This is a genomic window from Thermobifida fusca NBRC 14071 = JCM 3263, from assembly GCF_001592045.1.
GTDB lineage: Bacteria > Actinomycetota > Actinomycetes > Streptosporangiales > Streptosporangiaceae > Thermobifida > Thermobifida fusca.
Map to the genome: position 1 here is coordinate 1 of NZ_BCWB01000024.1, position 57,061 is coordinate 57,061.

The window sequence follows — 57,061 nt, forward strand, 5'->3', positions numbered from 1 at the left end:
CCTCGCCGAGGACAGCGTGCCGCCAGGCGCGGGCGGCCAGGCCGAGTACTGCGGCCTCGTCGGGGCGCAGGTCGATTGGGGGGAGTTCGTAGTCGTCGCGGGCGATGCGGTAGCCGTCTTCGTCGCTGAGCGGATCGTGGCGGCCGGTGATGATCGGAATCCCTGCGTCGCGCAATTCTTTTTTGTCGCGCTCAAACATGCGTTTAAAGGCCGTGTCGCTTTCGACGTCCCCGTAGCCGTGGACGGTCGCCCGAATCTCTTGGGCACTGAGGAAACGCCTGGTGGCCAGCAGGCAGATCACCAGATTGAGCTGCCGTTCGGTCTTGCTCTGCGACATTTCCCGCCTTTCTGGACGCTGCCCGCGTACACGTGCGCCGGTTTCCCGGAATCGCGCCACCATGAACGGTACCGTGGCGCGCGTGATCAGATGGCGTGATGGACGGGTCCGTGACCTTGGCCGCTCGTGGCCTGGTGCAGTGGAGCTTGTCGTGGAGCTGGCCAGCGGGGAAGGCGAATGCCGGGCACTGGCCTATCCGGCACTGGTCGGCGACCCGCAACCGGGTGACCGGGTGCTGCTCAACACTACGGCGTTGGCGCTCGGGCTGGGAACCGGCGGTTATGCGTTCGTGATCGCCTTGCCCGACCGTCTGCCGCCCGACCCGAAAGGCCCCGGCCACTTGGTGAAGGCCCGCTACACCCCGATGCAGGCCACCGTGCTGGGCGCGGACGAGCAAGGCTCCGAGCACCATGCGCTGCTGCGGGACGCGGACGGGATCGCGGGGATGCCGGTGGTGACCGCGGACCTGCACTCAGCACTTCCCGCCGTGGTGGCGGGGGCGCTGGCGGAGCGTCCCACCGCCCGGGTGGTCTACGTGATGCTGGACGGCGGGGCGCTGCCGCTGTGGTTCTCCCGCACCGTGGCGCAGTTGCGCGCGGCCGGGCTGCTGGCGGGGTCGGTCACCGTGGGGCAGGCGTTCGGCGGGGATGTGGAAGCGGTGACCGTGCACACCGGGCTGCTTGCAGCCCGGCACGTGCTTGCCGCTGATATTGCGGTGGTGGCGCAAGGGCCGGGCAACCTGGGAACGGGCACGCCGTGGGGGTTTTCGGGGGTGGCCGTGGGTGAGGCGGTCAACGCCGCGGCAGTGCTCCAGGGCCGTCCCGTGGGGGCGTTGCGGGTGAGCCAGGCCGACCCGCGCCCGCGGCACCGCGGGGTGTCCCACCACAGTGTGACCGCCTACGGGCGGGTGGCGTTGGCCCGCGCCGACGTGGTCGTGCCGCTGCTTGACGGGGAGTTCGGCGCGCGGGTGCGTGCCGAGGCTGCCGTGCTGGGCGAGCGGCACACTCTCGTCGAGGTGGAGGTCGACGGCCTGTTCGCGGCGTTGGAGGCCGTCCCGGTGCGGTTGTCCACGATGGGGCGCGGGCTCGCTGAGGATCCGGCGGCGTTCCTGGCAGCGGCGGCTGCAGGCCGGTACGCGGCCCGGATGCTGGGTTGAGGGACCCGCTGCCCGGGTAGTGCGGCCGGACCACGACGCGGGGCGGGGATCGATCCCCGCCCCGTCTCCGGCTCCGGGAAGCCGCTACTCTTCGGAGTTCTCCTTGTCGTCCGTGGACTCGTCGTCCTTGGCCTCCTCGGGAGCGGCTTCGCTTTCTTCCACGACCTCCGGCTCCTCTTCCTCTTCAGGCTTGGAGTTGTAGGCGCCGAGCAGGTCGACGACAAAGACGAGGGTGCCTTCCGGCTGGCCGCGCTCCGCAGCCTTGTCGCCGTACGCCTTGTCCTTGGGGATGACGAGCAGGACACGGCTGCCGACCCGCTGGCCGACCAGGCCTTCGTCCCAGCCTTCGATGACCCCGCCGACCCCGATCTGGAAGTGGAGCGGGTCGCCGTCGGTGTCTTCGTTCTCCGCGGCGGCGCGGTCCTCCAGCCCGGTGTTCCAGGTGGAGTCGAAGACCTCCCCGTCGTCCCAGCGCACGCCGGTGTACTGGACGACGATGTTCTGCCCCTTGGTGATCTCGGGCCCGTCGCCTTCGATGAGGGGGATGGCCTTCACGTCCTTGGGCGGGTCGGTGTCCTCCGGGATCGTGATCTCGGGCATGGTGCGCCCCTTGTCGACGACGGTGGGCATGTCCTCGCCGACGTCGGTGATCTGCTCACCGGGGACCACGTCGCCCTTGCCGTGGCGCGCGACGATGTCGACCACGGACACGGACGCTCCCTCGGGGGGCTCCTGCCCCATCATCTCGTACTGGCTGCGCTCCTCTTCAGTCGGCGGCGGGAAGAGGAACACGATCCGGGAGCCAACCGACTGGTTGACGATGGATCCCGCGAGGTCGTCGGGCATCCGCGTCAACGACAGCAGCTCGGGGGCGTCGTGCTCATAGGTGGAGCTGACCTGCTCCCCCTTGCCCTTGTCGGTCCACTGGTACTCCACGATGTGGGCGACCACGAGGTCGGTGTCGCGGATGAGGGCGCTGTCGTCTGTCCCGTGGTGGGCGACACCCGCGATCCGCTCTGTGGGCGGCTCGATGTCAGGGAAGGAGATTTCGGGCTCTTCGCCGACGGCACCGCTGACGACCGGGAGGCGGCTGTCGTACTCCTGCTCCGTCCGCATCAGCGCGGGGGTCTGCCACTCTTCGGGGATGACCCCGCATCCGGACGCCCCCAGCATCAGGGCGCTCACCGGCACCGCAAGGGCCACAGCCGCACGTCGACGCATGTTGTCACTACCTCAAGAGTCTGGCCACGGTCTCCGACACACTATCGGAGAGGGAAGGATGCCGTATCCGAGTAAGAGGTCGTTAAGAACTTGGGGGCACGTAACGGAATCGCGGTAGTTCTGCGACGATTCCGTGCCGTGCCCCGCTCTGTCATGCGTCGCCGGTCCGCTTCTGGTAGGCGTCCAGGATGTGCTGGGGGATCCGGCCGCGCTCACTGACCTCGTACCCTTGGGCCTGCGCCCACTTGCGGACCGCTCTCGTGTCGACCTTTGGAGTGCGGCTCTTGCGCCGGGGCCGGTTGGCGACCTTGCGTCCGGCTTTCACGTACGCCTCGAAGATGGAGCGGAGATCCTCGGCGTGGTCGGCGGACAAGTCGATCTCGTAGGTGACCCCGTCGATGCCAAAGGTGACGGTTTCATCGGCTTTGGAGCCGTCGAGATCATCGATGAGTTCGATAACCGTCTTCCGTGCCACAGTCTCTCCCCCTTTATTCTCGCTTTGCCGGCGTAAACACTATCGAATTACTGGGAAATTCCCGCGCTGCTTCCGCCTTCCCTTCGAGTCTTTCCCTGATATTGCCCGAATGCGACTCTCCTCACACCGGGACTTTCCTTCACCGGCCTCTCTAAGGTCTATACCTCTGCGGACCGTTCTCCTACCTTGATTGAACACTATGGGGGATGCGTCCGCCAAAGTATAAAGAAGACCCCGCATTTCTGCGGGGTCTTCCGATAGGCTCCCGGCCCGGTTGGCCCGGTTTCCGCAAACCGGTCTCCGCGGGGTTTTCAGGAAATCTTTCCGATGCAATCCTTCAAAACGCGACCGTGTTTCGGAAACTCCTTTCCCAGGGTAGGGGTCAGAACTCGACGAGGCTGCGGGCACCGCGTCCGGCGTGCAGCTCGGCGAGGGCGTCCGGCACGTCGTCCAAACCGATGGTCCTGCTGACCAGGGAGGAGAGGTCCAGCTCCCCGTCGCGGTAGAGCTTCAGCAGTTCCGGGACGTCCGTAGCAGGGTCGCTGCTGCCGTACAAGCAGCCCTGCAGGGTGCGGGCGAAATGGGGGATCTCCAGGGCATTGAGGGTCAGCGTGTCCGTGGCCGCGCCGAAGCCCACCACGGTGGCGGTGCCGCCGCGGCGGGTGCAGGACCAGGCGGCTCGGATGGTAGCGGCCCGGCCCACGCATTCGATGGCGTGGTCGACTCCCCGCCCGTCCGCGAGGGCGCGGATGCGCCGGGACAGGTCATCGCTGGGGGTGAGGAAGTGCGTGGCCCCCAGGGAACGGGCCAGCTCCTCTTTTTCTTCGACCGGGTCGACCGCGATCACCATGGCGGCGCCTGCGAGACGCGCCCCCTGGACGGCTGCCAGGCCGACCCCGCCCAGGCCGATCACGGCCACGGACTGTCCGGGACGCACCTGGGCGGCGTTGCGCACCGCTCCGACCCCGGTGAGCACCGCGCAGCCGAGGAGCGCGGCCTCGGTCGGGGGGATGTCTGCGGGGATCGCCACGCACGCGCTTGCGGGGACCACGGTCTCCTGGGCGAATGCGGCCACCCCCAGGCACGGGTGGACGTCGGTGCCGTCGGCGAGGGTCCCCCACACGCGGCGGGAGGCGTCGGCGGCGTTGGCGCACAGGTAGGGCTCGCCGTGGGTGCAGTGCCAGCAGGAGCGGCACGGCGGATTCCAGTTGAGCAGCACCGTGTCTCCGACGGACAGGTCGGACACTCCTGCGCCGACGTCGACGACGTGTCCGACTCCCTCGTGGCCCAGCACGGCGGGCATGGGGTGGGCGAGCTTGCCGGAGGCCAGGGACAGGTCGGAGTGGCACACCCCGGCGGCGGCCATGCGGACCCGGACCAGTCCGGGGCCGAGCTCGGGCAGGGCGACCTCTTCGATGCGCACGGGTTCGCCGGGGGCGCGGACCACAGCTGCGAGTGTGGTGGGCATGGTTCTCCTCGGGGTGGGATTGGTCGTGGGTGAGGTCACGGGAGCTGGACTGCCTTGACTTCGCAGAACTCCTCCAAGCCGAAGCGGCCCAGTTCACGTCCGTTGCCGGACTTGCGGTAGCCGCCGAAGGGCGCGGAGGGGTTGAACCGGCCGCCGTTGATGGCGACTTGACCGGTCCGCATCCGGCGGGCCACGGCGAGGGCCCGGTCGGTGTCGGCCGACCAGACCGCGCCGGAGAGGCCGTAGTCGGTGGCGTTGGCCAGTTCCACTGCGTCGTCGACGTCGCGGTAGCCGAGCACGGTGAGCACGGGTCCGAAGATTTCTTCGCGCGCGGCTGCGGCGTCGCGGTCCAGTCCCGCCAGTACGGTGGGGGCCACGAAGTATCCCTGTTCGGGCACGTCGGCGTCGGGTCCACCGGTGGCGAAGACCGCGCCGTCCTTGCGGGCCTGCTCCAGGTGCCCCAGGACGCGGCGGTGGGCGTCGGCCGAGGCCAGCGGCCCGATACGGGTGGCAGGGTCAGCGGGGTCGCCCATGGGTTTGCTGCGGGCCGCGTCCACGGCGAGGGCGACCGCTTCCTCGTAGCGGTCGTGCGGCACGAGCAGGCGGGTCAGGGCGGTGCAGGTCTGGCCGGAGTTGAGCAGGCAGTCGGAGACGACGGCTTTCACCGCGGTAGGCAGGTCGGCGTCGTCGAGGACAACTCCGGCGGATTTGCCGCCGAGCTCCAGGGCGACCTTCTTGACGGTGGCGGAGGCCACTTCGGAGACGCGGCTTCCGGCACGGGTGGAGCCGGTGAAGGAGATCATGTCCACGTCCGGGTGGGCCGCCAGTGCTTCGCCGACTACGGGGCCGGTGCCGGTGACGAGGTTGAACACGCCGGGTGGGAAGCCGACGGAGTCGATGATCTCGGCGAGGAGGAGCGCCGAGAGCGGGGCGATCTCGCTGGGTTTGAGGACGACGGTGCAGCCCGCGGCGAGGGCGGGGGCGATCTTCGCGACGATCTGGTGCAGCGGATAGTTCCACGGGGTGATGGCGCCGACGACGCCGATGGGTTCGCGGAGGATGAGGGAGTTGCCGATCTTCTCGGTCCAGGCGAAGTCCCGGGCGGTGGCGACGGTGTCCCCGAGAACAGTGAGGGGGAGTCCTACCTGGATGCGGTCGGCGATCACCTTGGGCGCGCCCATCTCCGAGGTGATGAGGGCGGACATCTCGGTGGCGCGCACGGCGAGTTCGCGGCGCAGGGCGTCCAGGTGGGCGAGGCGCTCTTCCAGGTCGGTGGTGGACCAGGCGGGGAAGGCGCGGCGGGCAGCGTGGACGGCGTGGTCGACCTCCTCGGTCCCGCACAGCGGGATGGTGGCGATGTCCTGGCAGGTGTAGGGGTTTTCCACCGCCATGCGGTCGCTGGTCTGGGGGGCGATCCACTGGCCGTCGATGTAGATTCGGTCGGTGGTGATCACGGTGCCTCCAGGCGTGGTCGGTCAGGCGAAGGCGCTGATGCCGGTGAGGGCGCGGCCGATGATGAGTTTCTGGATCTGGCTGGTGCCCTCGTACAGGGTGGTGACGCGGGCGTCGCGGAGGTACTTGCCGGGCGGGTATTCGTCGATGTAGCCGTAGCCGCCGAAGACCTGCATGGCGTTGTTGGCGGCACGCACCGCGGTTTCGGTGGCGTACAGCTTGGCCATGGATGCGGCCGTGGAGAAGGGTTCTCCCCGGTCGATGAGGTCGGCGGCCCGCCACACGAGGAGGCGGGCGGCGTCGGTTTCCACCGCCATGTCGGCGAGCATTTCTTGGACGAGCTGGAATCCGGCGATGGGACGGCCGAATTGGACGCGTTCCTTGGCGTGGGCGAGGGCGCTTTCCAGGGCGCCGCGGGCGGCGCCTACGGCTCCGGCCGCCACGGAGACGCGTCCCTTGTCCAGGGCTGCCATGGCGATGCGGAAGCCTTGGTTCTCCTCACCGAGGATGGCGTCGGGGCCGACCCGCACCTCGTCGAGGAAGAGCTGGGCGGTGGGCTGCCCCCGCAGGCCGAGTTTGCCGTGGATGGTGGTGCGGGTCAGTCCCGGGGTGTCGGTGGGCACCAGGAAGGCGGTGATGCCTTTGGGGCCGGGTCCGCCGGTGCGGGCGAAGATGATGGCGACGTCGGCCCAGGTGCCGTTGGTGATGAACATTTTGGAGCCGGTGAGCACGTAGTCGTCCCCGTCGCGGACGGCCTTCAGGGACAGGGAGGCGGCGTCGGACCCGGTGTCGGGTTCGGTGAGGCCGAAGCAGCCGAGGAGCTCCCCGGAGCACAGGCCGGGCAGCCAGCGTTGCCGCTGCTCTTCGGTGCCGTAGGTGGCGATGGACTTGGCGACGAGGCCCAGGGAGACCGAGACCAGGCCGCGGACGGAGGAGTCGCCGCGGCCGAGTTCTTCCATGACCAGGGCATAGGAGACGTGGTCGCCGCCCACGCCGCCGTACTCTTCGGGGATGGTCATGCCGAGGAAGCCGAGTTCACCGAGGCGCGGTACCAGGTCCCGGGGGACGCTCTCGGCGCGGTCCCACTCTACGACGTGGGGGGTGATCTCGCGGTCGACGAATTCCGCTGCCATGGCGCGCAGCGCGGTCTGTTCCTCGGTGAGGGTGAAATCCATTCCGCACCCCAAAACCTATCGCTGTTAGTTTTCTTGCGTGCAGACTAGGACATCCGGCTCCGCTACAGAACCCCGGGGGTTTCCTTGACCGCGCGCTCTCTTGCTGCACTGAAGACGTCTGACATCTGATCCGTATCCAGGGTGCGGGACGGGCCCGTGGTGTCCCTCCGCTGCTGGACGGGACACCACGCCCTTGTCGCCCCTCTGTACGTCACTGTCCGCTGATCAGTCGGGCAAGCTCCACGCGAGAGCGGATCTGCAACTGGCGGAAGATGTTGCGCAGATGGTGCTCCACAGTGCGCGGACTGATGTAGAGGCGCTGCGCGATCTCCCGGTTGGTGGCGCCCTCCGCCACCAACCGTGCGATCTGCTCCTGCTGGGGGGTCAGCCCCGCGGTGGGTGCGGGAGTGTCGTCGAGCGCCTCCCCGGTGGCACGCAACTGCTCCTTGGCCTGCTGCAGCAGCAGCGGCGTCTCCAACCGGGTGAACGCCTCCACCGCGGCCCGCAGGTGGGGGCGGGCCGCGGACGGCAGCCGCGAGCGGCGCAGCAGCGTGCCGTACGCCATCCGGGTCCGCGCCTCCTCGATACCGCCGCCCCCGCCCCGGCGGTGCAGGTTGAGCGCCTCCTCGAAGTATTCGCGGGCGGTCTCGCCGTCGCTCAGCAAGGCCCGGCAGCGGGCGACGAGCGCCAAGTCGTTGGGGCTCTGCGTGGCGTTGGCCCACTGCTCGAAGCTGGCTAGCGCGGCCTCAGCCCGCTGGGTCTCCCCTATGTGCACGGCTGCCTCCACGTAGTGGGGCACGCTCAGCAGGCGGATCGTGGGGTGGCCCTGGCAGGGTTCGCTGCGCGCCAGCTCTTCGAGGCGGGTCGCGGCCTCGTGCATCCGGCCCCGGGTCAGGTCGAGGTAGGCCAGGGCCCACTCGGTGAGCGCCCGCGCCAAGCCCAACGGCCGGCTGTCGGTGTGCTCGGTGACGGCCGCCACCCGGGTGGCGCATTCTTCCGCGTCCCCGCGCAGTGCCGCCAGCATGGCCAGGACAGCCAGGTGGTGGGCGGCGCAGTTGCGCTGCCCCGTCTCCGTGGACAACCGCAGCCCCAGGGAAGCGTGTTCGGTCGCGGTGGCCAGCGAGCCGTGGAGGAACTCGCCGTAGACGGCGTAGGACAGTGCTTTGGGCACCATCGACACGGTGCCGCGTACCCCGGCGCGGGCGATCGCCCGGGCGGTCTGGCGGCGCGCCCCGATCGCGTCACCCAGGCGCAGGGACGCCACGATCGACCGGATCAAACCGAGCGGCTCATCGTCGTCCTCCACGAGCTCCACCGACCGGCGGAGCGGTTCCAGCGCCGCCGCATAGTTCCCCTGGAACGCCAGCATCGAGCCTTCCAGGTAGGCCAGCCCGGAGTCGCGCTGCGGGTCGGACACGTCGAGGGTGAGCGCCTGGCGTGCCGCGGCGATGAAACGGCTGATGTCCCCGGCGAGGGAAGCGGCGTCAGCGGCGCGCAGCAGCAGGGCCCGGGCCTGCTGGGGGTTGTGGTCGGCGAGCTCGCGGGCCGCCGACATCAACTGGTCGCAGCCTTGGACCGAGTCTTCTTCTCCGACCGCCCGGTAGCCGTTGACCATGTCCGGCAGTCCGCGGATGCGGGCGATCGGCACATAGGGAGCGGCCTGTTTGATGAGGATGGTGCTGCGGCTGTACTGGCCTGCCGCCCACGCCTGGTAGGAGGCTTCCGCGAGGCGGTTGGCCCGCCGGCTGGGTTTCGTGGTCAGCTCAGCGGCCCGCTCCAGCAGGATCGACGCCTCCTGGGCGGTCAGGCCGGGCTCGCCCGCCGAGACCGCCGAGGTGATCTCGTATCCCAGTTCCTCGTCGGGGCCCCGGGTGGCTGCGGCGCGATGCCACAGCACCCGGTAGCGGGGGCCGCGGCCGTCCAGCAGCCGCGCCATCTCCAAGTGCGCCCGGGTCAGCTCGGCGCTGGTCGCGCGGCGGCACACCACTTCGCCCATCATCGGGTCGGTGAACTCCACCCGGTCGGCTTCCACGTAGAGCAGCCCGGCCCGCTCTGCCCGGTCAAGTGCCGCCACCGGGTCGTAGTCGCCGTCGCCCTCCGCGGTCAGGACCGGGACCGCCACCCCGGGTTCCACGGCGGCCAACAGCAGCAGCCGGGACACGTCCGCGGGCAGGAAGTCCAGTGTCTCGGCGTAGGCGTCCATGATCTCCGCGGGCAGCGGCAGCATGACCGACAGCGGTTCGGTGCCGGCACGCTGGGCGGGGGACAGCGATGCGGCGTAGTGGCGCGCGACCATAGGGTTGCCGTGGGCGCGGCGTACGAGTTCGCTGCGCACCGCCGGGTCCAGGTCGGGCGCGGTCTCCTCCAACACCTGGTGGAGGGTCTCCTCCGTCAAGGGGGCCAAGCGCATCCGGGGCAGCCCGGACAGTTCCCGGGGCGCGGTGTCCCGGGTGGCGAACAGAATCGCCGCCCGGATCCGGTTGAGACGGTGGGCGGCAAAAGAGAGCAGGGACAGCGAATCGGGGTCGACCCATTGGGCGTCGTCGACCACGCACACGAGAGGGCGTTCGTGGGACAGGGCGGTGACGAACGCTAAGACTGCGACCGATAGCGCCAACCGGTCGTCCTCGGCGTAGCGGCCGCGGCGCAGGGCGTCGTCCAGCAGCCGCTCGTGCTCCGGGCTGAGCGTTCCCCGGAGGTGCAGTACCGGCAGCAGCAATCCGTGCAATCCGGCCAGGGGGAGTCCGGATTCTGGGCGGCGGCCGTTGACCCGGAGCACCCGGTGACTGTCAAGCCGGTCCAGGACGGCGTCCAGCAGCGCGCTCTTGCCGATCCCCGGACTGCCTTCGACAACCAGTGCCCCACCGCGCCCCTCACGCCCGCGGGAGGCCAGGGTGACCAGGTGTTCGACCTCCGCACCCCGGCCGTATGTGCGGGAGGCCGGGGCCATCAGTACGTCTGCCATGTGACCCACGTTACCGAGACGTAGGTCACAGTCAACGGTGGGGTTGCTCTCCCTGCCCCCGGCGAAACTCCGCCTGGTCCCACCATTCGGGCCCTGAGCTGCGGAAGAGGGATGCCGCGAGGCCCGGAGCTGGGCCGGGCCTCGCGAGAGGACGTGAAGGCTTTTCCGCCGCTGCGGCAGAAGGGCTCGGTCAGTCGTGGAAGTCGTACTCGTCGGGGCCGACCCGCTCGTAGTCGACGGGGGAGATCTCGCCGCCTTCCCGGTCGGTCACCATGGGCTCCTGGAGGCGCTTCATGGTGCCGCCGTCCTCACCGGCCTGGTACTGCTGCACGAGCACACCGGCGTGTCCGCCGTGGTCGTCCGCGGACGAGGCGAAGGGGACCAGCCCGGGGCCCTGCCACTCCATGTTCTCCACCGCTTCGATGAGGCTCTTGCGCGTCGGGTTCTCGCCCGCGGCTTTGAGCGCCTTGGCGAACATCACGGCCTGCACCATGCCGTAGATGCGGGTGTTGGTGAGCTCACCCTCGCCGTACTCCTCGTGGATCTTGGTGAAGAACTGCGTCCACGGGTCGTCGGTCATGTTCACCTGGGGCAGGTAGCCGCTGGTGATGATGCCGTCGAGGATCTGGTCGACCGGCAGCTCGTCGTCGTCGGCGTACTCCTTGAGCAGGCCGCGCAGGGTGGGGATGTCAGAGCCGATGCTGCTGATCACCCACTGCGGGTGGTAGCCCTGGCCGACCGCGTTGAGGATGCCCAGCGCAGCGAAGGCCGGGATGCAGGCGCAGACCACGATGTCCGCCTTGGCCTCCTTGAACGAGGCGATCTGCCCGCCGACCGCGTCGGGTGCGGTGGACTCGTATCCTTCGTCGGCCACGACCTTGTCGGCCAGGTACTGGTCGAGCCCGGCGATCGAGTCGCTTCCCACGTCGTCGTTCTGGTAGTAGTAGGCGACCTTGGCGTCAGGGAAGTTCTCTTCGATGTACTTGGCGAGGACCTTGGCTTCCTTGGTGTAGTCGACCTGGTAGCCGTAGGTCAGCGGGTACTGCTCGGGGTCGTTCCACATCAACGCGCCCGAGGAGGGGAACAGGTCCGGGACGCCCTTGTCGTTGAGGTACTGGATGACCTTGGAGTGGGTGGGGGTGCCCAGACCGCCGAGCATGGCGAAGATCTGCTCGCCTTCCACGAGCTCCTGGGTCACCTCCACGGTCTTGGTCGGGTCGTAGACGTCGTCCTTGACCAGGTATTCGATCTTTCGGCCGTGGATGCCGCCCTGGTCGTTGATGTAGTCGAACATCGCCGAGGCGCCCTGGGAGATCGCCAGGTACCCGGCGGAGGCGGGGCCGGTGAGCGGCTGGTGGGTGCCGATGGTGACCGTGTCGTCGGTGACTCCGACAGACACGTCCAGGTCGACCCCTTCAGAGTCCGCGACCTCGCCAGCGCCGCCGCAGGAGGTGGCCAGCAGCGACAGGGCCAGCATTCCCGCCGCCCACGTAATCGGTTTCCTCATCTCACGCTCCCACGTGTGGTGATGTAGGGGAATAGGGGGATATGCAGGGGAATCAGGTGATGGTTGTGGGAAGAACCGGTGGGCTCACCGTCGGCGCACCACGCCGCTGAGGCGGCTGAGCGCGCCGTGGATGCCCATCGGCCAGGCCATAACGATGACGATGAGCAGCGTTCCGAAGAACACCAGCGGCACGTTGTCGGCCACGCTGCTGCTCAACCCGAGCAGGTCTGCCAGCTCCTTTCCTGCCAGTTCCAGGTAGACCAGGGCCAGCGCACCCCAGAACGCGCCCCACAGGCTGCCCAGCCCGCCCAGGACGAGCGCGGCAAGCAGGCTCAGCGACAGTGCGAGCGAGAACGAGCTGGGGGTGGCGGTGCCCAGCAGATAGGCTTCGCAGGCTCCCGCCAGCGACCCGCATCCGGCGCTGATGACGAACGCGGTCACTTTGGTGCGTCCCACGGGGATGCCCGCCATGGCGGCGGCCGCCTCGTCGTCGCGGATAGCGCGTAGCCGCCGGCCCAGCCGTCCCCGGCTCAGCGTCGCCAGCACGACGAGGGCCACCAGCACGGTGAACCAGATGACCCAGGCCTTCCACTGGTTGTCGGTGACCAGCCCGGCGAGCTCGGGCGGGGCGCCGCGCATCTTGAACAGCAGGCCGTTGGACCCGCCGAGAATGTCGGAGAAGTACAGGGCCAGGGCAGGCAAACCCACCGCCAGGGCGAGGGTGGCCCCGGCCAGGTAGGGGCCGTGCAGCCGCGCTGTGGCCGCGCCGACCACGATCCCGGCGAGGCAGCCCACGACTACGGTGAGCACCATGATCGCTGCCAGCGGCACCATCGGCGCGTGCAGCACGGTCAGAGCCGTGGCGTAGGCGCCGATGAACATGAAAGCGCCGTGCCCCAGGGAGATCTGCCCGCTGGCGCCGACCAGCAGTTGCAGCCCGGCGATCGCGAGCATCAGGTAGCCCACTTTGGCGATGCGCAACTGCTCGATCGGGCCGACCAGGAAGGTCAGTGCGACGACCCCGAGGAGGGCGAGCAGGGCCGCAGCCAGGTGGGTGAGCAGCACGGGCCGGATCCGGGGCCGGGGGCGCGTGGACGGCGCGGCCTTGGGGGCGACCACGTCCGTCGGCGGGTCGTCTCGTCGCAGGGAGGAGGTCATCGGCTACACCTTTCGCACGGTCGCCCGGGAGAAGAGTCCGGCGGGGCGCAGGCTGAGCACGGCAATGAGGATCGCCAGGGCGGCGAGGGTGGTGAGTTCGGAGCCCACGTAGCCGGAGACATAGGACAGGCCCACGCCCAGCACCAGGCCGCCGGCCAGCGCGCCGAACGGGTTGTCCAAGCCGCCGAGTACGGCGGCCGCGATGCCGTAGACGAACACGGCGTCGAGCACGGTCGGGGACAGCAGCGGGGGCACCGCGAGCATTCCGGCAAGAGCGCCGATCGCCGAGGCGATGCCCCAGCCGAGGGTGAGCATCAGCCCGACCCGGACGCCGCTGAGCCGCGCGGACTCTGCGTGGAAGGCGGCGGCCCGCATCCGCAGCCCTAGCGGGGTAAAGCGGTAGAGGAGGAAGAGCACTGTGGCGACTACCCCGACCGCGGCGAGCGCGAAGATCTCCTCTGGGGAGATCGGGACTGCGGCCAAGTCGCGGAAGCTCATCGGCGGCGGGAAGGAGTGCTGCAGGTTGCCCCAGATCATGCCGGCCAGCCCTTGCAGCACCATCAGCAGGCCGAGCGTGAGGATGATGGCGTTGAGCGGGGACTTGTCCTGCACGGGGCGGACCAGCAGCCGTTCGGTGACCACACCGAGCAGGGTTCCGCTGGCCATGGCGGTGGCGAAACCGAGCCAGTAGCTGCCCGTCGCCTGGGTGACGGTGTAGGCGAGGTAGACCGCCATGAGCGCGAGGGCAGGCTGAGCGAAGTTCACTACCCGGGTCGCCTGGTAGATGATGACGAGGGACAGCCCCAAGGCCGCATAGATCGCGCCGTTGGCGATGCCCTCGAAGGTCAGACTGATGAACTGGTTCACGGGATCACCTCAAAAACCCAGGTAGGCGTGGCGCATCCGGTCGTCCGCGAGCAGTTCGGCGGAGCTGCCCCGCGCAACAACTGCTCCCTGGGAGAGCACGAAACCGTGGTCGGTGATGGACAGGGCGCTTGCGGCGTTCTGTTCCACCAGCACCACGGTCAGCCCAGTGCGGTCGCGCAGGTCGTGCAGCAGCCGCATGATCTGCTGGGTGATGAGCGGGGCGAGCCCGAGGGAGGGCTCGTCCAGCAGCAGCACGGCAGGTCGGGCCATCAGGGCCCGGCCGATGGCGACCATTTGGCGTTCCCCGCCGGAAAGGGAGGCTGCGGGCTGGTTGCGCCGCTCCACCAGGGGCGGGAACAGTTCGTAGACCTCGTCGAGGGCTTGGGCCCGGTCGCGCCGGTCGGCGCGCCACAGCCCGCCCAGCCGCAGGTTCTCCTCCACGGTCAAGTCGACGATGACCCCGCCGCCTTCCGGGACGTGGGCGAGACCGCGGCGGACCATGCTCTCGGCGGGGGCGCCGGTGATGTCTTCGCCGTTGACGAGGATCCGGCTGCCGGGGGCGGCGGGCTGGAGCCCGGAGATGGTGCGCAGCAGGGTGGTCTTCCCGGATCCGTTGGCGCCCAGGACCGCGCAGATCTCTCCCGGCTGGACGGTCAGGGACACCGAGCGTAGGGCTTGGACCGCCCCGTAGTAGGTGGAGAGGTTCTCGATCTGCAGAATCGGGGTGTCACTCACCGGCAGCCTCCTGCACCGGAGTGCCCAGGTAGGCCTCCGCAACCGCGGGGTCTGCTTGGACGACGGACGGCGGACCGGAGCAGATGACCTGGCCGAAGTTGAGGACGACGATGTGGTCGCACACGTCCATGACCAGGTCCATGTGGTGTTCGACGAGGACGACGCCCATGGTTTGGCTGCACCGCCGGATCGTGGCGGCCAGGTCGGCCATGTCCGCGCCGGACAGGCCGCTGGCGGGTTCGTCCATGAGCAGCAGTTCAGGTTCGGCGACGAGGGCGCGGGCCAGGGCCACGCGTTTCTGCAGTCCGTAGGGGAGGGTCGAGGGGTAGGCGTGGGCGACGTCGGCGATCCCGAACTCTTCGAGCACGGCCATGGCCCGGTCGGTGAGCTCCCGTTCGTCGCGCTGGTAGCTGCCGAGTCCGGTGAGCATGCCGGGGAGTCGGGAGCGGCCCAGCGGGTCGGCGCCGACGATCACGTTGTCCAGGACCGTCATCCTCTCGAAGAGGTTGAGGCCTTGGAAGGTGCGGGCGATTCCCAGGCGTGCAAGCTGGTGGGGACGATGGTTGCGCAGGGGGCGCCCTTTGAAGGTGATCGTGCCGCGCTGGGGTCTCACCACGCCGGTTATCACGTTGAACAGCGTGGTTTTACCGGCTCCGTTCGGGCCGATGAGGCCAGTCACGCTCTGGGGGGCGATCGTCAGTCCGACATCGGAGAGCGCGGCGAGGCCTCCGAATCGGACGGTTACCCCCTCGACCTCCATCAGGGGGGAGGGTGCGGTAGGGGCCATGAAGCCTCTTTCTGTCAGTGCGGAGCCACCGCGTCTTGGACCGCGGGGATATACCTCGCCGCATACCAACTGGTTGGCATGCGGCGAGGTCACGAGTGCGGCGCGCCGGGGAGGGACTGAAGGGGGGACAACGCCGCGGACCATCAAGTTACCTATGACCTGGATCACCTGGAAGTGGTCTCGCGCGGAACCGGTGATTTCACCGATAGGCCCTTGCACCGCGATGACCTGCGGCGTAAAAATAATTCAGATTTATTTAGGCGACTGTGACCGTCCGACTCCGGAGCGCATCGTGCCCCTTCCTGTCCGTACCGCCCGCTTCACCGACCGCGTCGCCCTCGTCACCGGGGCCGCAGGCGGCATCGGGGCCGCAACCGCACAGCGGCTAGCCGCCGAAGGCGCCGCCGTGGTCCTCACCGACATCGACACGGAACGCGGAGAACGCGTCGCCGCCCGCCTCCGCGACCAAGGCCACCGGGCGGTCTTCCAGTACTGCGATGTCTCCGACGAAGACTCCTGGGCCCACGCCGTCCGCACCGCCAACGACACGTTCGGCCCCGTCGACGCCCTCGTGAGCAACGCCTACCGCGTCACCATCGCCCCCGCCCACGCCACCTCGCTTGCCGACTGGAACGACCAGATCGCGGTGACCCTCACCGCTACTTTCCTCGGGGTACGCGCCTGCCTCACTGACCTCCTGGCCCGCAACGGCAGTGTGGTCGCGGTGTCCTCTGTGCACGCCATGGTGGGCCTGCCCGGCCGCCCCGCCTATGCCGCGGCCAAAGCCGGGCTGACTGGACTGGCCCGGCAGCTCGCCGTGGAATACGGGCCGCAGATCCGGGTCAACAGCGTCCTCCCCGGCCCGATCCGCACCCGGGCTTGGGACAACGTCAGCGAAGACGACGTGCGCCGCAGCGTGGAGCAGACCGTGGCAGGCCGCCTCGGCGAACCCGACGAAGTCGCCGCCGCGATCGCCTTCCTCCTCTCCTCCGACGCCTCCTACATCACCGGCACCACACTGCTGGTCGACGGCGGCTGGACCTCCTACAAAACCTCCGCGTGACCATGAGCAGCTCCTACCCCGGGCGGGGCGTCCACGGCCGCGTCGTCGAACTCCTCGGCGAACGCGTCGCCTCCGGAATGATCCGCGAAGGCGACACCCTCGACCTGCGCTCCTTGAGCGCCGAACTCGGTGTGAGCATGAGCGTGGTGCGGGAAAGCGTGCGGGTACTCGCCGCCAAAGGCCTCGTGGACTCCCGCCAGAAACGCGGCACCTTCGTGCGTCCGCGCACCGAGTGGAACCTGCTCGACGCCGACGTCGTGCGCTGGCGTGCCCGAGGCGGTGACACCGCCCGGCTCATGGCCGACCTGGCTGAACTGCGTGCCCTCATCGAACCCGCTGCGGCCCGCTTCGCTGCCCAGCGACGCACGGAAAACCAGCTTGCCGACCTGGACCAGGCCCTCGACTGCATGGACCGCACCCGTGGGGATCCGCGCGCCCACGCCCTCGCCGACCTCGAATTCCACCGCTGCCTCCTCGCTGCCTCCGGCAACGAACTGCTATCCCGCATGGACCTGCTCGTCGCCCCCGGCCTCGTGGAACGCGACATCCTCGTGCACTCCGCCGACCCGAAAGCCGACCCGGTGCCGGCGCACCGCGCCGTCGTCGACGCCGTGCGCGCCCGCAACCCTGACGCCGCCGAGCAGGCGATGCGCGCCCTCCTCGCCGCCGCCGACGCCGACCTCCGCCGCCTTGCCGGCACCGCCTTGGACCCGCCCAACCGGAAGGACCGCCCGTGAAGATCGTCCGTGTCGAAACCTTCGCCGTCCCCCCGCGCTGGCTGCTGTGCCGGGTCGAAACCGACGACGGGGTCGTCGGCTGGGGCGAACCCGTGGTGGAAGGACGCGCCTCCACGGTCCGCACCGCCGTGCACGAACTCGCGGAACTCCTCCTCGGACGCGACCCCATGCGTATCGAGGACCACTGGCAGTTGATGACCAAAGCGTCCTTCTACCGGGGCGGGCCGGTACTGTCCAGCGCGGTCGCCGGACTCGACCAGGCTCTGTGGGATATCGCGGGCAAAGTCCTCGGCGTCCCCGTGCACGTGATGCTCGGCGGCCCGGTACGCGACCGGGTGCGGGCCTACAGTTGGGTAGGCGGGGACGAGCCCAGCCAAGTCGCAGACGCGGTAGCGGAACGGGTCGACGCCGGGTTCACCGCGGTGAAAATGAACGCTTCCGGCCGCACCGACCCGCTCTCCACCGCGCACGCTGTCGCCGAGATCGTGGCACGCGCCGAAGCCGTCCGCGACGTGCTCGGCCCCGACCGGGACTTCGCCGTGGACTTCCACGGCCGGTTCACTACGGCGAACGCCCGGCGCGTCATCGACCACCTGGCCCCGCTCCACCCCTTGTTCGTCGAAGAACCGGTGCTGCCCGAATACACCCACCGCATCGGGGACGTGGTCGCGGCCACCACTGTGCCCATCGCCACCGGGGAGCGGCTGTTCTCCCGCTCCGACTTCCTGCCCGCCTTCCAGGCAGGCATCGCCGTCGCCCAACCGGACCTCTCCCACGCGGGCGGCATCTCCGAAGTGCGCCGGATCGCCGCGCTCGCGGAAACCTTCGACGTGCTCCTGGCCCCGCACTGCCCGCTCGGCCCGATCGCCCTGGCGGCCAGCCTGCAGATCGCCTGCTGCGTGCCCAACTTCCTCATCCAGGAGCAGAGCATCGGCATCCACTACAACCAGGGGGCGGATGTCCTCGACTACCTCATCGACCCGGACGTGTTCACCTTCACCGACGGTTTCCTGGCGCGGCCCACCGCGCCCGGGCTGGGCATCACCGTGGACGAGCGCGCCGTCCGCGACGCCGACGGATCCGTCCCCGACTGGCGGGGCCCCGTGTGGCGGCACCCCGACGGCTCGTTTGCTGAATGGTGATCTTTCATCTCAATCACCCCTCCGTGTGACCTCTTGCACATTAAGTGAGGGAATGTTACTTTCGCGGAAACCGACCTGTTTGAGGTATCCGCGCATGGGGAGTGAGAGTCTGGCCGACCGCCTGGCCGACCGCCTGCTCGACCAGGTGGTGCGCGGTGAACTCGCCGTGGACGAGGCCCTGCCCTCGGAAGCCGAGATCGCCGCAGCAGCCGACGTCAGCCGTCTGACCGTCCGCGAGGCGGTCAAAGTGTTGCGGACCAAGAACATCGTCCGGGTCAAACGCGGTCGGGGAACCTACGTCAACGCACCCGAGCACTGGACTGACCTGGAACTCATCCTGCGCATGGCGCAACGCCGCAGCGGGGCAGGCGCCGCAGCACTCGGACTGCTGGAAGTACGGCGCATCCTGGAAGCCGGAGCCGCCGAACTCTGCGCCCAACGCCGCAGCGACGCCGACCTCGCCCTGTTGACCACACACGTCGCGGAGATGGACAAAGCCATCGCCGCGGACGACGCCTCCACGTTCGCCCGCGCTGAAACCGCCTTCCACGAAACCATCGTGCGGTCCTGCGGCAACGTGTTCATCCCAGCGATCTGCGCCCCCGTGGACCGGCTACTGCTGCACCTGCACGCCCGGACCGCAACCATCGCCCACATCCGGGTCCGCGCCCAAAGCCACCACCGCCGGATCCTGTCCGGAATCGCCGCCGGCTCCCCTGCCGCAGCCCGGGACGCGATGCGCGCCCACTTCGACCAGCTCGCTGAAGACCTGCTGCGCCACGTCGTCGACCGCTGCGGTGTCAGCGAACCGTAGCCGGCTGCCGCACCCGACGGCAGAAGCGCAGCGCACAACTGCCTGGGCTGCGGCGGGGAGAAACGCTCCCGCTCCCCGCCGCAGCCCGGCATCACCACTCACATGCCAGCGATGAGCTTCTCCACCCGTTCATCCACCGCCTTGAACGGGTCCTTGCACAACACGGTGCGCTGCGCCTGGTCGTTGAGCTTGAGATGCACCCAGTCCACGGTGAAGTCCCGCCGCTTCTCCTGGGCTTTCTTAATGAACTCGCCGCGCAGCCGGGCCCGCGTCGTCTGCGGCGGCACCGACTTCGCTTCGAAAATCCGCAGGTCGCTGACCACCCGCTCCATCTGCCCGCGCTGCTGGAGCAGGTAGAACAGGCCGCGGTCCCGGTGAATGTCGTGGTAGGTCAAGTCGAGCTGGGCCACCCGGGGGGACGAGAGGCTCAACCCGTGCTTGGCCCGGTAGCGTTCCAGCAGCTTGTACTTGGCGACCCAGTCGATCTCCCGCGCCACCAAGTCCAAGTTGCCGCTCTCCACCGCCTCCAGGGTGCGCTGCCACAACTCCAAAACGCGCTTACCGGTCGCGTCAGTGCCGGTGCGGTCCACAAAGCTCTGCACCCGCTCCAAGTATTCGCGCTGGATCTCCAACGCGCTGGCCTCCCGACCGTTGGCCAGGCGGACCTTGCGGCGGCCCGTCATATCGTGGCTGATCTCGCGGATCGCCCGGATCGGGTTCTCCAACGTGAAGTCGCGCATGGGCACATTCGCTTCGATCATGCGCAACACCAAGTCGGTGGAGGCGAGCTTGAGCAGCGTCGTGGTCTCGCTCATGTTGGAGTCGCCCACGATCACGTGCAGTCGCCGGAACCGCTCCGCGTCCGCGTGCGGCTCGTCACGCGTGTTGATAATCGGACGGGACCGGGTCGTCGCCGACGACACACCCTCCCAAATGTGTTCGGCGCGCTGACTGACGCAGTACAGCGCGCCGCGCGGAGTCTGCAGGACTTTACCCGCCCCGCAGATGATCTGGCGGGTCACCAGGAAGGGAATGAGGACATCGGCGAGCTTCCCGAACTCCCCGTGCCGCGCCACCAGGTAGTTCTCATGGCAGCCGTAGGAGTTGCCGGCCGAGTCCGTGTTGTTCTTGAACAGGTAGATGTCCCCGGCGATCCCCTCCTCGCGCAGCCGCTGCTCGGCGTCGATCTGCAGCCCTTCCAGGATGCGTTCCCCGGCCTTGTCGTGGGCTACCAGGTCGAGCAGGTTGTCGCACTCGGGGGTGGCGTACTCCGGATGGGAGCCCACGTCCAGGTAGAGCCGCGCGCCGTTGCGGAGGAACACGTTGGAACTGCGCCCCCACGACACCACACGGCGGAACAGATAGCGGGCCACTTCGTCCGGTGACAGCCGGCGCTGCCCCCGGAACGTGCAGGTGACCCCGTACTCGTTCTCCAGACCGAAGATGCGGCGTTCCACGCGGCCTCACCCGTCCTTCTTCATCCGCGGCGCCGCGGACCCGCGGCCCGCGGCGCCTGCCGAATCACACTCAGTCAGTGGCGCCGCCGTCTTCAGAGGACTGCGCTTCAGCCGCCTCCTCGGCCTCGCGCGCCTCCTGGAGCATCCGGGCCAACCGTTCCCCCTGGATGCGACGGAACTTACGGTGCGGCCGCGAACGTTCCAGCACCGCCACCTCCAGGCTGCTGGCTTTCAGCTCGCGTCGTTCACCGTTTTCGTGCGCCAGACCGTGCACCGCGACCCGCAGCGCGTCGGTCAGGGACATGTTCTTGACGTACCGTTCCCGCAGCGCCGCAGTCACCCGCTCGGCGGAGCCGCCCATCGCCAGGAAGTCGCGTTCGTCGACCACGGAACCGTCGAAAGTAATCCGGTAGATCTGGTCGGAGTCGGGGGAGTCACCGACTTCCGCGACGACAATCTCGACTTCCCAGGGCTTGCTGCTCTCCGTGAAGACCGCGCCGAGGGTCTGGGCGTACGCGTTGGCCAGCATCTGGCCTGTGACGTCGCTGCGGTCGTAGGTGTAGCCGTGCATGTCGGCGAAGCGGACACCGGCAAGGCGCAGATTCTCGAACTCGTTGTAGCGGCCGACCGCGGCAAACGCCACCCGGTCGTAGAGTTCGCTGATCTTGTGCAGCGTCCGGGACACGTTGTCCGCCACGAACAGGATGCCGCCCTCGTATTGCAGTACGACGGCGCTGCGGCCCCGCGCGATCCCTTTTCGCGCGTAGTCCGCCTTGTCCTTCATGATCTGTTCGGGCGAGACGTAGAACGGCATCGACACCGGCGTAGTTTCCTTTACTGGTCGAAGAGCACGGATGACAGGGTCAGCTCACCGGGGCGGTGGGTCCGTCGGGGTGTTCAGCGCGGGCGGCTACCACCGTCTGCGCCAACGATTCGACTTCCTCGTGCGACATCCGACGGTGGCCGTCCTCGGTAATGACGTCGACCAGCGGGTAGATCTTGCGGTGCAGGTCAGGACCACCCGTGGCGGAGTCGTCGTCGGCCGCGTCGTAGAGTGCCTGCAGCGCAACCAGTGCAGCGTCGGTCTCGGCAAGGTCATCGCGGTACAGCTTCTTCAAAGCCCCTTTGGCGTAGACCGAACCGGACCCGATGGCGTGGTAGCGGTGCTCCTCGTAGCAGCCGCCCACCGGGTCGTAGCTGAAAATGCGGCCTTCTCCGCGGGACGTGTCGTAGCCCACGAGCAGCGGGACCACCACAAACCCCTGCATGGCCAGCCCCAGGTTGGAGCGGATCATGGTGGCCAGCCGGTTGGCTTTGCCTTCCAGCGACAGCGGGCGCCCTTCCCGCTTCTCGTAGTGCTCCAGTTCCACCTGGAAGAGCTTGGCCAGTTCAATACCGATTCCGGCCGATCCCGCAATACCGACCGCAGAGAACTCGTCGGTGCGGAACAGCTTGTCCATATCCCGGTTGGCGATCACATTGCCGGACGTGGCTCTACGGTCGCCCGCGAGCACGACACCGCCGGAAAAGACAACAGCCACGATCGTCGTGGCTTCGGGAGTCAAGTGGGCGGGGGAGCTGTCGGAGGGAAGGTTGGCGAAATTGGGCAGCCGGTCGGGACTCACCTGACGGAGGAAGTCGACGAACGACGTGGGCCCCGGACTCATGAACGCGGCGGGCAGCCGTCCACTACCCATGAACGCTTCAGACACGCGACTCCCTTCGGAGGTGCCCCGTCCACGTGGACGGGGCACCGCGGACTTGTTCGTTTGCCTTGCTGTGACCCTACTGACAGCTCAGAAGACGGAGGTACCCGCCGACGGTGACTTCTCTTTCAGCGAACTTCCGCCTGGGGACGGCATCGACGCCTGGGGTACGGTGCGGGACTACTCGCCGCCTTTCTGCACGAACTGCCGGACGAAGTCTTCTGCGTTGCTCTCCAGCACCTCGTCAATCTCGTCGAGGATGTCGTCCACGTCCTCGGCCAGCTTCTCGTTGCGCACCGAGGTCTCCGTGGTCACCTCGATCTCTTCAACCTCCTGGTTGCGTCGGGTTGCGTGCTTCTGACCCCCGGTTTCCTTCGTCGCCATGTGGAGGCTCCTCCCTGTGTTCGAGCTCTCGCCTCTATCTTGGCCACTTGACGCCCAACTCAACCCTTACGCAGAGCGTCGTTTCGCGCACGTTACCCACTGCGGCACACGTACACACGTTTGAACAGCCACAATGCACACCGTATCGCCTGGGAAAACAGAAAAATAGGGCCGGATTTCTCGCCTTGTCCTGCCGTGCTCGCCCGGGGCCAGGCCGCTGTAGGGTACCGGTCGTCCACGTATCGCGCTCACCCACACAGCGCAACGTCCGGAAAGGGGACGGCGGTGGCCGACACCAACGAGTACGCGGCAACGTTCAACCTGGTCGACAGCGACGGAGACCAGCGCATCTCCGCGCGGGAACTGGGGCGGCTCATGGAAGTGCTGGGCTCGCCGATCACCCTCGACCAGGCCGAAGAGGCCGTGCGCAGCATCGACTCCGACGGCGACGGGCTGATCTCGCTCGAAGAGTTCGCTGCCTACCTGGAGTCCGCCCGCAACTGAGGCGGGCCCTCCCCCCACGAAAAAAGGTGGGGGCCGACCCGCGGCCCCCACCAGTGCAGCACTGTGGTTACTGCTCTTCCGCCCGGTAGGCGATTCGACCGTCCAGCACGGTCAGCCACGCGTTCACGTCGCTGAGCTCCTCGGTGGGGATGGCTTCAATGTCGCGGTCCAACACCACCACGTCTGCGAGATAGCCCGGCTTCAACGCGCCCAGCCGGTCCTCCACGCCCAGCGCATACGCCGCGTCCCACGTGTGGGCGCGCAGCGCCTCGTGCACGCTGATCGCCTGGTCGGCGCCGATCTCCACACCCTCGCGGGTGGTGCGGCGGACCGCGTTGGCGACCGTGTCCATCGGACGCAGGCTGGACACGAACGAGTCACTCGACAGCACCGGACGCAGCCCCAAGTCCAGCTCCTCCCGCATAGGCTGCAGCCGGTGCGCCCGCTCCCCCAAGCGGCGCAGGAAGTCGCCGCCGCTGTCGTAGAGGAAGTTCGGCTGGTTCACCGGGATCACCCCGTAGTCGGTGAACCGCCGCGTCTGCTCAGGCGTCGGGTAGCCGCAGTGCTCGATCCGCGGCCGCGGGTCAGGCCCGGCCACTTTGACCGCCGCGTCGATCGCGGCCAGGGTCTGCTCCATCGCCCAGTCGCCCTGCGTGTGGATGGCGACCTGCCAGCCCTGCTCGGCCGCGCGCCGCACCAAGTCCACCAGCTCCTCGGGCTCGTGGTACATGCTGCCGGTGAACTCGCCGTGCTCCCCGTACGGCACGCTGAACCGGGCCGTGCCGCCCAGCAGAGTGCCGTCCGAGTAGAACTTCATCCCGGTCAGACGCAGCCAGTCGTCGCCGAACGGCGCCGCCAGCCCCACAGAGTGGAACGCGTCCAACTGGTGGGACAACGGCAGCCCGAAGGTCCGCACCGGCAGAGTCCCCGCCGCGTGCGCTGCCCGGTAGACCCGCAGCTCCCGCGCGGAAACCTGCGGGTCGCACACCGTGGTCACCCCGGCGGCGAGATACGTGTCCGCGGCATCCTGCAGCCAGCCCAGCAACTGCTCAGCGGGCAGGTCGGTGTGGAAGTTCGGCCCGTGGCAGCCGATGTCCACCGCCAGCGGCAGCAGCAGCTCCATCGCCGAATCCACCACCATCCCGGTCAGGCGGCCCGCCTCGTCCCGCAGGAACGCCCCACCAGGCGGGTCGGTGACGTCATCGGTGACCCCGCTCTGCGCGAGCGCGGCAGAGTTGACCACCGCCTGGTGCCCGGAAACGTGGTAGATGATCACCGGATGCTCGGTGGTGGCCTCGTCCAGCACGCGCCGGGTGGGACGGCCCTCCGGGTATTTGGCGTCGTCCATCCCGAACGCGCGGATCCACTGCCCCGGCGGGGTGCGCTCCGCCGCGGCCGCCACCGCCGCGACCAGGTCGGCGACACTCGTCACCGTCGGATAGCGGGCGTCGAGCGCCGCCAGCGACTCTGCGGTGGACAGCAGGTGGTTGTGCGGGTCGATAAACCCCGGCAGAACCGTGCGCCCGCCCGCATCAATCTCCACCGCGTCGGGACCCACCGCGGCCCGAGCCGCCTCCTCAGTTCCCGCGAGCAGGATCCGGCCGTCCCGGACGGCCAGCGCTGCAGCACGCGGGTTCGCCTCGTCCATGGTGATCACGGTGGCGTTGCGGATCAGCAGAGCGGACACAGCTCGACTCCTTCGTCATCGGTGTCACAGGGTGCGCCGCCAATGCGGCACAACCAGACAGGGTCCAACGGGTCAGGCTTCAGCAGCAGCGAGCACGTCGCTGTCGCGGTAGCGGGGCGCCTTGACCAGGCAGGCGATGCTCACCAGGGCCATGAGGATGAGCAGGCCCGCAACCGAGTAGATGGTTCCGGTCGCTGCGTACAGCGCGGTGCAGACCAGCGGGGACAGGCCACCGAAGATCGCCCCGGCCACCTGGTAGGCCAGCGAGACGCTGGTGTAGCGGGCCTCCGGCGGGTACATCTGGGCCAGCACCCGGGCGATCGGGCCGTAGGTCGCGGCCATCACCAGGCGCATCAGAGCCAGTGCCAGGAAGATCAGCGCCGTGCTGCCCGTCTCCAAGACGAGGAACTGCGGCACCGCCAGGATGATCACACCGATCAAACCCAGCACCACCACGCGGACCGTGCCGAAGCGGTCACCCAGCCAGGACACGCCGAGGGTCGCGACCAGTTCCACGAAAGCCGCGACCGACAGGCCGTTGAGGATGACCTGCTCGCTCACGCCGACTTCCGTCACCCCGTAGCTCTGCAGGAAAGTGGTGACGACGTAGTAGCCGCCGACCGCCACCGGAAGCACACCGATGCCGAGCAGCAGCGGCTTCCACGAACCCTGCAGCGCGGCGCGCAGCGGCAGCTCCTTGGGGGCCTTCTCCTGAACCGCGGTGAAGACCGGGGACTCCTCCACCTTGAGGCGGATCATCAACCCCACCGCCACAAGCACGATGGAGGCGAGGAACGGCAGGCGCCACCCCCACGAGTAGAGGAAATCGTTGCCCACGGCAGCGATCAGGCTGAAGGACCCGGTGGCCAGCAGCGCACCCGCGGGGTTACCGAGCTGGGCAAAAGATCCGTAGAACGTCTTCTTGTTCTCGGGCGCGTGCTCCACGGAGATCAGCACCGCGCCGCCCCACTCGCCGCCCACGGCGATGCCCTGCACGAAGCGCAGCACCACCAGCAGCAGCGGAGCAACGAACCCGATCTGCTTGTACGTGGGCAGCAACCCGACCAAAAACGTCGCGGTACCCATCATGACCAGCGTGGTGACCAGCGCGGACTTGCGGCCCACCCGGTCACCGTAGTGGCCGAAAATGATGCCGCCCAGCGGACGGGCGAAGAAGCCCACCGCGAACGTGGCGAAAGAAGCCATGAGTCCCACGAGAGGATCCGTGTCCTCTGGGAAGAACGCGGTAGCAAAGATGAGGCTGGCAGCGGTGGCGTAGATGTAAAAGTCGAACCACTCGATGGTGGTACCGACGAACGACGCGATCGCGGCACGTAGCGGACTGCTGGTCGTTGGGGGACTCTGCTTACTCATGATGGCTCCGTGCGGGTCTCTTCAGACGCCTCCTCGTGGAGGTGCCGGTAAACTGCCTGAACTCCACGATGACCTGCGTAAATAGGAACAATGTGACGTTAGACTCCCCCATAGGGAACCGTGAAAGACGATTCGTATAGTCAAAACCGTGACTAATGTGCAGTACGCACAGTTTGCGGGCGGCAGACCGCTCACTATGCGCGCTTTGACCGCCCGACCTGACCTGGAAATCCGGATCCGCGCCGGCCACGGCGGACTGGACCGCACCGTGCGCTGGGCCCACGTCACCGAACTCCACGACCCGGTGCGGTGGCTCCGCGGTGGAGAACTCGTGCTGACCGTGGGGTTAAACGTCGGCGCCACGGAAGCAGAACAGCGCGCCTACGTCGCCCGGCTCGACACCGCGGGATGCGCCGGACTCGGCTTCGCCCTTGACACGTGGCTGACCGAAATCCCGCCGGCCATGGTGGACGAGGCAGAACAGCGCAACATGCCGCTGCTGTCCGTGGAAGGCAACACCCCGTTCATCGCGATCGTGGAAGCGGTCGCCGAACACTACGCCACCGAGCAGCTCCGCCTGCAAGGCAAAATGCTCACCGCCCAGGACGCCATGGTCCGCTCCGCCCTGCGCACGGGTCTGCCCGGTGTGGTCACGGAACTCGCCAAAGCAGTCGCCGGGGAAGCCCTTCTCCTCGACCAGAACGGGTTGACCACGCACTCTGTCCCCGGTGGCGAACACCCCTGGCACAGCACGGTGCGGTCCGCGGTCGTCCTCGACGGGGACCGGCCGCGCGGCATGTCGATCCTCGCCGACGGGGACGCCACCATCCTCCTACAAAACCTGCGCGCTGGCGGCAGCACCCTCGGCTGGCTGGCGCTGCGCTGCTCCTCCCCCGCCTCCGCCCCCACCCGGATGCTCACCAACCACGCTGCATCCCTGCTGACCATGCACCTGCTGCGGTCCCGGGACGCGCGGCGCCTGCACCACCATGCCCGCGCCCCGCTGCTGCGCCTCCTCGTCACCGACCGCACCGCCGGAGCGTCCGCGGCCCGGCTCCTGACGCTCCCGCCGCCCCCGTTCGAAGTAGTGCACCTGGCCACCGACCGCCCTGACACGTTGGTCGACCAGGTTGTTGACGCGCTCGCCGACGTCATGGGCAGCGGCCCAGCCCTCGACCGGGCCGCGCTGTGCGCGCTCGACGACGGGGTCCTCGTCGTGCTCCCCGAATCACGGACCCGCCCCCGCCTGGGTGAACTCCTCTTCACTGATTTGGCGGCACGTCCGGAAGGCCCGCGTGCTGCGGGAGCATGCCAGGCCCGCGGCTCGGCGTACCTCGCTGATGCGGCGAACCGCGCCCGCCGCATCGCCGCTTCCGGTCCCGGCTACCGGCACGCCGCAGACACCGAAGCATGGTCGCTGCTGCGCGACTCCCTTCCCGCGGAAGCATCCGAAGAATTCCAGCAAACCGTGCTGGGCGCGCTCCGCGAGCACGACGCGCGCAACGGCACCGAACTCGTGGCCACGCTCCGCTCCTACCTGGAGCACAACTGCGGGATCGAAGCCACCGCCCGCGCCTTGGGCGTGCACCGCAACACGCTGCGCGCCCGGCTGCGCACCGCGGAACGAGTCATGGGCCGTTCCTTGGACGTGCCCCGGCACCGCCTGGAACTGTGGGCGGCCCTCGCATTGGATGCGGGCAGTGCTCCCGGCCCGTAGGGGATCCAGGCCGGGAGCACCCAGGCCTCAGCGTTTGCCCGTCAACGCGGCCACCAAGTCCGCAGCGGTTTCACAACGGTCCAGCAGTTCACCCACGTGCTCCCGGGTGCCGCGCTGCGGCTCCATGGTGGGGACCCGCTGCAGCGAGTCGTAGCCGGGAATGTCGAAGATGACCGAGTCCCACGATGCTGCGGCCACCGAGTCGGAGTACTTGGCCAGGCAGCGGCCCCGGAAGTAGGCGCGCGTGTCAGCGGGAGGCTCGGTGACGGCCCGCTGCACTTCCGACTCGTCGAGGAGCCGCTGCATGCGGCCGCGCGCCACCAGCCGGTTGTACAAGCCTTTGTCCTCGCGCACGTCGGTGTACTGCAGGTCGATCATCTGCAGGCGGGGGTGGTCCCACGCCAGGCCGTCGCGGGCCCGGTAGTTTTCCAGAAGCTTGAGCTTGGCCACCCAGTCGAGCTGGTCGGCCAGTTTCATCGGGTCGTCGGCGAGGGTCGTCAGCACCGTTTCCCACCGGTCGAGCACGTCGGCAGTGTCCGGGTCGACGTCGGTGCCGTAGCGGTCCTCCACGTATTTGCGGGCCTGCTCCAAGTATTCGCCTTGGAGCTGCAGCGCAGTCATCTGCCGTCCGTCACGCAGCCGCACCTGGTGGGTGAGGCTGGGGTCGTGCGAAATGGCCCGCAGGTCGGCGACTGGCGTCTCCAACGACAGGTCGTTGGTGAGGAAGCCGTCTTCGATCATCGACAACACGATCGAGGTGGTCCCCAGCTTCAAATAAGTGGAGATCTCGCTCATGTTCGCGTCGCCGATGATGACGTGCAGCCTCCGGTACTTGTCAGGGTCGGCGTGCGGCTCGTCGCGCGTGTTGATGATGGGCCGTTTCAACGTGGTTTCCAGGCCCACTTCGACTTCGAAGAAGTCGGCGCGCTGGCTGATCTGGAACCCGGCGTCGCGTGCGTCGATACCGATCCCCACCCGGCCCGCCCCGCACACCACCTGACGGGAGACGAAGAACGGGATGAGGTGCTGCACGATCTCCGAGAACGGGGTGGACCGGCGCATCAGGTAGTTCTCGTGACAGCCGTACGAGGAGCCCTTGTTGTCAGTGTTGTTCTTGTACAACTGGATGGGCTCCGCGGAGGGGAGCATCGAAGCGCGCCGGGCCGCATCCGCCACGATCCGCTCCCCCGCCTTGTCCCACAGGACTGCGTCACGGGGATTGGTGGCCTCGGGGGCAGAGTACTCGGGGTGGGCGTGGTCGACGTAGAACCGCGCCCCGTTGGTGAGGATGACGTTGGCCAACCCCAAGTCTTCGTCGGTGAGTTGGCTCGGATCAGCCGCCTCGCGCGCCAGGTCGAAGCCGCGCGCGTCGCGCAACGGGTTCTCCTCCTCGAAATCCCAGCGAGCTCTGCGCGCCCGCGCGGCCGAAGCCGTCAGGTAGGCGTTGACCACCTGGGTCGAGGTCACCATCGCGTTGGCACCGGGGTTTCCTGGCACGGAGATCCCGTACTCAGTCTCGATGCCCATAATCCGCCGCACAGTCATGTTGTGAAGGGTATCCACCGAGACACGCTTTGATGCATGACCCGCCGAATTGTGCTCGAACAGCCGAGTTCGCCCCGTACGCCACGGTGACGGCCAGTCCTCACTTCCGAGCTCGATTCGCGAGGGCGGGACCCAGGGTTTTGGGTCGTCCGACCGATGGTTCCCGCCAGCATCGGCGCTTTCTTAGCGAGAAGCCCCAGGACTACCAGCGAGCAGAATCGTCTCAATATCGGCTTTCGACCCGAGAACGTGACATCCCTCCCTGCACGCCCTCTGGCCGCAAGCTACCGAAATCCACAAATCAATACGAAAGTGCAAAACCTAAAACGAAGATCTTCCACCACCCCTTCCCCTTGAATCAGAAAATAAAAATCGCAAAATACTTGTAATTTTATTCAATTTTAAATCATCTTCATCAAACCACCAAAAATCCAATCTACCCCCAACAGCACACTGGACCGCCAGAACATTTCTCGCTGATTAGAGCCTACAAAGAGCCTTCATGGACACGAAAAACCGGAAATTCATGGAAACCACACAGGGCATGGACATCTCAAAGCTACGCGCAGCTAGAGACTTGTGCGCGGTTCTTCAAAACCGCATACAGGAGGACTGTTCGCCATACAGCTGATACGGAAGATCAACCCACTACCACGGTAGTGCCCAGCGGGAAGCGCCCCCTCAACCATGGATGGTTGAAGGGATAATCTCTGACGGTGTCACCGACATCGAGAAAAAGACAGTTGATCCATCTCTGATCAGCTCAATTCTAACGAGCCAGCTGTACAGCAATCCTTATATATTCCCGCATGCGCGGGGAGCACTCCCCCGTTCAGGGGACCGGATGGGGCGCGGCGGACCATCCCCGCATGCGCGGGGAGCACCCTAAACGACCTGCAACTTTACCAGCGTGCAGCACCAATTTCATTCACTTCCGAAAAGAAGACCAAGCTCCCCAATAAGAAAATTTGGCCCAACAGGCATGGAGCATCAGGACAGAGTCGTCTCGCATAGCAATGAAACCACCGATGTGAGAAGCCTTCAGCACAAAGCCATTCCTCAGGCGTAGAAAACCCTCACCGCACATCCCACAGGTCCCCCTACGGACACGACGACAGTCCTGCACACCGACTAGAGCCCACGCGATCCCACCACTCCCCTTTACAGAGCTGGACAGAGCAGGTTCCGCGCCTGTTGGTAAGCCGACGGCCGCCAAGCAGAAAGAAGGGCCTGCCGGGGATGTCCGGCAGGCCCACCAAGTCGCTTGTTACAGGTACTGGCCAGTGTTGGCCACGGTGTCGATGGAACGACCAGCGTCGGCGCCCTTCTTGCCCGACACCAGAGTCCGGATGTAGACGATCCGCTCACTCAACCCATTTTCCGCAGGTCAACACTTCGAGCACCGACACCATGCCATCACATTGCTGACACGCTGACACCAGGCGTGTAACCGAGTTTCCGATACCCCTCATCCAACACCCGGCGGGCCGCCGACACCGACCCCCGCAACATGTGCCAGTAGACACGCTCCGTAGTCGCCGTGCTGGCATGCCCCAGAATCCGCGACACCTGTGGAAGCGGCATCCCCCCACTGATACACCGCGACGCGAAGTCGTGCCGCAACCAATGGAAAGTGAATTCGTCCGGCAATTCCGCGGCCCCACCCCGTCCCGGAAATCCTCATAGAACGACGGCCGATGAACATACGGAGCTGACCTCCCCGGGCACAGGAAACCATCCTCCGGGATCGACCACCGCTCCGCATGCTCCATAATCCGCTGGTACAGGAACTCCGGCACCGGCACCTCCCGGAACTGGTCAGCCCGCCTGTGCTTCAGCGGCGCCAACCGCTGCGCCCCAACACCTGTCGGGTGATCCGCAGCACCCACCCCTCCTCGCCCTCCACCAACTGGTCGAGACGGACCGCCAACGCCTCACCGATCCGCAACCCCGCAGCATGCCCCAAGTAGGGGGCGATCTGCCACGGCCCGTGCAGGCGGCTCGCCAACGTGTCCAACTGCTGCAACGTGACCGGCACGAACACGCGGGACTCCACGTGCTCAGGCAGCGGTACGTTTGCGCATGGGCTCCGTTCGATTACCCCCGACTTCCGCAGATCGGTGAACACCGCGGCGACCGCGATGAAAATGCTCGCCACCGTGTTCGGCGCGAACCGGTCGGTGAGGTGCCGCACCAACGATTTCACGTGCTCTCGGGACACCTCGACGTCCGCCAGGTCCCCGAACGCGACTCCCGCCGCAACTTCGAAACCGTACACGTGGTTGCGCAGACTGTACCCGTAGTGGGCGGTCGTACTCCGGTTCCCGACCCGGGTACGCAAGAACTCTTCCGCGGCCTCCCGGAAACTGCGCCGCTGCCCCCTCGGCGCGATGACGACCTCGTGGATCGCCTTCTTCGCCTCCACCTGCTTGGCCCAACGCTCCGCCGCCCCCACTGGTCACCGTTGTAGGCCTTCGCAGAAAAACTCACGGTCTGCATCCGCGACCCGCGGCCGCCGGGTCTCCACTGCACGGTCACCGAATGGGGGCAACGTTTCCAGATCCGGAGCCTCTTCTTCTCATCGTCGACACCAGCCGCACATTTGCAGCGCTTGTACAAGGACGCCAAGGCTTCCTCCGAGGGGTGGATCGGATACCAAGGTCCTACCGAGTCAAGCCGCGGCCCGCTGTCTCTCCAACCAGGCGAGCACGTCACGTTCCAGCCAGCGCAGGTGCCTGCCAATCTTGTACGGACGCAGCCCCCACTGCCGCCACCGGTCGTATACCGTCTTCACCGGCACGTGCAGCCAGTCAGCCAGCTCCTGAGGGGTGACCAGCCGATTGGACCCCCCCAACGTTCCCGTCTGCTTCACCTGTTCAGACATGCTTCTTCCTCCTCGTCACTCCGGTGGGACCTCGTTATCCCGCTCAAACGGCGTCTCACCGAAGCTCCGCATCCACTCCACGACACGGTCCACGTCGTGGTACGGCGGAATCCCCTCGGGGCGAGACATGAGGAAGAAGTCCATCAACCTCCTACGAAGCTGCTCAGGGTCACGGGGCGCGCCCAACGGCCACTGGCCGTCCAACCACCGCCAGGCATCATGCGCGGCCACGACCCCCACCCCGGTCACCTCCACCCGGCCCACAGCCGTGGGAGGAAGAAGCAACGCCGAAGGGGACACGTCCAGGACAGCGGCAAACGCGACCAAGTCGTCTACGTCCACCCGACGCCGACCGTGTTCCACGTTGGTGATCGCCACAGCGGTGATCGGTCTACCCCGCTCGGTGAGACGGCGGGCCATCTCGGTAGTGGACAGGCCGCGCAACTGTCGGATACGCCGAATGTTCGCGGCGACCTGTAGCCCGGTGGGGCCGAGCGTGTTGGGGCGGCGTGGAGTGCGTGACGTAGCCATGGGGTGAGTTTCCCATCCCACAGCTGCCACACAGGTTTCCACATTCACCTCCCCAATACTCCTCTAACATGATAGAGGAATATTCTTAGATCTTGTTATAACCCATCAGTCCTGGGAGTTGTGTGCAGAAACCCCCGGCGGCGTGGGCGCACCAGTCCACGCCGCCGCCAGAAGAACACAGCACAGCGCGAACAACAACCACCACGGAGAGGATTAAAGACCCCCAAGTTCTACTGCGGACCAGCGCCCTCACAGGCATGCACCCTTTCCTTGACCTTGACCATCTACAGAGGGTTACAGGTCCGGAAAGGCGAAAACGCCGGGGTACAGACCAAAAAAAATTTTCGGGGTTTACAGAGCCACAAAGAAATCCCTGCTCAAGGCGCCAGAGCAGGAGGGTCGAAAAACACCTGCCAAGAGACGACACAAATCGGTACACTCATCCGTGGTTGAATGCAAAGAGCCCCCGAGATGCTGATCTCGGGGGCTTTTCCACGCCTACAAGATCAGACCTGGCCTGCTTTCAGGGTGTGAAGAAACGCAGTCCACTCCTGCGCGCTGAATTTCAAGTACCCGAGGTGACGGTTCTGGGTGTCACGAACGAAGACGACAGCCTCGGGAGTCTCGGCCACCTCGACGCAGTTGTCGCCTGAACCGCTGTAGGAGGACTTGCGCCACTGTACGTTGGGTGAATGCATGTTCTCCCGCCTTACGCGATGAGGTTTTTCAGGTAGGCCACCGACCTTTGCGGGGTCTCCGCGGCACTACATGTGTGCCCGAAAATCCCCACATACCGTTGGACGACCTTTGGGTCTTCCAGATACAGATCGTCGGTGGCGGTTTCCAGGTACACCATCGGTGGATCTGCTGGGTCCTGGAAATCTAGGATCATGAAACTGCCATCGATCGCCGCGTGAGCGCCGAAGCTGTCTCGCACCACCTGAATGTCAACATTCGGCCGAGCTGCCATATCGATAAGGCGCTGGATCTGAGCGGTCATCACTTCCCGGCCGCCCACCTGCTTACGCAGCGCGGCTTCATCAATGAGCGCCCACAAGTACAGGGGATCGTCCCCTTCTAGCACTTGCTGGCGGCGCATCCGCCCGGCGACCTTCCGGGTAATGTCGTCGCCGTCCATGACGCGGCCGCTTCTCATGACGGCCGCCGCATAGTCTGGGGTTTGCAGCAGGCCCGGGATGAGCAGCGCCTCGTAGGTACGGATCATGCTCGCCCCAGCCTCGAAGTCCGCAAGGCCGCCACGGAGCACATCCCGGTATTCCACCCACCAGCCGCGCACACGGGACTCTCGGGTAAGGTTAATGACCGCTTCCCGCATTTCCGGGGACAGCTCATACACCTCGGCGAGGTCCTGCATGTCACGCGGGGACGGGCGTTTCCATTCGTTGCGCTCCATGCGTGACAGCTTCCCGGAGGGCCAGTCAAGTCTGCGGCTGACCTCGTCAATCGTCAGTCCGCGTTCTTCGCGCATTTTCCGCAGCAGCGCTGACAGCCGCCTGCGGCGCGCGCTGGGGCTGTACCTTCCGGCCATGCGGGTCACCTCCTCCTGCCTGGCGTGATCATAAGCCACGGCAAGGAAGCCGACATATCGGTCACATGATATTCGCATCTTGATTTTCTAAAGATGTGCATCGCATTATGACAGTAAGCATTCATCCGCATGGGCTTGGGCTGTGCAGCCCTCTAGCCCCGTAGGGGTAGGCAACCATGATCTTGAACGCTAAAGGGTCTCCTCCGCGCCGGAGGCCACTTTCACGTAACCGATCCCATCCTCGGCATGTTTGGCCTGACCAGCCAGAACAGTCCGCGGCCCATTTCGAAGCTCGAAACCCTGGCTCGTTTTGCGTATGGGTGCCCCATGAAGGGGTGTTCCGCGTCTGGGTGCATAGAGACCACCTCATTCATGGACCTGTGGTCGCCCCCGACCTCAACTATCTCGAGGCCGCCCTACGCGGGCGTGTTCCCGACGTGCACCTGAACGTCGCCACCCCACCGGAACAGGCCGACACCCAGCTCACCGCCAAGCTCACCGTCTACATCCGCGCCTACCTGACCCAGCGCAGCAAGCACGCCGACTAGCCCCCTGCAATGCAAGACTGCCCGGCTTGAGACGGAGGCTGAGGCAGTCCCCGAGGGAGAACCATGCACGCAGAAAAACGTCTGCCCGCCTGTCTCCACAGTGTTGCCGCCGCACGGGCATGGGTGTCCCGCATTCTCGACGGGTATCCCGAAGACGTGACCGAGACCGTAACCCTGTGCGTATCGGAAGCGGTCACCAACGCCATCCGATACTCCCGCAGCAGCCTGCCACGAGAAGGCGGAAATCTCGGCGAGGTCATCCTTCGCCTACACAACCTGCCCGGCTGTCCTCTCTACGTGGAGGTGCAGGATGAGGGCCCGCTCACCCCCAGTAGCCGCCCTCACGTCGTGGACGGCAGTGGCCCTCTGGCTGAACATGGCCGTGGCATGTGGCTGATCAGCACGCTGGCCAAACAGTGGACAGTCATGTCAGAGGAAAGCGCCACCCTGCTGAGTATGGCCTTCAACACCATGCCCTCCACCGGGAGGGCTGAGCCATGACCGTTCTCATCCTCACCAACCCGTTTGACATCACCGCTGACGACGTAATCCTGCGGCTCACCGAGCGTGGCGTACCCGTCGTCCGCTTGGACCCAGCCGATTTCCCCCAACAGGTGGTGCTGCACTCCGAAATCGGTGGCAACGGATGGACAGGCACACTTACCACCCCGCACCGCATTCTCGACCTGTCCACGGTGACCGGCATCTGGTATCGCAGGCCCAGGAAATTCCGCCTACCCGCCCAGATGAGTCAAGCCGAGTACGAGTTCGCGGCCACTGAGGCCCGCCGCGGCTTCGGTGGAATCATCAACAGCCTGACCGGCTGGATCAACCACCCTTCAGCGATCGGCCGCGCCGAATACAAGCCCTACCAGCTCCACCACGCGGTGCAAGCAGGGTTGAACGTGCCCCGAACCCTGATCACCAACGACCCTAAACAAGCCAAGGGGTGGTGTGCGCGGGTCGGCGACGTCGTCTACAAACCGCTTAGCGCCCCCTCGTGGTTGGAAAACGGCGACACGTATGTCGTCTTCACCACCCCGATCACCCCAGACCAGTGGGGTGATCCTGCCATCGGCCGCACTGCTCATATGTTCCAGCAACGGCTGGATAAAGAGTTCGAGGTGCGTCTCACCATGGTGGATGGCAAGGCGTTTCCCGCGGCCATCCACGCCCACTCGGACGCGGCTCGTATCGACTGGCGATCCGACTACGATGCGCTAACCTACAGCATTCCCACCGTGCCACAGCGTGTTCTAACAGGGGCGCGTGACCTACTACGCCGTCTACATCTGCGCTACGCGGCCCTGGACTTTATCGTCTCCCCGGACGGCCGATGGCACTTTCTGGAGGTCAACCCCAATGGCCAGTACGGGTGGATCGAGGAGCACACCGGACAACCGATCAGCGACGCAATCGCTGACGCTCTCACAAGGAAGGAAAACTAATGTCGACAGCGGTCACCGACGCCTTCCCGCTTGGCAGGGACGAGAACAGAAACGACCAAGTCACCGAGTGGCGCCCGTTCGGAATGCGGTACGGCGTACAGCCCACGCCTATCCCTGTCCCCCTCAGCGACACCAAGTATGATCCCGACCAGCAGGTCCTCGTGGTGGCAGACGGCCAGCCGTGCGCGAAAATCGAAAGAGCCGGCACCATGAGAGTCACCTATCCCGACGGCCAGAAGCCGGGGCAGAGCGACGTGGAAAAAGACTAGGGCTGATGACCACACAGCACACCTCATCGCCGCGTGCGCTAGCCGACAAGCTGGCACACGACGGCAAGCTGCGGGACCCCGCCTGGATTAAGGCCTTCGCTTCGATCCCCCGGCACCTGTTCCTGCCCCACATCTACCAGCCACACCCCGACGGCGGGTTTACTCTCGCCTCCACCCCTGAAGAGCTGGCCTACCAAGACGAGGGGTGGACCACCCAAATCAACGGGACCTTCCCCACCCCCAAGGATGGGGAACCCATCCAAGGACAGCCCACCTCCTCCAGCTCAGCGCCTGGGCTCATGGCGGTCATGCTGGAAGCCCTCGATGTGACCGACGGTGTGCGGGTACTGGAAGTGGGCACAGGAACCGGATACAACGCCGCACTGCTCTGCCACCGGCTTGGCGACCAGCACGTGGTCACTGTCGAAGTAGACCCCGTACTGGCTGAACAGGCCCAACAGCGGCTCGCAGAAGTCGGCTACCGGCCCATCGTGCACGTGGGAGATGGTGCAGATGGGTATCCCCCAGGCGCCCCCTATGACCGAGTGATCGTCACCTGTGCACTGACCTCCCTGCCGTGGAAGCTGATAGAGCAAACTCGGCAAGGCGGGGTGTTGGTGGTCCCAGTGTGGCGTGGCCATCTTCCCGCTGGACTGATGCTACGACTCACCGCAACCGGCGGCAGTCTCGCGCGCGGCCAGGTGCTTGACGCCTACGGCGGGTTCATGCCGGCCCGGAACACGCCACCTGCGGACGCCGTGCAACTGCTCCACCGCCACCAAGCAGCCGCGGATGAAGGTGGCACGGCACGAACCACCAGCCTCACCACGGGCACAAGCGGGGAACCATGGGCGTGGTTTGCTGCCCTTGTCGTGCCTGACGCCGTCTCCTTGGGGACCATCCACGACGACGGGCCTCCGCGCCACTGGCTGCTCACCGAAGACTCCTGGTGCTATCTCACCCCTGATGGGCGTGTCGTCCAAGGCGGACGGCGCCACCTATGGGATGAGATAGAAGCCGCCCACAGCACATGGGAACAACTCGGCCAACCAGCACGGCACCAATGTCAGGTCATCATCGACCCTGACGGCGCCCGGCTCACCTATCAAGGTCGGGAATGGCCGATCCTGCTCTAACCCGAATCCGGGCTGAACCCCTGAATTTCCCGGGAGTTCAACTTTTTTACATGCTTGGCGAGGCACGAGGGCCGGTGAATACGCCATGGCAACGACCGGTTCAGGGTGTAGGGCCTGGGCGAGCAGATGGTGCTGCGGCCAGTGGAGAGTGACGGTCGAGTAGGGGGCAGGACGGGACCATCCCCGCATGCGCGGGGAGCACAAATAGAACCGCCGCTCTGGCCTCATCCGGAATGGACCATCCCCGCATGCTCGGGGAGCACTATAAGCGCGCTCCCCGAGCACGAGGACGACGGGGACCATCCCCGCATGCGCAGGGAGCACACTCAGGGTGTTGCGGCCTGCACGCTCTGTGCGGGACCATCCCCGCATGCGCGGGGAGCACTTACCCAGCGCAGACTTAATCTGGCTGGGCAGCGGACCATCCCCGCATGCGCGGGGAGCACCCTAAACGACCTGCAACTTTACCAGCGTGCAGCACCAATTTCATTCACTTCCGAAAAGAAGACCAAGCTCCCCAATAAGAAAATTTGGCCCAACAGGCATGGAGCATCAGGACAGAGTCGTCTCGCATAGCAATGAAACCACCGATGTGAGAAGCCTTCAGCACAAAGCCATTCCTCAGGCGTAGAAAACCCTCACCGCACATCCCACAGGTCCCCCTACGGACACGACGACAGTCCTGCACACCGACTAGAGCCCACGCGATCCCACCACTCCCCTTTACAGAGCTGGACAGAGCAGGTTCCGCGCCTGTTGGTAAGCCGACGGCCGCCAAGCAGAAAGAAGGGCCTGCCGGGGATGTCCGGCAGGCCCACCAAGTCGCTTGTTACAGGTACTGGCCAGTGTTGGCCACGGTGTCGATGGAACGACCAGCGTCGGCGCCCTTCTTGCCCGACACCAGAGTCCGGATGTAGACGATCCGCTCGCCCTTCTTACCGGAGATACGCGCCCAGTCGTCAGGGTTGGTGGTGTTGGGCAGGTCCTCGTTCTCGCTGAACTCGTCCACGCACGCCTGGAGCAGGTGGGAGACCCGCAGGCCCTTGGAACCGTTCTCCAGGTAGTCCTTGATCGCCATCTTCTTGGCCCGGTCCACGATGTTCTGGATCATGGCACCGGAGTTGAAGTCCTTGAAGTAGAGGACTTCCTTGTCACCGTTGGCGTAGGTGACTTCCAGGAAGCGGTTCTCCTCGGTCTCCGCGTACATCCGCTCGACCACCCGCTGGATCATCGCGTTGACGGTCGCGGTGGGCGAACCGCCGTGCTCTGCAAGGTCGTCCGGGTGCAGCGGCAGGTCGGGGGTGATGTACTTGGAGAAGATGTCCCGGGCTGCTTCAGCGTCGGGCCGCTCGATCTTGATCTTGACGTCCAAACGTCCCGGGCGCAGGATCGCCGGGTCGATCATGTCTTCACGGTTGGACGCGCCGATCACGATGACGTTCTCGAGTCCTTCAACACCGTCGATCTCGCTGAGCAGCTGCGGGACGATGGTGTTCTCGACGTCGCTGGACACGCCCGAGCCGCGGGTACGGAAGATGGAGTCCATCTCGTCGAAGAACACGATCACCGGCGTGCCTTCGCTGGCCTTCTCTCGGGCGCGTTGGAAAACCAGCCGGATGTGCCGTTCGGTTTCTCCGACGTACTTGTTGAGCAGCTCGGGGCCTTTGATGTTGAGGAAGAAGCTCTTGCCGACATCGCGGCCGGTCTTCTCCGCGACCTGCTTGGCCAAAGAGTTGGCGACCGCCTTGGCGATGAGGGTCTTACCGCATCCGGGCGGCCCGTACAGGAGCACGCCCTTGGGCGGACGCAGCTTGTGTTCGCGGAACAGCTCCTTGTGCAGGTAGGGCAGTTCCACTGCGTCGCGGATCATTTCGATCTGCCCGTTGAGGCCGCCGATGTCGCTGTAGGAGATGTCGGGGACCTCCTCCAGGATCAGCTCCTCGACCTCGGCCTTGGGGATGCGTTCGTAGACGTATCCCGACCGGGGCTCCAACAGCAGGGAGTCGCCGGCGCGCAGCGGTTCGTCGCGCAGCGGTTCGGCGATCCGCACGATCCGCTCCTCGTCGTGGTTGGAGATGACGAGGACACGCTCGCCGTCCTCAAGGATCTCCTTGAGCATGACGACTTCGCCGACAGTCTCGTACGACGAGGCTTCGACAACGTTGAACGCCTCGTTCAACATCACTTCCTGGCCTGGGCGCAACTCGTCGACGTTGACTGACGGGCTCACGTTGACCCGCATCTTGCGGCCATTGGTGAAGATCTCGACCGTTCCGTCGTCGCGGGCTCTGAGGAAAACTCCGAACCCGGAGGGCGGCTGGGAGAGGCGGTCGACCTCCTCCTTGAGGGCCACGATCTGGTCACGGGCTTCCTTCAAAGCCGAGACCAGCCGCTCGTTCTTGGCGTTTGCTGCTGCCAGAGCGGTCTGGGCTTCCTGGAGCCGGTCTTCAAGCAGCCGCACGTGCCGAGGGGAGTCGGCGAGCTTGCGCCGCAGGACGCTGAGCTCCTTTTCCAGGTAGGAGACCTGAGCCACGAGTTCGTCACGGTCGCGCTCTGCATGACGCTCGTCATCGCGATCGGCCACGTCCGCCACCTCCCGTTAAGAGGAAAAATCTATTCGGGAGCCTACCTACCCAGGCCCCGTTCCTAACCTGCCGATCTTGGCGAGTGTGGGACAGGACACTCCCCTATCCGGCAAACAGCCAGGTCAGAGCGGGTGTTCAGGATGCGGCGTAATGAGAAAGTAACGTCGCCGGGTCAGTGGGCTGCTTTCTGCTACCCCTCCGGCTCGGCCTCGTAACCGCGGGCGGCGAGATAGTCCTCCCCGTAGGCGCCTTTAGCGGGGCGGCGGCGCCGTTCCGGTGCGGTCACGTTGTCGGCGAGCCTGCGGGCGAGGACCAGGAACCCGGTGTGTCCGATCATACGGTGGTCGGGGCGCACCGCCAGGCCTTCCACATGCCAGGTGCGCAGCATGGTTTCGAAGACGTACGGCTCATGGTAGGAGCCTTGTTCCCGCAGGCTTTCCACGATGCGGGACAACTGGGGTGTGGTTGCCACGTACACGCAGATCAGCCCGCCGGGGAGCAGCGCTTTGGTGACTTTTTCCAGGCACTCCCAGGGGGAGAGCATGTCGAGGACGACCCGGTCGAACTGGTCTTCGTCCAAAGCGTCTTGGAGGTCGCCCACGGTGAGCCGCCAGTGGCCGGGTTCGGCGCCGAAGAATCGGGTGACGTTCGTGCGGGCGATTTCCGCGAAGTCTGCGCGGCGTTCGTATGAGGAGACGTATCCGTGTTCTCCGACGGACCGCAGCAGCCAGCAGGTCAGCGCTCCGGAGCCGACCCCGGCTTCCAGCACCCGTGCGCCGGGGAAGATGTCGGCTTGCGCGATGATCTGGGCAGCGTCTTTGGGGTAGACGATGGTGGCGCCGCGTTTCATCGAAAGCGTGAAGTCAGCCAGCAGCGGACGCAGCGCGACATAGGCGATGCCCGAGCTTGACGTCACGACACTGCCTTCGGGGCGGCCGATCAGGTCGTCGTGGTCAAGCCGTCCCCGGTGGGTGTGGAATGCTGCCCCAGAGCGCAGGGTGATGGTGTGCATCCGTCCTTTGGGGTCGGTTAGTTGCACGATGTCGCCCTCGGCGAAAGGGCCGCGGCGGCCGTGAATGCCGGTCACTGGTGTCGTCTCTTTCGTGACTATGTGGGGTCTGCGGACCGTTGATCCAGCCTAGTCCCAGTGGCGGCGCCTAGCGTAATCGTCAGCAACGGTAGAGAGTAGCGTCGGAAGGCCGGTAGGCGCAGGGAGGCGGGAGCTGATGGCATCTCGGGGACGGGTCGGGCTGGGGATTGACATCGGGGGAAGCGGGATCAAAGGCGCCCCTGTGGACTTGGACCGGGGAACGTTCGTGGTGGACCGGGTCAAGATCGCTACTCCGCAGCCCGCAACCCCTGAGGCGGTGGCTGCGGTGGTGGCGGAGATAGTCACCGCGTTCGCCGACGATGTGCCGCAGGATGCACCGTTGGGGGTGACGTTTCCCGCGGTGATCCAGCACGGGGTGGCGCGCAGCGCCGCCAACGTGGACCGCTCGTGGATCGGCACCAACGTCGAGGAGCTGCTGTCTGCGGTGACGGGGCGGCGGGTGCTGGTGGTCAACGACGCTGACGCCGCAGCGATGGCGGAGCACCGCTACGGCGCTGCCTCAGGCGTCGACGGGGTGGTGCTGTTGACTACTTTGGGTACCGGTATTGGTACGGCGGTGCTAGTGGACGGGGTGCTGCTCCCCAACACGGAGTTCGGGCACTTGGAGATCGACGGCTACGACGCTGAGACCCGGGCCTCTGCTAGCGCTAAGGAGCGCGAGAACCTCTCCTACAAGGAGTGGGCTGAGGAGCGGCTGCAGCGCTACTACTCGGTGATCGAGGATTTGCTGTGGCCGGACTTGATCGTGGTGGGCGGCGGGGTCAGCCGCAAGGCGGACAAGTTTTTGCCGCATCTCCGCTTGCGCGCGCCGATCGTGCCGGCGAAGTTGCGCAATACCGCGGGGATCGTGGGTGCGGCCGTGCTGGCCGCGGAGCGGCTGGGGGGTGACCGGGTCTCTGCCTGACCGGTGGGGCGGGGGTGTCCCGCATGCCATGGGGTGGTGTGCGGGCCGGTCGCAGCCGGGAACGGGTGACCGGGGTGTGGGGTCACCGCTGTGGTGCGGTGAGGAGCCCGTGGATGCGTCGGGCTGCTACGGCTGGTTCGGCGGCGGGGGCCAGGGGTGTCATCGATGGGGCTTTGAGCTCATCGGAGGGCACCCTCAGCCACCACCAGAGCCGGCCGCGGTGCGGGCGCAGCACGGTGCGCTGCCTGCGGATCGGGCGTTGGCTGGCCGCGTCCCGTAGGATGGCGTCGACTGCTCCGATCTGGCCGTTCAGCATGGTCTCTACTCCGGAGCGGCGGAGTGAGGCTTCGAGTTCGCACAGTGCCAGACTCCAGCGTGTCTCCCCCCGGTGCCCGTCGAAACGGGACGTTGTCCAGGACTGTGCGGGTCTTCCGTGTGGCATCTCAACTGTCACTCGTTCCCCCTCCATGTCTGAGATGATCCCAAACACAGGACCTCTGGCCTCTTGACTGTGCCCGTTTCGTCACCCCGAAAGAAAGCTTTATGCGCGTCTCGCATGATCATATTTTTTTGCAGATAGCCGCAAAGTGCAGGCCAAGTCTTTAACCTAGGCTCATGTCCCAGCGTGAAGGTGTAGGAACCCTGCCTGGGGATTTCTGGACCCGCCCCGCGGTGGCTGCCGCACTAGCCACCTGCGACATGGCGGCTCTTGTGGAAGCCGTCCGGCTCGCTCGGGGGTGGTCCCAGACCGACCTGGCACGGACGGTCGGCTACAGCCAGAGCTGGGTATCCCGAGTCGTCAACGGTCAACAGTCGCTCACGTTGGACCAGGTGAGGGAGGTCTGTGAGCGGCTGGGGATTCCCATTCACCTGTTGCGGTTCGCTCCGGCACAACCTAGTTCCGTTCCGTTGACGGCCTCACGCCCTCCCGCCGCATTCGCGGCGGGCCGTATGAAGGGGGCGGGTCCAACGCGACGTCGAGACTTCACTAAGGCTGTCGCTCTAGCGACGCTCTCCTTGCCGAACCTCTCGGCGGTGGGGAACGTGCACGAGGAGACGGCAGCGACCCTGCGTGCCATTACCGGGAGCCAGCGCAGGCTGGACGCCTCGTCGCCCTCCCGGGATCTGGTCAACGCTGCCTTGGCTCACTGGGAGCTGTCGGCACGGACGCTGTCGCGTGCCAAGCGGACTCCGTTCGCCGCTGAGGTGGCTGCCGCGTCCAGTGAGGCGGCGGGGTTCGCTGCGTGGCTGCACGCTGATATGGGCGACTCCGGGTCGGCGCGGTCCTTCTACCACCGGGCGGTGAAGCATGCTCACCAGGCAGGGGATGTTCTGTTAACCGTGTACATGCTCGGCAGCCTGGCGCTCTTCGAGATCGACTCGGAGGAGCCCGAACTGGGGTTGCGCCTGGCTGAGGAGGCTGCTCACAAACTGCGCGGCGAGGTGCACCCCACTGCGCAGGCGTGGCTGTCCTGTGTGTGCGCGCTTGGTCATGCGGCGTTGGGGAATCGTGCCGCTACCCAGGAGCGGCTCGCCCACGCCGAGCACGCCGCGGAACGGCCTGAGAACACTGATCCGCCGTGGCCGTGGGTGTTCCGGTTCGATTCGGCGAAGGTGGCCGGGTACCGGGCGTTGGCCGCGGTGCGGCTGCGTCGACCGCACGAGGCGCGGGCCGCGTTCTTCGAGGCGTTCCCCAGGACTGTTTCGGCTCCCAAGCAGCAGTCGATACTGATGGTGGAACTGGCGACGGCGCACGCTGATGCTGGGGACGTGGATGAGGCGTTCCGGCTTGCCTCTCACGCCCTGCAGACGGGGGTTGCCTACCGCTCCGAGAAGGTTCTCAACCGGGTGCGACGGTTCCGTCGTGAATACCGGGGACCGCAGGCGCGGTGCGTCCACGCGTTCGATGAGCAATTGGCCAGCCTGACCACCGGGAGGTTGCCTCTGTGAGCAGATACCGTGTCGCGGTTACTGGGCACCGCGGACTGCCGGAGCAGACCATGCGGCTTGTCGCGGGGGAGCTTCGGGACTATTTGAGCAGGTTCGGCTCCGGCTTGGTGGGGTTGTCGTGCCTTGCCGACGGCGCTGACACGCTTTTCGCGGAGATCGTGCTGGAAGTGGGCGGCGCGTTGGAGGTGGTGGTGCCCGCTGAGCGCTACCGTGACTCGCTGCCTACCGACCACCACGCCGCTTACGACGCGCTGCTGGCCCGCGCGCAGGCGGTGCAGCGTCTGCCGTTCGTCGAGTCCACACCGGAGGCGCACCTGGCGGCGGGGAAACTGCTTGTGGACTCGTGTGACACGCTGGTGGCGGTGTGGGACGGGGCGCCCGCCCGGGGGCCTGGGGGGACGGCGGACATTGTCGCCTATGCCCGGGAGCACGACCGCCCGGTCCACGTGATCTGGCCTCCGGGGGCGTCCCGCTGAGGCTGGGACTGGCCGGGGAGGGCGGGTGGCCGGTCGGCTGCATCGGATCGTGGGGGTGCTGGGGCTGAAGCGGGGTGCGGGATGCTCCGCGGAGGCGTACGGGCGGTGTGCGGGCGTGGTGTCCCCGTCGGCTGTATGCCGAGCGGGCGCGGGGTGCGGTTAGAAGCCGTTGCCTTCCATGGCTCCGCGAACGTCGGCGGTACGCAGCGCCCCCACTGCGGTGCCGTCCGCGTCGACGAGTAGGTATTGGGACGCCGGTTGGGCGTTCATGGCTTTAATCAGGTCTTCCCCGGCAAGGTCGGCGGGCAGCACAGTGCCGGGGGTGAGGGTCTGGGCGGTGTGGCTGACGGGGAGCCAGGGCCGCCGTTCCACGGGTACGGCGTTGGCTGCAGCGTCGTCCACGATGGAGGTGGGGGTGCCCGCAGAGTCGACGACGAGGATCGCTTCCGCGTCGGCTGCGGCACGGCGGCGCAACGCTTCGGCGAGCGGAGTGTCGGTGGTTACGGTGATGGCGGTGCGGGCCAGGTCGCGGGCGACGAGCTGGGGCAGGCGGGCGCGGATCCGGGCGGTGTGCAGGGCGACGGAGGCGTTGCGCCAGATGAAGGCGCCGAGCAGGGTGGTCCACAGGACGGTGACGATGCTGGGGGCGGCCCGCCATAGCAGCCAGGAGTAGACGAAGGGGAGCGCGATCACCAGGATCGCGAGGATGCGTCCGCCCCAGGCGGCCGCGGTGGTGCCGGTCAGCGGCCGTCCGCTGGCTGCCCACACGGCGGCGCGGAGGATACGGCCGCCGTCCAGGGGCAGTCCAGGCAGCAGGTTGAAGACGCCTACCAGCAGGTTGGCGACCCAGAGCTGCCAGATGAGCACGCCCAGCACTGTGGCAGGGTCGACCAGCAGGTAGCAGAGGAAGCCGAGACCGGCGAGGACGAGGGAGAGCAGGGGGCCGCTGAAGGCGATCCAGAACTCCTGGCGGGGCTGTTCAGCTTCCCGGTCGATTTCGGACACTCCGCCCAGCAGGTAGAGGGTGATGCTGCGTACGGGGAGTCCGTAGTGGCGGGCTGCGACGCAGTGGGCGAGTTCGTGGATGAGCACGGACACGTACAGCAGCACGGCGAAGAGGAGCGCTACCAGGTAGGAGGCGGCGCCGAGGTGCAGGATGCTGTCGACGACCGGCTGGTAGAGGAAGGTGAGCAGCACCGCGATCACCACCCAGGACGGGGTGATGTAGACCGGGATGCCCCATGGGCGTCCGATGCGTAGCCCACCCTTCCTGTCCCGGGGCTGGGAAGCTGCGGAGTCTGGTTGGTTCACTCTTCCAGGCTACGGCTTCTGGTGTCGATGTGCCGGTGCTGCGGGCGGCTAAGGTGGGGAGTCATGAGTTCCGCACCGTCCCCCGTGCCGCTGCGGGCCCTCTCCCCGTCGCGGGCCACCGACTTCATGCAGTGTCCCCTGCTGTTCCGGTTCCGGGTGATTGACCGGATTCCTGAGCCGCCGAGTCCGGCGGCTCGGCGCGGCACGCTCGTCCACGCGGTGTTGGAGAAGCTGTTTGAGCTTCCTGCGGAGTCGCGGACGCCGGATGCGGCGCTTGCGTTGCTGGAGCCGCAGTGGGAGCGGATGCGGGAGCAGGAGCCTGATGTCGAGGCGATGTTCCCTGATGCGGAGGCGTTGGCGGCCTGGTTGGAGGAGGCGCGCGCGCTGGTGCGGCGCTATTTCGACTTGGAGAGCCCGCAACGGTTGGAGCCTCAGCAGCGTGAGGTCCGCTTGGAGGTTCCGTTGGAGTCGGGCCCGCTGCTGCTCGGCTATGTCGACCGAGTGGATGTGGCGCCCACGGGGCAGGTGCGCATCGTCGACTACAAGACGGGGAAGAGTCCGGCTCCGCGTTACGAGGACAAGGCCCGGTTCCAGATCTTCTTCTACGGGGTCATGGTGTGGCGGGAGACCGGTCGGGTACCCGACCGGCTGCAGCTCCTGTACTTGGGGGACGGGGCGGTGCGCTGGTACGACCCGACCGAGGAGGAGATGCGTAACGCGGAGGCGCATATCCGCGCGGTGTGGGACACGATTGTGGAGACTGCTCGCACGGGGCGGTGGCTGCCGCGCCGGTCGCCGCTGTGCAACTGGTGCGACCATCGGGCGCTGTGCCCGGCGTTCGGGGGGACTCCTCCCCCGCTTCCCCCGCAGGCCGCGCAGGATGTCGTGAAGCCGCTCGCGTCCTGAGTGGGCTGATGCCGGTTCGTGTGCTGCTTGCCGACGGTCGGCCGCTGGTCCGTGCCGGGCTGCGGCTCATCGTGGAGTCGGATGCGCAGACGAGCGTGGTAGGTGAGGCCGCGGAGGTTCGCACGGCCCTCGCAGCGGTCCGCCAGTTGCTGCCGGACGTGGTGGTGGCTGATGCGGAGCTGCCGGGCGGGGGCGGTGCCGTGCTCAGCCGCGAGGTGCGGCAGTGGGCAGCGGACTCGGGGCAGACGGTGCAGGTTGTCGTCGTGGCTTCGTCCGCGGCAGAGGGTACGGCTTTCGAGGTGTTGCAGGCGGGGGCGCGCGGTCTGCTGTTGCGGGATTCGTCCCCGGAGGAGCTGGTGCGGGCGGTCCGCGAAGTCGCCCGGGGGAACGCGGCGCTGTGTCCCCAGGTGACTGCTCGACTGTTGGACCGGCTGGCGGCGCTCCCCGCTGCCCCGCAGGCCAGCGGCCCGGCCGCGGAGGTGGCGCGGTTGACTCGTCGGGAGCGGGAAGTGCTGCGGCTGTTGGGGCGGGGGCTGACGAACGCGGAGATCGCGCGGCAGCTCGTGCTCGGCGAGACGACGGTGAAAACGCATGTGGGCCGGGTGCTCGCCAAGCTGGGGCTGCGGGACCGGGTGCAGGCCGTGGTGTACACCTACGAGCACGGGCTGGTGGTTCCCGGGGAGGGTGCGGGAGACGGCCGCTCGTCCCGGGGTGAGTGATCTCATACGGTCCGGTGGCGGATCGGTGCAGGGTGGGGGCAACTTCGGCGGCGTGGGGAACGTCTCCCCCAATGAGCTTTCCGTTTCTTCCCCTTGTATCCCACCCACTCCCTTATGTCCCAGGTTTGGATGCGTCATTCCCGGATGGAGCATGCGTCCCGTTGGGCAGGGGTCCCTCCCGAGGAGGTGAGCGCCGGATGAACCAGGCACCGCGGCGTTCCGACACATCGCACTCCCCCACCCTGCTGACCCGGTTGCGGGACTGGCGTGCCAGCCGCGGCGTGCTCGACCTGGAAGCAGAAGAGTTCGAAGACGAAGCGCCGCGTCCCGATCCGCGGGCCATGGACCTCGTCCTGCGGGTAGGGGAACTGCTGCTGGCCAGCGGGGAAGCCACCGAGACGGTCAGCGACGCGATGCTGAGTCTGGCGGTGGCGTTCGAATTGCCCCGCAGCGAAGTGTCGGTGACGTTCACCGGCATCACCCTGTCGTGCCACCCCGGCGGGGATGAGCCCCCGGTGACCGGGGAGCGCGTGGTGCGCCGCCGCTCCCTCGACTACCACAAGGTCAACGAGCTGCACGCGCTGGTGGAAGACGCTGCGTTGGGCCTGCTCGACGTGGAGCGCGCAACCGCGCGGCTCCACGCCATCAAACGCTCCCGGCCGCACTATCCCCGCTGGGTGATCGTGGCCGGGCTGGGGCTGATCGCCAGCAGCGCCAGTGTCATGGTGGGCGGTGGGATCATCGTGGCGGCCACGGCGTTCGCCGCCACCGTGCTCGGGGACCGGGCCGCGGGCTGGCTGGCTCGACGCGGGGTGGCCGAGTTCTACCAGATGGCGGTGGCCGCGCTGTTGGCGGCGAGCACCGGCATGGCGCTGCTGTGGGTGAGCGAGGAGCTGGAGTTGGGGCTTCGCGCGAACGCGGTGATCACCGGGAGCATTGTGGCGCTGCTACCGGGGCGTCCCCTGGTCTCCAGCCTGCAAGACGGGATCAGCGGCGCGTACGTGTCGGCGGCGGCCCGCCTCTTGGAGGTCTTCTTCATGTTGGGGGCGATCGTCGCGGGGGTTGGCGCGGTCGCCTATACCGCGGTGCGGCTAGGGCTTTATGTGGACCTCGACAATCTGCCGTCGGCGGGGACGTCACTGGAGCCGGTCGTGCTGGCAGCTGCGGCAGGTTTGGCGCTCGCGTTCGCGGTGTCCCTGGTCGCGCCGGTGCGGGCCCTGCTGCCGATCGGCGCGATGGGGGTGCTGATCTGGGTGTGCTATGCGGGGCTGCGGGAACTGCTCGCCGTGCCGCCTGTGGTGGGGACCGGGGCGGGCGCGGTCGTGGTCGGGGTGATCGGCCACTGGCTGGCCCGGCGGACCCGGCGTCCTCCGCTCACCTTCATCATTCCGTCGATCGCTCCGCTGCTGCCGGGAAGCATCCTGTACCGGGGACTGATCGAGATGAGCACGGGGGAGCCGCTGGCCGGGGTGGCGAGCCTCGGTGAGGCGGTCGCGGTCGGCCTGGCTCTGGGTGCGGGGGTGAACCTCGGTGGTGAGCTGGTGCGGGCCTTCTCGTGGGGCGGTCTCGTGGGTGCGGGGCGCCGGGGTCGGCAGGCGGCCCGCCGGACCCGGGGAGGCTACTAGTTTCCTGCTGGAGCCGGGACAGGGGCAGTCGCGGCAGAGTGCCGGGGAGTGCTCAACCGCCGGCTGCCCCTGGTCTGCGGTTCAGGCGACGTCGGTGTCCGGCTGCGCGGCGCGGAGCCGGCGGCGTTCAGCGCGGTGAGCGCGGGCCGCGTCCGGGTCGAGGACGGGGGCGGCAGCCAGCAGCTGCTTGGTGTAGGGGTGCTGCGGGTTCTCGTACACCTCGTCGCTGTCGCCGGTCTCCACGACTTTGCCTTTGCGCATGACGAGGACGCGGTCGCTGATCTGGCGGACCACGGCCAGGTCGTGTGCCACGAAGATCAACGTCAGGTTGAAGTCTTCTTGCAGTTCCGCGAGCAGCCGCAGCACCTGGTCTTGGGTGGAGACGTCCAGCGCGGAGACCGGTTCGTCGCAGATCACCAGTTGGGGGCGGAGGATCAGGGCCCGGGCGATGGCGATGCGCTGGCGCTGCCCACCGGAGAAGGCGTGCGGGAAGCGGTTGTAGTGGGACGGTTCGAGTCCGACCCGTTCCAGCAGTTCCTGGACGCGGGTGCGGATCAGTTTGTCGTCGCGTTCCCCTTGGATGCGCAGGGGTGCGCCGATGCTGTCGCCGATGGTCATCCGGGGGTTGAGGGACGAGTAGGGGTTTTGGAAGACCATCTGGATGTCGCGGCGCAGCGGGCGCATCTTGCGTTCCGGCAGGTGGGTGATGTCCCGGCCTTGGAAGAGGATGGTGCCTTCGGTGGGCTCCAACAGCCGCATGATCATGCGGGACAGGGTGCTTTTACCGGAACCGGACTCGCCGACAATGCCCAGGGTTTCGCCGCGGTACAGGTCGAAGGAGACGCCGTCGACCGCGTAGAAGTCGGTGGCGCCGCCGAAGAGGCCGCCGCGGATACGGAACCGCTGGCGCACGTTGCGCACGCTCAGCAGCGGCTCCTCATCGGTGCTGCGCTGGCTCGGCGCAGGCGTTTCCGCGGCGGCCGGGGTGGTTTTCCCTTCGCGTTCGGCACGCAGTTGGGCACGGCGCTGGGCCCGGGAGATCTCGATCCGGGGCACGGCGGCGAGCAGTTGCTGGGTGTAGGGGTGGCTCGGAGAGTTGAGCACCTGACGCACGTCGCCGCGTTCCACTGCCACGCCTTTGCGCATGACGAGGACGTTGTCGACTGATCCAGCGACCACGGCCAGGTCGTGGCTGACGAGGATGAGCGCCATGCGCAGGTCGCGGCGCAGCTCGTCGAGAAGGTCGAGGATCTGCGCTTGCACGGTGACGTCCAGGGCCGTGGTGGGCTCGTCGGCGAGCAGCACTTTCGGTTCGCACACCAGGCCCATGGCAATGAGGACGCGCTGCCGCATCCCGCCGGAGAATTCGTGCGGATAGGAGTTGATGCGTTTCGCCGGTTCGGGGATGCCGACCCGGTCAAGCACGTCGATGGCGCGCCGCCGTGCCTCAGCCCGGCTCGCTGTGGGGCGGTGGGTGAGGTAGGCCTCGATGATCTGGTTCCCGATGGTGTACTGCGGGTGCAGGGAGGACATCGGGTCTTGGAAGACCATGGCGATGTCGTTGCCGCGCATCGCGCGGATCTCCTGGTCGCTGGCGGTGACCACGTCGATTCCAGCGACGCGGATCTCCCCGGAGAGCTGTGCCCGGGTGCCGCGGTGCAAGCCCATCAGCGCCAGGGAGGTGACGCTCTTACCGGAACCGGACTCGCCCACGATGCCTAGCGCTTCACCTTCGGCGACTTCGAAGGACAGGTTCTGGACGGCGTGGACGTCGCCGTCGTCAGTGGAGAAGGTGATGGAAAGGTCGCGCACGGAGACAACGGGAAGCCCATTGCCTTGGCTTCCGGTTTCCGGAGTGCTCATTGCCTGTCTTCCTTGCTTGGGTGTCCCCCGCCGTGGCGGGTAGGGCGGTGGGTCATGGTCGAGGTCAGCGGGCCGTACGCACCCTGGGGTCGACCAGGGGGTAGAGCAGGTCCACGGCCAGGTTGCACAGGACGATGAAGAACGCGCCGAACAGGGTGACGCCGAGGATGACCGGCAGGTCGCTCTGCACGATCGCGGTGACCGCGAACCGTCCAATGCCGTTGAGCGAGTACACCTGTTCGGTGAGTACTGCGCCGCCGAGCACCAGTCCGATGTCCAGACCGAAGATGGTCAGGATCGGGGTGAGCGTGGGGCGCAGGCCGTGTTTGAGGATGACACGGCTTTCTTTGAGGCCTTTGGCTCGGGCGGTGCGGATGTAGTCCTCTCCCATGGTTTCCAGCATGCCGGCGCGGGTCTGGCGCGCATACTGTGCGGCGTGCAGGAACGCCAGGGTCAGCCACGGCAGCAGCAGTCCGGAGGCCCAGGCGATGGGGTCTTCGGTGAACGGCGTGTACCGGGCGTTGGGGAACAGGCCCCAGTCGTGCACGAGGAAGGCCAAGGCGAGCTGGCCGGTGAAGAAGATGGGGAGGGAGACTGCGCCCAGGGCCAGGCCCATGGAGATCCGGTCGAAGATGCTGCCTTTTTTGACGGCTGAGATGACGCCGACGGCGACCCCGCCGACCAGCCAGAGCACCGCGGCGCCCAGGCCGAGGGAGAACGTGATCGGCAGCCGCTCGAGGATGGCGGGGAAGACCTCCTGGTAGGTCTGGAAGGAGTAGCCGAAGCAGGGGGCCGCGCAGTGCACGACGTCGTTGCCGAAGGTGTAGTCGGCTCCGAGGACGATGCCTTTGATGAACTCCCAGAACTGGATGATCAGCGGCTGGTCCAGGTTCAGCCGTTTGATGGTGGCTTGGATGGCGGCTTCGGTGGGGGCGCGGCCCACGTACATGGTGGCGAGTTGTTCAGTGGTCCGCCCGGCGAGTCGTGGCACCACGTAGAAGATGACGAACGTCATCAGGGTCACGACGAGGAGCAGGATCACACTCGCGCCCAGGCGCCGGAGGATGTATCTCAGCATTGCGGTCGGCGCTGGCCTGGGCGAACCGTGGCTGTTCGGCCCAGGCCAGCGCCTTCACCTGCCTTCCCGATACTGGTCGAGCGTGGCGACTACTCGGTTTCGGTGGTGCCGAGCGTCATGTAGTCGTACATGTGCCAGCTCGGGTTGAAGAAGACGTTGGTCAGGTTGTCGGGCCGGTAGATCACGGACTTCTGGAAGACGCCGGTGAGGATGGCGGCGTTCTCCATGGTCAGCCGGTCGATCTCGGCGTAGATCGCGGCCTGCTCTTCCGGGTCCTCGACGCTGACGACCTCGTCGAACAGCTTGTTGATCTCCGGGTCGTCCAGTTCGGCGATGTTGGAGTTACCCGCCTGCTTGATAGCGTCGCCGTCCAGGATGGAGCTCATGAAGCCGTAGCCGGAGGGCCAGTCCGCCATCCAGCCGTAGTAGGTCAGGCCGAGCTTGTTCTCGGCGACGAAGTCAGGCGAGCCGGCCTGGGTGTTGGTGTAGGTGTCCGACGGGTAGCCCTTGACCTTGGCCTCGATGCCGACCTGGGCCAGGTCCTGCTGGATCGCCTCGACCGCGTCGACTTCAGCGGGACGGTCGGAGCGGACGCCGATGTTGACTGCGAAGCCGTCGGGGTGGCCGCACTCTTCCAGCTTCTCCTTGGCCTTCTCCACGTTGGGCTTGCCGGAAGCCGCGTCGTAGGGGTCGTAGGAGGGGTCGGCACCGGGGATGTCCGGGGGCAGCACCTGGGTGGCGATTTCACCGCCCAGTTCACCGCCGTAGGCGCGCTGGATGCCTTCGCGGCCGACCGCGTACTGGATGGCCTGGCGGCAGGCGAGGTTGTCCAGCGGCTCGACCTTGGTGTTGATGTTGACGTAGAAGTGGGCGCCGGTGGTCGGGTTGTCGATGTTGGCGCGCGCCTCCTCGTCGGCGACGAGCTTGCCCTTCATCGCCGGGCCCAGGCCGGTGCCGGCCAGGTCCACGTCGAGCTCTCCGTTGACGAGGCGCTGGTCGATCTCGTTCTGGTCGACGCCTTCCTCAACGGTGATCCGGTCGGGCAGTGCGGTGCGGATCGGGTCACTGTCCGGGTCCCACTCTTCGTTGCGGACCAGGACCAGGCCGTTGCCGGGGGTGTAGTCGTCTTCGAACTTGTAGGGGCCGGAGGAGACCACGCGGGTCTGGTACTGCTCGCCCTTGTCGGCCTCGGGCGGCACCGGAGCGGTCTGCGGCTGCGCGAGGACGTAGAGGAAATCCGAGAACGGTTCCTTGAGGTGGAAGACGAGGGTGTAGTCGTCCGGGGTTTCGATCGCGTCGAAGCCTTCCAGCGGGTCACCGCCGCCGTAGGGGCCGTCGTAGTCGTCCTCGTCGAGGAGCTGCTGGAAGTACTTGGGGCCGTTGGGCAGCGCCTGGTCGCCGAAGTTGCTGCGCGCGATCGCGTACTTGATGTGCTCGGCGACGATCTCGGTGCCGTCCTCGTACTTGAGGCCTTCCTTGAGCTTGACGGTCCACTCGGTGCCGTCGTCGCTGACCTCGGGCATGTCTGCGGCCAGGTCGGGGACCAGCTCGGTTCCCGCCTCGCCCGGGGCAGCCGCATAGGTGAGGAGTGTGCGGGCGTAGTAGCGGCTGAAGTTCCACACGTAGCCGTAGTAGGTGTTGCCCGGGTCGGTGCTCTCCATGTTGGCGGAGATCGCGAACCGCAGGGTACCGCCCTTGGCGTCGGAGGGGTTGACGATTTCGGTGCTGCCCTTGTCGAAGCCGGCACCGTTGCCGCTGCCGCCCCCGCTGCTGCCGCTGTCACCGCCGCAAGCGGTGAGCATGAGGGCGGCCGCCGCACTCAGTGCGGCGAATCCCATGACACGTTTGTTCACTGACTTCCCTTTCTCACTGCGGATAGGCGGGAGACCCCGCCGTGCGGGTGCGCGTAGTCGCCGGGGCGAACGCGTCAGTCTGTGGACCTGGGGTCGAAGGCATCACGGAGCCCGTCACCGAAGAGGTTGAACGCGAGGACCGTGATGAAGATCGCAAGTCCGGGGATGATCACGAAGTGGGGGGCGACCGCGTAGTAGTCGAGGGATTCGGAGAGCATGTGGCCCCAGGTGGGGGTGGGCGGGTTGACACCGACGCCGAGGAAGGACAGGGCCGCTTCGAAGAGGATGTTGGTGGGGATCAGCAGGGTCGCGTAGACGAGGATCGGCGCCACCAGGTTGGGCAGGATTTCGCGGAAGATGATGTGCCCGGTACCTGCGCCCATGGAGCGGGCTGCTTCCACGAATTCGCGTTCGCGCAGGCTGAGGGTCTGCCCTCGCACGATCCGGCCGATGTAGGGCCAGCTGAAGAAGCCGATGATGAACACGAGCACGGCGATGCGGAGGGCGTTGTCGCTGAGACCGAACGCTTCGTCGGGGATGACACCGGCCAGGGCGATCGCGAACAGCAGCAGCGGGAAGGCGAGGAAGATGTCCATGGCGCGGCTGATCACGGTGTCCACCCAGCCGCCGAGGTAGCCGGCGAGGATGCCGAGCACGGTGCCGATGGTGACGCACAGCAGGGTGGACAGGAAGGCGACGAGCAGGGAGATGCGCGCCCCGTAGACGATCCGGCTGAACAGGTCACGCCCGTTGACCGGTTCCACGCCGAGCAGGTGTTCTTTGCTCATGCCGCCGGTCGGGTCGATCCCGCTCCACGGGTCGTTGGGGTTTTTGAGGACGCCCTGGGTGGCCGGGTCGATGAGGTCTTGGTGGAACTGGTTGGGCGGATGTCCGAACCAGTGGGTGAGCAGCGGCGCGAAGATCGCGACCAGGATCAGCAGGAGAACGACGATGCCTCCGCCCAGAGCGACCCGGTCTTGGCGTAGCCTCCGCCAGGCGATCTGGGTGAGGGAGCGACTCGCGATGTCACGCCGCCCTTGGGCGATGGCCTCGGGTTCGGCGTGCTGCGCCGATTCAGGCGCGTCCAACGGCGCGGTCATGCACCTTCCCCCACTTCTCGCGCTTGTGGCCGTGGATCAGGCCGGGCTGTTGTCCCGGATGTCGCAGTGTCGTGTGCCTCTGGGCCCCTGTCCAGCGAGGCAGACGTCGACGTCACCAGAAGACCACTCATGGTGACCGTTCGACACAACAGTCCGAACAGTAGCGGGAATTCTGGTGCGTCTTACGACACACTTCGCCAAAAATACTCCCTGGTAATCAGCAAAACGTCCAAATCACCCCGGAGTACCAGAATCGTGATACGAGCACTACTCAACTGTCATTCATCTTTGATGTTACGTAAAGAATTGAAACAATAACGCAAAGTTGTATTGACGGCGGTGCGGCACTCGTACTCCCCCGCACCGGTCCGCGGACACACAACAGGGCCCCGCCCGTGCCGGGCGAGGCCCTCAACACTGTGAGCAGAAGGGGGAACCTACGTAATCCCCCGCTTGCGCAGCAGCTCCTCGATTTCAGCGAACTCGTCGTCCACCCCCGCACTGGACCGGGGGCCTTGCGAGCCCTTCCCCACCGCCGGGCTCGCCGGACGGCCTTGAGTGGACGCGGGCTGCTCTGCGGGTGCGGCCGGTCTGGAACGTCCCCGCAGCAGGCGGCCGATGGTCCACAACACCACCGCGACACCGGCCACCACCACGCCGGCCCACGCCAGCGGGTCGAACACGAGCCCACCGAAGAACCGCACCAACTGGCCGGCCAGCGACGCCAGCAGCCCCATCAACCCGATCAGCCCGAACGCCAGCGGCAGCAACGACCACGCCACAGCACGCAGCCCTGCTGAAGCACCCTTGCGGCGCCACACCACCCAGGAGATGATCAGCCCCACCACGGTGAGCGCGGCGCCTAGCAGCAGACCTTCAAACGGCATCTGTGTCGGCATGGTCCCTAGTCTCGCTCCGCGAACGCTGTCTCCACATCGGGTTTCTCCCCTAGTGGACGCCGCTTAAGCGGATTTTTCCCGACAACGCCAGGTTTTTGCTGACCGTTCAGCGTCACGAGTTGACCACTTGTCGTAGCCAGTCCACGCTGATCTCCGTCAGGGAAGAGACCACATACCGCCGCTCCGCCTCCTCGATCGGAGCCACATGCGGCACCGCGACCACGACACACCCTGCGGCTTGGGCCGCAGCCACGCCAGCGGGCGAATCCTCCACCGCCACACAGCGGCGCGGATCCACACCCAGCAGGCGTGCCGCCGTGAGATAAGGCTCCGGGTGCGGCTTGGCCTGGGACACTTCGTCCCCGGCCACCGTCGCCGCGAAATAGTGCTCCCCCAGACCGCGCAGTGCCGTGCCCAGCAGCGACCGGTACGTGGAAGTGACCAGCGCCATCGGCACCCCCAGGGCATCCAGTTCGCTGAGCAGCTCCTTAGCGCCCGGCTGCACGGGGGGACTGTCGGCCATCCGCCGCGCCACCGACGTGTACAGCATGGTGACGATCTCACTCTGCGGAACCGACGTCCCCGAGCGCTCAGCGATGTAGGAGGCCACCATCGCCGCGGAGCTCCCCAAGCAGCGCCGCTGGTCCTCGACCGTCCACGTGGTACAGCCGAGTTCGGCGGCGACCTCGGCCTCCGTGGCGATCCACAGCGGCTCGGTGTCGATCAGCGTGCCGTCCATATCGAACAGCACCGCCTGCGGAAGTTGCTGCTCAGCGGTCATACGTTGAAGTATTTCGCCTCGGGGTGATGGACAACGATCGCGTCAGTGGACTGTTCGGGAACAAGCTGGAACTCCTCGGACAACGTCACCCCAACCCGTTCC

Annotated in this window: 54 protein-coding genes and 1 CRISPR repeat array (1 of these 55 cut by a window edge); of the genes, 18 read left to right on the forward strand and 36 right to left on the reverse strand. The window is 66.8% G+C overall.

Translation table 11 applies throughout. The features are described 5' to 3' along the window. Positions 1–337, reverse strand: a 337-nt coding sequence (locus tag TF1_RS05170) for a helix-turn-helix transcriptional regulator (RefSeq protein WP_394326522.1), incomplete at its 3' end; no start/stop codon positions are given. Between the two features lie 82 nt (positions 338–419). Between TF1_RS05170 and TF1_RS05175 the strand changes: the two genes are divergently transcribed. After that, a complete protein-coding gene (locus TF1_RS05175) occupies positions 420–1,493 on the forward strand; it encodes a DUF3866 family protein (protein WP_174522681.1) in 1,074 nt (357 codons plus the stop codon). A gap of 84 nt (positions 1,494–1,577) precedes the next feature. Here the strand turns inward: TF1_RS05175 and TF1_RS05180 are convergent, their stop codons facing one another. The 11 genes from TF1_RS05180 to TF1_RS05230 form a co-directional block, all read right to left on the reverse strand. Then, positions 1,578–2,714: an FKBP-type peptidyl-prolyl cis-trans isomerase gene (locus TF1_RS05180; RefSeq protein ID WP_011292199.1), complete on the reverse strand. Its 1,137-nt coding sequence runs from the start codon at positions 2,712–2,714 to the stop codon at positions 1,578–1,580. Positions 2,715–2,865: 151 nt separating this feature from the next. Continuing rightward, entirely contained in the window at positions 2,866–3,189 is a 324-nt protein-coding gene (locus tag TF1_RS05185; RefSeq protein WP_011292200.1) for a histone-like nucleoid-structuring protein Lsr2, read from the reverse strand. Between the two features lie 382 nt (positions 3,190–3,571). Further along, positions 3,572–4,657 carry a Zn-dependent alcohol dehydrogenase gene (locus TF1_RS05190; protein WP_011292201.1) on the reverse strand — a complete coding sequence of 362 codons (1,086 nt, stop codon included), beginning with the start codon at positions 4,655–4,657 and terminating at the stop codon, positions 3,572–3,574. A gap of 35 nt (positions 4,658–4,692) precedes the next feature. Further along, the gene (locus TF1_RS05195) at positions 4,693–6,111 is read right to left on the reverse strand and encodes an aldehyde dehydrogenase family protein (RefSeq protein ID WP_011292202.1); all 1,419 of its coding nucleotides are present in this window, start codon (positions 6,109–6,111) and stop codon (positions 4,693–4,695) included. Between the two features lie 21 nt (positions 6,112–6,132). Then, entirely contained in the window at positions 6,133–7,284 is a 1,152-nt protein-coding gene (locus TF1_RS05200) for an acyl-CoA dehydrogenase family protein (protein ID WP_011292203.1), read from the reverse strand. Positions 7,285–7,495: 211 nt separating this feature from the next. Beyond that, on the reverse strand, positions 7,496–10,249 hold the full coding sequence (locus tag TF1_RS05205; RefSeq protein WP_011292204.1) for an AAA family ATPase: 2,754 nt from the start codon (positions 10,247–10,249) through the stop codon (positions 7,496–7,498). Positions 10,250–10,439: 190 nt separating this feature from the next. Next, entirely contained in the window at positions 10,440–11,756 is a 1,317-nt protein-coding gene (locus TF1_RS05210; RefSeq protein WP_061783699.1) for an ABC transporter substrate-binding protein, read from the reverse strand. Positions 11,757–11,840: 84 nt separating this feature from the next. After that, positions 11,841–12,914 (reverse strand): branched-chain amino acid ABC transporter permease, encoded by a 1,074-nt coding sequence (locus TF1_RS05215; protein ID WP_016188825.1) that lies wholly within the window; start codon positions 12,912–12,914, stop codon positions 11,841–11,843. A 3-nt stretch (positions 12,915–12,917) separates the two neighbouring features. Next, positions 12,918–13,781, reverse strand: coding sequence for a branched-chain amino acid ABC transporter permease (locus TF1_RS05220; protein ID WP_011292207.1), 864 nt, complete (start codon positions 13,779–13,781; stop codon positions 12,918–12,920). 9 nt (positions 13,782–13,790) lie between these two features. Then, complete coding sequence (locus tag TF1_RS05225) at positions 13,791–14,516, reverse strand: ABC transporter ATP-binding protein (protein ID WP_061783700.1); 726 nt, start codon at positions 14,514–14,516, stop codon at positions 13,791–13,793. Next, positions 14,509–15,303, reverse strand: a complete 795-nt coding sequence (locus TF1_RS05230) for an ABC transporter ATP-binding protein (RefSeq protein WP_011292209.1) — start codon at positions 15,301–15,303, stop codon at positions 14,509–14,511. Before TF1_RS05230 ends, TF1_RS05225 begins: the two co-directional genes overlap by 8 nt. 292 nt (positions 15,304–15,595) lie before the next feature. On the opposite strand from TF1_RS05230, the gene TF1_RS05235 reads away from it, so the two are divergent. From TF1_RS05235 to TF1_RS05250, 4 genes are all read left to right on the forward strand, one after another. Continuing rightward, on the forward strand, positions 15,596–16,366 hold the full coding sequence (locus TF1_RS05235; RefSeq protein ID WP_011292210.1) for an SDR family NAD(P)-dependent oxidoreductase: 771 nt from the start codon (positions 15,596–15,598) through the stop codon (positions 16,364–16,366). A gap of 2 nt (positions 16,367–16,368) precedes the next feature. After that, positions 16,369–17,103 (forward strand): FadR/GntR family transcriptional regulator, encoded by a 735-nt coding sequence (locus TF1_RS05240; RefSeq protein ID WP_011292211.1) that lies wholly within the window; start codon positions 16,369–16,371, stop codon positions 17,101–17,103. Next, positions 17,100–18,245, forward strand: coding sequence for a galactonate dehydratase (gene dgoD / locus TF1_RS05245; protein ID WP_011292212.1), 1,146 nt, complete (start codon positions 17,100–17,102; stop codon positions 18,243–18,245). Before TF1_RS05240 ends, dgoD begins: the two co-directional genes overlap by 4 nt. Before the next feature lie 94 nt (positions 18,246–18,339). Next, positions 18,340–19,059 carry a FadR/GntR family transcriptional regulator gene (locus TF1_RS05250; RefSeq protein WP_011292213.1) on the forward strand — a complete coding sequence of 240 codons (720 nt, stop codon included), beginning with the start codon at positions 18,340–18,342 and terminating at the stop codon, positions 19,057–19,059. Between the two features lie 98 nt (positions 19,060–19,157). On the opposite strand, the gene pafA is transcribed toward TF1_RS05250, so the two are convergent. The 4 genes from pafA to TF1_RS05270 form a co-directional block, all read right to left on the reverse strand. Next, positions 19,158–20,516 (reverse strand): Pup--protein ligase, encoded by a 1,359-nt coding sequence (gene pafA / locus TF1_RS05255; protein WP_011292214.1) that lies wholly within the window; start codon positions 20,514–20,516, stop codon positions 19,158–19,160. 70 nt (positions 20,517–20,586) lie between these two features. Then, positions 20,587–21,330 carry a proteasome subunit alpha gene (gene prcA / locus TF1_RS05260; RefSeq protein ID WP_016188829.1) on the reverse strand — a complete coding sequence of 248 codons (744 nt, stop codon included), beginning with the start codon at positions 21,328–21,330 and terminating at the stop codon, positions 20,587–20,589. A gap of 49 nt (positions 21,331–21,379) precedes the next feature. Beyond that, positions 21,380–22,228 carry a proteasome subunit beta gene (gene prcB / locus TF1_RS05265; protein WP_011292216.1) on the reverse strand — a complete coding sequence of 283 codons (849 nt, stop codon included), beginning with the start codon at positions 22,226–22,228 and terminating at the stop codon, positions 21,380–21,382. A 174-nt stretch (positions 22,229–22,402) separates the two neighbouring features. Continuing rightward, on the reverse strand, positions 22,403–22,606 hold the full coding sequence (locus tag TF1_RS05270; RefSeq protein ID WP_011292217.1) for a ubiquitin-like protein Pup: 204 nt from the start codon (positions 22,604–22,606) through the stop codon (positions 22,403–22,405). Between the two features lie 285 nt (positions 22,607–22,891). On the opposite strand from TF1_RS05270, the gene TF1_RS05275 reads away from it, so the two are divergent. After that, complete coding sequence (locus TF1_RS05275; protein ID WP_016188830.1) at positions 22,892–23,110, forward strand: EF-hand domain-containing protein; 219 nt, start codon at positions 22,892–22,894, stop codon at positions 23,108–23,110. A gap of 67 nt (positions 23,111–23,177) precedes the next feature. Here the strand turns inward: TF1_RS05275 and TF1_RS05280 are convergent, their stop codons facing one another. Next, positions 23,178–24,797 carry an amidohydrolase gene (locus TF1_RS05280; RefSeq protein ID WP_011292219.1) on the reverse strand — a complete coding sequence of 540 codons (1,620 nt, stop codon included), beginning with the start codon at positions 24,795–24,797 and terminating at the stop codon, positions 23,178–23,180. Positions 24,798–24,869: 72 nt separating this feature from the next. Then, complete coding sequence (locus TF1_RS05285) at positions 24,870–26,171, reverse strand: MFS transporter (RefSeq protein WP_011292220.1); 1,302 nt, start codon at positions 26,169–26,171, stop codon at positions 24,870–24,872. Between the two features lie 196 nt (positions 26,172–26,367). Here TF1_RS05285 and TF1_RS05290 point away from each other — a divergent pair, with 196 nt between their 5' ends. Beyond that, positions 26,368–27,888, forward strand: a complete 1,521-nt coding sequence (locus tag TF1_RS05290) for a PucR family transcriptional regulator (RefSeq protein ID WP_041428090.1) — start codon at positions 26,368–26,370, stop codon at positions 27,886–27,888. 27 nt (positions 27,889–27,915) lie between these two features. Here TF1_RS05290 and dop read toward each other — a convergent pair whose 3' ends face one another. The 7 genes from dop to TF1_RS05320 all read right to left on the reverse strand — a co-directional run bounded on the left by dop (position 27,916) and on the right by TF1_RS05320 (position 34,397). Beyond that, positions 27,916–29,433 carry a depupylase/deamidase Dop gene (gene dop / locus TF1_RS05295; protein WP_016188833.1) on the reverse strand — a complete coding sequence of 506 codons (1,518 nt, stop codon included), beginning with the start codon at positions 29,431–29,433 and terminating at the stop codon, positions 27,916–27,918. A gap of 1,416 nt (positions 29,434–30,849) precedes the next feature. Continuing rightward, positions 30,850–31,083, reverse strand: a complete 234-nt coding sequence (locus tag TF1_RS16635; RefSeq protein ID WP_081430418.1) for a tyrosine-type recombinase/integrase — start codon at positions 31,081–31,083, stop codon at positions 30,850–30,852. 184 nt (positions 31,084–31,267) lie between these two features. Continuing rightward, positions 31,268–31,888 (reverse strand): hypothetical protein, encoded by a 621-nt coding sequence (locus TF1_RS05300; protein ID WP_011292223.1) that lies wholly within the window; start codon positions 31,886–31,888, stop codon positions 31,268–31,270. 216 nt (positions 31,889–32,104) lie between these two features. Further along, the gene (locus tag TF1_RS05305) at positions 32,105–32,317 is read right to left on the reverse strand and encodes a helix-turn-helix domain-containing protein (protein WP_011292224.1); all 213 of its coding nucleotides are present in this window, start codon (positions 32,315–32,317) and stop codon (positions 32,105–32,107) included. A 15-nt stretch (positions 32,318–32,332) separates the two neighbouring features. Continuing rightward, positions 32,333–32,848 (reverse strand): helix-turn-helix domain-containing protein, encoded by a 516-nt coding sequence (locus TF1_RS05310; protein ID WP_011292225.1) that lies wholly within the window; start codon positions 32,846–32,848, stop codon positions 32,333–32,335. A gap of 506 nt (positions 32,849–33,354) precedes the next feature. After that, positions 33,355–33,546, reverse strand: a complete 192-nt coding sequence (locus TF1_RS05315) for a DUF397 domain-containing protein (protein ID WP_011292226.1) — start codon at positions 33,544–33,546, stop codon at positions 33,355–33,357. Positions 33,547–33,557: 11 nt separating this feature from the next. Continuing rightward, positions 33,558–34,397 carry a helix-turn-helix domain-containing protein gene (locus tag TF1_RS05320; protein ID WP_061783701.1) on the reverse strand — a complete coding sequence of 280 codons (840 nt, stop codon included), beginning with the start codon at positions 34,395–34,397 and terminating at the stop codon, positions 33,558–33,560. 380 nt (positions 34,398–34,777) lie between these two features. Between TF1_RS05320 and TF1_RS05325 the strand changes: the two genes are divergently transcribed. The 5 genes from TF1_RS05325 (at position 34,778) to tgmC (ending at position 37,798) form a co-directional block, all read left to right on the forward strand. Then, positions 34,778–34,945: a hypothetical protein gene (locus TF1_RS05325; protein WP_227480885.1), complete on the forward strand. Its 168-nt coding sequence runs from the start codon at positions 34,778–34,780 to the stop codon at positions 34,943–34,945. A gap of 63 nt (positions 34,946–35,008) precedes the next feature. Continuing rightward, positions 35,009–35,446, forward strand: a complete 438-nt coding sequence (locus TF1_RS05330) for an ATP-binding protein (RefSeq protein WP_011292229.1) — start codon at positions 35,009–35,011, stop codon at positions 35,444–35,446. Next, entirely contained in the window at positions 35,443–36,393 is a 951-nt protein-coding gene (gene tgmB / locus TF1_RS05335; protein ID WP_011292230.1) for an ATP-grasp ribosomal peptide maturase, read from the forward strand. The genes TF1_RS05330 and tgmB overlap by 4 nt, the downstream gene beginning before the upstream one ends. After that, positions 36,393–36,662 carry a putative ATP-grasp-modified RiPP gene (gene tgmA / locus TF1_RS05340; RefSeq protein ID WP_011292231.1) on the forward strand — a complete coding sequence of 90 codons (270 nt, stop codon included), beginning with the start codon at positions 36,393–36,395 and terminating at the stop codon, positions 36,660–36,662. The genes tgmB and tgmA overlap by 1 nt, the downstream gene beginning before the upstream one ends. Before the next feature lie 5 nt (positions 36,663–36,667). Beyond that, complete coding sequence (tgmC, locus tag TF1_RS05345) at positions 36,668–37,798, forward strand: ATP-grasp peptide maturase system methyltransferase (protein WP_011292232.1); 1,131 nt, start codon at positions 36,668–36,670, stop codon at positions 37,796–37,798. 174 nt (positions 37,799–37,972) lie between these two features. Then, positions 37,973–38,244: a CRISPR direct-repeat array (repeat unit 28 nt; unit sequence GGACCATCCCCGCATGCGCGGGGAGCAC). A gap of 383 nt (positions 38,245–38,627) precedes the next feature. Here the strand turns inward: tgmC and arc are convergent. Beyond that, positions 38,628–40,391 carry a proteasome ATPase gene (gene arc, locus TF1_RS05350; protein WP_016188838.1) on the reverse strand — a complete coding sequence of 588 codons (1,764 nt, stop codon included), beginning with the start codon at positions 40,389–40,391 and terminating at the stop codon, positions 38,628–38,630. Between the two features lie 182 nt (positions 40,392–40,573). After that, the gene (locus TF1_RS05355; RefSeq protein ID WP_011292234.1) at positions 40,574–41,470 is read right to left on the reverse strand and encodes a tRNA (adenine-N1)-methyltransferase; all 897 of its coding nucleotides are present in this window, start codon (positions 41,468–41,470) and stop codon (positions 40,574–40,576) included. Positions 41,471–41,609: 139 nt separating this feature from the next. On the opposite strand from TF1_RS05355, the gene ppgK reads away from it, so the two are divergent. Then, positions 41,610–42,398: a polyphosphate--glucose phosphotransferase gene (ppgK, locus tag TF1_RS05360; RefSeq protein WP_011292235.1), complete on the forward strand. Its 789-nt coding sequence runs from the start codon at positions 41,610–41,612 to the stop codon at positions 42,396–42,398. 82 nt (positions 42,399–42,480) lie between these two features. Here the strand turns inward: ppgK and TF1_RS05365 are convergent, their stop codons facing one another. Next, positions 42,481–42,714 (reverse strand): hypothetical protein, encoded by a 234-nt coding sequence (locus TF1_RS05365; RefSeq protein WP_016188839.1) that lies wholly within the window; start codon positions 42,712–42,714, stop codon positions 42,481–42,483. A gap of 299 nt (positions 42,715–43,013) precedes the next feature. Between TF1_RS05365 and TF1_RS05370 the strand changes: the two genes are divergently transcribed. Both TF1_RS05370 and TF1_RS05375 read left to right on the forward strand, forming a co-directional pair. Then, positions 43,014–44,348, forward strand: a complete 1,335-nt coding sequence (locus tag TF1_RS05370) for a helix-turn-helix domain-containing protein (protein ID WP_011292237.1) — start codon at positions 43,014–43,016, stop codon at positions 44,346–44,348. A 50-nt stretch (positions 44,349–44,398) separates the two neighbouring features. Then, positions 44,399–44,824: a hypothetical protein gene (locus TF1_RS05375; protein WP_061783707.1), complete on the forward strand. Its 426-nt coding sequence runs from the start codon at positions 44,399–44,401 to the stop codon at positions 44,822–44,824. Positions 44,825–44,983: 159 nt separating this feature from the next. Here TF1_RS05375 and TF1_RS05380 read toward each other — a convergent pair whose 3' ends face one another. Further along, entirely contained in the window at positions 44,984–46,135 is a 1,152-nt protein-coding gene (locus tag TF1_RS05380; protein WP_011292239.1) for a site-2 protease family protein, read from the reverse strand. Positions 46,136–46,198: 63 nt separating this feature from the next. Here TF1_RS05380 and TF1_RS05385 point away from each other — a divergent pair, with 63 nt between their 5' ends. The 3 genes from TF1_RS05385 (at position 46,199) to TF1_RS05395 (ending at position 49,385) form a co-directional block, all read left to right on the forward strand. Continuing rightward, positions 46,199–47,041 carry a RecB family exonuclease gene (locus TF1_RS05385; RefSeq protein ID WP_061783702.1) on the forward strand — a complete coding sequence of 281 codons (843 nt, stop codon included), beginning with the start codon at positions 46,199–46,201 and terminating at the stop codon, positions 47,039–47,041. An 8-nt stretch (positions 47,042–47,049) separates the two neighbouring features. Continuing rightward, a complete protein-coding gene (locus TF1_RS05390; protein WP_061783703.1) occupies positions 47,050–47,760 on the forward strand; it encodes a LuxR C-terminal-related transcriptional regulator in 711 nt (236 codons plus the stop codon). Between the two features lie 197 nt (positions 47,761–47,957). Further along, the gene (locus tag TF1_RS05395; RefSeq protein ID WP_011292242.1) at positions 47,958–49,385 is read left to right on the forward strand and encodes a threonine/serine exporter family protein; all 1,428 of its coding nucleotides are present in this window, start codon (positions 47,958–47,960) and stop codon (positions 49,383–49,385) included. A gap of 81 nt (positions 49,386–49,466) precedes the next feature. Here the strand turns inward: TF1_RS05395 and TF1_RS05400 are convergent, their stop codons facing one another. The 7 genes from TF1_RS05400 to metH all read right to left on the reverse strand — a co-directional run. Continuing rightward, entirely contained in the window at positions 49,467–51,248 is a 1,782-nt protein-coding gene (locus tag TF1_RS05400) for an ABC transporter ATP-binding protein (protein WP_061783704.1), read from the reverse strand. A 64-nt stretch (positions 51,249–51,312) separates the two neighbouring features. After that, positions 51,313–52,326, reverse strand: coding sequence for an ABC transporter permease (locus tag TF1_RS05405; RefSeq protein WP_011292244.1), 1,014 nt, complete (start codon positions 52,324–52,326; stop codon positions 51,313–51,315). 89 nt (positions 52,327–52,415) lie between these two features. Next, positions 52,416–54,179, reverse strand: a complete 1,764-nt coding sequence (locus TF1_RS05410; protein WP_016188843.1) for an ABC transporter substrate-binding protein — start codon at positions 54,177–54,179, stop codon at positions 52,416–52,418. Between the two features lie 74 nt (positions 54,180–54,253). Next, positions 54,254–55,279: an ABC transporter permease gene (locus TF1_RS05415; RefSeq protein WP_011292246.1), complete on the reverse strand. Its 1,026-nt coding sequence runs from the start codon at positions 55,277–55,279 to the stop codon at positions 54,254–54,256. A gap of 437 nt (positions 55,280–55,716) precedes the next feature. Further along, entirely contained in the window at positions 55,717–56,178 is a 462-nt protein-coding gene (locus TF1_RS05420) for a hypothetical protein (RefSeq protein ID WP_011292247.1), read from the reverse strand. A 112-nt stretch (positions 56,179–56,290) separates the two neighbouring features. Beyond that, positions 56,291–56,959, reverse strand: a complete 669-nt coding sequence (locus TF1_RS05425; RefSeq protein ID WP_016188844.1) for an HAD family hydrolase — start codon at positions 56,957–56,959, stop codon at positions 56,291–56,293. Then, positions 56,956–57,061 carry the 3' end of a methionine synthase gene (gene metH / locus TF1_RS05430; RefSeq protein WP_082797693.1) on the reverse strand. It continues 3,371 nt past the right edge of the window, so the window shows 106 of its 3,477 coding nt (coding positions 3,372–3,477); its start codon lies beyond the right edge, outside the window; its stop codon occupies positions 56,956–56,958. Before metH ends, TF1_RS05425 begins: the two co-directional genes overlap by 4 nt.

What these genes read in the sequence shown, in the direction of transcription:
- TF1_RS05180 (WP_011292199.1), bottom strand. Translation starts at nt 2,714, where the DNA reads ATGCGTCGACGTGCGGCTGTGGCCCTTGCGGTGCCGGTGAGCGCCCTG.
- TF1_RS05190 (WP_011292201.1), bottom strand. Translation starts at nt 4,657, where the DNA reads ATGCCCACCACACTCGCAGCTGTGGTCCGCGCCCCCGGCGAACCCGTG.
- TF1_RS05200 (WP_011292203.1), bottom strand. Translation starts at nt 7,284, where the DNA reads ATGGATTTCACCCTCACCGAGGAACAGACCGCGCTGCGCGCCATGGCA.
- TF1_RS05205 (WP_011292204.1), bottom strand. Translation starts at nt 10,249, where the DNA reads ATGGCAGACGTACTGATGGCCCCGGCCTCCCGCACATACGGCCGGGGT.
- TF1_RS05210 (WP_061783699.1), bottom strand. Translation starts at nt 11,756, where the DNA reads ATGAGGAAACCGATTACGTGGGCGGCGGGAATGCTGGCCCTGTCGCTG.
- TF1_RS05215 (WP_016188825.1), bottom strand. Translation starts at nt 12,914, where the DNA reads ATGACCTCCTCCCTGCGACGAGACGACCCGCCGACGGACGTGGTCGCC.
- TF1_RS05230 (WP_011292209.1), bottom strand. Translation starts at nt 15,303, where the DNA reads ATGGCCCCTACCGCACCCTCCCCCCTGATGGAGGTCGAGGGGGTAACC.
- TF1_RS05240 (WP_011292211.1), top strand. Translation starts at nt 16,369, where the DNA reads ATGAGCAGCTCCTACCCCGGGCGGGGCGTCCACGGCCGCGTCGTCGAA.
- TF1_RS05250 (WP_011292213.1), top strand. Translation starts at nt 18,340, where the DNA reads ATGGGGAGTGAGAGTCTGGCCGACCGCCTGGCCGACCGCCTGCTCGAC.
- prcA (WP_016188829.1), bottom strand. Translation starts at nt 21,330, where the DNA reads ATGCCGTTCTACGTCTCGCCCGAACAGATCATGAAGGACAAGGCGGAC.
- TF1_RS05270 (WP_011292217.1), bottom strand. Translation starts at nt 22,606, where the DNA reads ATGGCGACGAAGGAAACCGGGGGTCAGAAGCACGCAACCCGACGCAAC.
- TF1_RS05285 (WP_011292220.1), bottom strand. Translation starts at nt 26,171, where the DNA reads ATGAGTAAGCAGAGTCCCCCAACGACCAGCAGTCCGCTACGTGCCGCG.
- TF1_RS05290 (WP_041428090.1), top strand. Translation starts at nt 26,368, where the DNA reads ATGCGCGCTTTGACCGCCCGACCTGACCTGGAAATCCGGATCCGCGCC.
- dop (WP_016188833.1), bottom strand. Translation starts at nt 29,433, where the DNA reads ATGACTGTGCGGCGGATTATGGGCATCGAGACTGAGTACGGGATCTCC.
- TF1_RS05305 (WP_011292224.1), bottom strand. Translation starts at nt 32,317, where the DNA reads ATGTCTGAACAGGTGAAGCAGACGGGAACGTTGGGGGGGTCCAATCGG.
- TF1_RS05310 (WP_011292225.1), bottom strand. Translation starts at nt 32,848, where the DNA reads ATGGCTACGTCACGCACTCCACGCCGCCCCAACACGCTCGGCCCCACC.
- TF1_RS05315 (WP_011292226.1), bottom strand. Translation starts at nt 33,546, where the DNA reads ATGCATTCACCCAACGTACAGTGGCGCAAGTCCTCCTACAGCGGTTCA.
- TF1_RS05320 (WP_061783701.1), bottom strand. Translation starts at nt 34,397, where the DNA reads ATGGCCGGAAGGTACAGCCCCAGCGCGCGCCGCAGGCGGCTGTCAGCG.
- TF1_RS05330 (WP_011292229.1), top strand. Translation starts at nt 35,009, where the DNA reads ATGCACGCAGAAAAACGTCTGCCCGCCTGTCTCCACAGTGTTGCCGCC.
- tgmB (WP_011292230.1), top strand. Translation starts at nt 35,443, where the DNA reads ATGACCGTTCTCATCCTCACCAACCCGTTTGACATCACCGCTGACGAC.
- tgmA (WP_011292231.1), top strand. Translation starts at nt 36,393, where the DNA reads ATGTCGACAGCGGTCACCGACGCCTTCCCGCTTGGCAGGGACGAGAAC.
- tgmC (WP_011292232.1), top strand. Translation starts at nt 36,668, where the DNA reads ATGACCACACAGCACACCTCATCGCCGCGTGCGCTAGCCGACAAGCTG.
- ppgK (WP_011292235.1), top strand. Translation starts at nt 41,610, where the DNA reads ATGGCATCTCGGGGACGGGTCGGGCTGGGGATTGACATCGGGGGAAGC.
- TF1_RS05365 (WP_016188839.1), bottom strand. Translation starts at nt 42,714, where the DNA reads ATGCTGAACGGCCAGATCGGAGCAGTCGACGCCATCCTACGGGACGCG.
- TF1_RS05370 (WP_011292237.1), top strand. Translation starts at nt 43,014, where the DNA reads ATGTCCCAGCGTGAAGGTGTAGGAACCCTGCCTGGGGATTTCTGGACC.
- TF1_RS05375 (WP_061783707.1), top strand. Translation starts at nt 44,399, where the DNA reads ATGCGGCTTGTCGCGGGGGAGCTTCGGGACTATTTGAGCAGGTTCGGC.
- TF1_RS05385 (WP_061783702.1), top strand. Translation starts at nt 46,199, where the DNA reads ATGAGTTCCGCACCGTCCCCCGTGCCGCTGCGGGCCCTCTCCCCGTCG.
- TF1_RS05390 (WP_061783703.1), top strand. Translation starts at nt 47,050, where the DNA reads ATGCCGGTTCGTGTGCTGCTTGCCGACGGTCGGCCGCTGGTCCGTGCC.
- TF1_RS05395 (WP_011292242.1), top strand. Translation starts at nt 47,958, where the DNA reads ATGAACCAGGCACCGCGGCGTTCCGACACATCGCACTCCCCCACCCTG.
- TF1_RS05400 (WP_061783704.1), bottom strand. Translation starts at nt 51,248, where the DNA reads ATGAGCACTCCGGAAACCGGAAGCCAAGGCAATGGGCTTCCCGTTGTC.
- TF1_RS05405 (WP_011292244.1), bottom strand. Translation starts at nt 52,326, where the DNA reads ATGCTGAGATACATCCTCCGGCGCCTGGGCGCGAGTGTGATCCTGCTC.
- TF1_RS05415 (WP_011292246.1), bottom strand. Translation starts at nt 55,279, where the DNA reads ATGACCGCGCCGTTGGACGCGCCTGAATCGGCGCAGCACGCCGAACCC.
- TF1_RS05420 (WP_011292247.1), bottom strand. Translation starts at nt 56,178, where the DNA reads ATGCCGACACAGATGCCGTTTGAAGGTCTGCTGCTAGGCGCCGCGCTC.
- TF1_RS05425 (WP_016188844.1), bottom strand. Translation starts at nt 56,959, where the DNA reads ATGACCGCTGAGCAGCAACTTCCGCAGGCGGTGCTGTTCGATATGGAC.